A 57,671-nucleotide genomic window follows, 5' to 3' on the forward strand; every position below is an offset into this window, starting at 1 on the left:
GTACTATCAGAAATAGTAACATTTTGTACGCTTCTAAACTTTATAAAAATTTGATTAATTTCTTCTTGGGTTAAAAATCTTGGGTTAGAGGTAGAAAAAAATAAACTTTGATGAGGTCTTATAATAAAATTTATATTTGGATTTTGTAGTGCATAATTATAAAAAAAATAATGATAATTCAAGAAAGTTGAGCCACATTCAAATAGATATCTATATTTAAAGGATAGCTGCCATCTTGGTAACCATAAAATGGTTTCTGGAGACTTTTTGAGGTTAAGGATAGTACTATCTCTAACTTCTTTATAAGTTTGATACCCTGAAACAACAACACGTTCTTTTGGAAAACCATATTTTTCAATGTAAATATCTTTTGTACTTTCCGAATCAACAAATACTAAATCCATAATATTTGGTAAACTTTTATCATTTATGTGATCTTGATGAAAAATATGAGGACCATAAGGAATATATACTATTTTTTTTGCGATTTTTTTAAGAGTTGAATCAATAAAGTGAGGATCTAAAATTGAATTATTATAAACATTATAGGGATTCTGAATAAAAATATAATCTGGTTGATATGATTCAATAGTTTCACATTTTGTATAAGGTGCTATCTGTCCGCAAGGATATAGTACATCATTATTATCAAATTTTGCTGTAAACTTCATATCTATGTTTAAATTATACCATCCATTATATAATGGAATAGCAACAATTTTTACATCATGTCCTGTTTCTTTCATTGCTTTATACAGGGCATACACTCCTTTCCCACCATTAGTTTCTGTATGTACTATAAACATTATTTTTTTAGGAGTTGGAAGCTTATTTTGTTTAAATAATACAAAAAATATTATTGAAATTAGGCAAAAAAAGACAATAGGTATTAAGAATTTTATTTTCATACAAGACTAAGTAATTATTTATAATATTGCATCCTACAATACACAAGGTGGTTTAAATTCCTACTAAAATAAGTATTTTAACATATTTTATAATCCTGCTTAAGTTTTTAATTTTATGTATATTCAAAATTAATTTTGAGTTCCCTTTTTAAAATATCAACCAAATCATCAGATGATTTTGATTTCCATCTACCAGCAGCATAATAAAAATGGTAAGGTCCACTAATCGGTGAAGACAACCAAATTTCCTTGGCAGCAGAGTGTTTATTAATAACAAATATACCTTGGTTGGTGGTTAGAGTTAGAATGTCATCCTGGAAATCAATATCGATAAGGCAATCTTTATCCTCTGTCTCAATTATCTCTGCAATTAAAGATATTGTTTGTTCAGCTAATTTAGCAAATTCAGTATCATTCATGCTTAATGTTCCTTCGAATTTTTGCGATAATCCTTAACATGTTTAAGATGTTCATTAAAATTATTAGAGAAATTATGCCTACCTGCACCGTCACCCACAAAATATAATGAATCAATTTTAGCGGGATTTACTACAGCCTCTAGAGATTTTACTCCAGGACAAGAAATAGCTCCAGCTGGTAAATTAGCAACATAATATGTATTATAAGGAGATTCTATTGCAAAATCTTTTTTAGTCAATGGTTGTGTTAGTCTACCTTTCCCAAGTGTTATAGCATAAATTGTTGTTGCATCTGATTGTAGTTTCATATGTTTTTTTAGGCGATTTAGAAATACAGCAGCCACCAAAGGTTTCTCAGCATTTAAGTTAGCTTCTTTTTCTACAATGGATGCTAAAATTAACACATCAAGGCGGGTTTTTAATGGAGAATTAGGTGATAATTTTTCCATAATTTTGTCGAGCTGTAAAGACATTAATTTCCGCATTTTATCAATGATTTGTTCCTTCTGATCGCCATATGAAAAAAAATAGGTAGATGGCATTAAAAATCCTTCAGGAATTATTCCTATAATCTCTCCAATTAATCGTTCTTCGCTATTAATTTTTTTTATTATTTCATGCACAAGCGTACCTTCAGGTATAACCATTTTATGAATAATTGATTTGCCACTGGATAATATCCTTAAAGTTTGCATAGGAGAAATATTTTGAGTAAAAATATATTCCCCACTTTTTATAGAATGTTTTAATGAATATATCTTTGCAAGAAAGGCAAATAAAGCGGGATATTTAATGATGTTATGATCATTTAATATCCTAGCGATTTGCTCAGTCGATAATTTAGGTTTGATTATTACAGCCTTATTTTCTACAAGCGCCCCAGGTGCAAATAAGTAAAATATACAGAAATTGATTCCACTGACTAGTAGAATCAATGTAATAGTTACACAAATAAATTTTATTTTTAGTATTTTCTTAAACAAGGTATACCTAATTGGAATTAAAGAAATTCATAAGATTATAATTTATTGTCACCCCATACTTATTGTTATTATAGTTTTAATATATCATCAAATGTGTTATACCAAACATATTATGTTTATACATGCATAAGTTCTTTTTGCAAAGAGTATAAACAACTACTTTTTTATTATATCAGATATAATTTATGACAAAAACAAAACCGGAAATTTACAATAATAGACCAACTTCTCCTCATTTAATGATATATAAAATACAGATAAGTTCTGTTTTGTCTATTTTCCATCGTATGACGGGGATAGGTCTATTTTTTGGACTATCAGTATTATCTTGGTGTTTTATTTTATTGGCTTTTAGCAAATTTAACCCTGAATATTTACAGTTCTTTACATGTAGATTATTTAAAATCCCTCCAATATTCATAAGTTTCGCTTGGTTTTATCATCTATGCAATGGGGTGCGTCACTTAATTTGGGATAGTGGGCATTGTTTTTCAATAAGGGCTATTAACTTTACTGGCTGGTTTGTTGTAATAGCCTCCATAATGATGACATTAGCTTTTTGGTTGTTATAGTAATTTAACTTAAGGTCTCTATATGAATAATAATTTAAGGACAGATTTGGCAAAAGCTAAAGGAGCTGGTTCGGCAAAGAGCGGTTCTGGTCATTGGTTACATCAAAGAATTACGGCTATTATTTTGGTAATTTGCTCTATTTGGCTAATATTTTTTATTAAATATAATATGGGCAAGGATTTAATTCATGTTGTTGGTACTTTACAGAAACCTTACAATATTGCTCCTTTGGGAATATTGATTATTACCAGCCTCTATCATGCAATGCTTGGTATGCGGATAATAATTGAAGATTATATTAGTTGTATTAAGCTTCGTATTGGATTAATTATATTTTTACAAATATTTTGTATTATAACGATTGTGTTCTTAGTGGTAGCATTATTTTATGCTATAACTGTTTAAGTGATTAAATAGCAAATGGAATTTATGAATGTCTACACCTTATAATATTGTGCATCATCAATTTGATGTAGTGGTAGTTGGAGCCGGAGGGGCTGGTCTTAGGGCAACTTTTGGCATGGCACAAAAGGGGCTAAGTACAGCCTGTGTTACCAAGCTTTTCCCAACTAGAAGCCATACTGTAGCAGCACAAGGTGGTATCAGCGCCTCTCTTGGTAATATGGGGGAAGATGATTGGCGTTGGCATATGTACGATACCGTAAAAGGCTCGGACTGGCTGGGCGATCAAGATGCGATTGAGTATATGTGTAAACATGCAGCTGAGGCGGTACTGGAACTTGAACATTATGGGGTACCTTTTTCGCGAACAGAAGAAGGCAAAATTTATCAGCGTCCCTTTGGTGGTATGACAACAAATTATGGCAAGGGACAAGCAGCCCAAAGGACTTGTGCTGCAGCAGATCGTACTGGTCATGCCATCTTACATACTTTATATCAACAGGCTTTAAAAAATAAAGCCCAATTTTTTGTTGAATATTTTGCCATTGATTTGTTGATGAATAATGGAGAATGTGTAGGAGTAGTTGCTTGGAATCTTGATGATGGGACCATACATTGCTTTCATTCTCATTTAGTAGTATTAGCTACTGGTGGATATGGTAGAGCTTACTTTTCTGCTACAAGTGCTCATACTTGTACCGGTGATGGTGGTGGGATGGTAGCAAGAAGTTCTATTGCTTTGCAAGATATGGAATTTGTCCAATTTCATCCAACAGGTATATATGGGTCTGGCTGCTTAATTACAGAAGGTGCTAGAGGAGAAGGAGGCTATTTGGTAAATTCTAATGGTGAAAGATTTATGGAGCGATACGCTCCAGCTGCTAAAGACCTTGCATCAAGAGATGTGGTCTCGAGAGCAATTACCATGGAAATCAGAGAAAATAGAGGGGTAGGTGAGCATAAAGACCATGTCTTCCTACATTTAGATCATTTATCGCCGGAAATTCTGCACGAACGTTTACCGGGTATTTCTGAAACAGCCAAAATCTTTGCTGGTGTTAATGTTAATACTCAACCAATACCGGTGCTACCAACAGTACATTACAATATGGGGGGAATACCAACAAATTACCACGGGCAAGTTATTGATAAAGATCAGGATGGTCATAACAAGATTATTCCTGGGTTAATGTCAATTGGTGAGGCTGCTTGCGTTTCAGTACATGGAGCTAATCGATTAGGCTCAAACTCCTTGCTTGATTTAGTGGTATTTGGTAGGGCGGCAGCAAAGAAAGCGGCTGAAATTGTTAAAGTTGGTCAACCGCATAAGGTTCTACCTCAATCGATATTGGATAAAATAATTAGCAGATTTGATGGCATACGTCATGCTAAAGGAGAGATACCAGTAGCTAATCTAAGGCTTAAAATGCAAAAAATTATGCAAAATCATGCAGCAGTATTCAGAACTCAAGAGGTTCTCGATCAAGGGATAGAACTGATTGACCAAGCACGAAAAGAATATGCTGATATTCAGGTTAATGATAAATCATTAATATGGAATAGCGACTTGTTTGAAGCATTAGAACTGTCTAATTTATTAGATCAAGCGGTGATTACTATGCACTCTGCCGCCAATAGAAAAGAAAGTAGAGGAGCCCATTCTAGGGAAGATTATTCAGAGCGTAACGATGAGGAGTGGATGAAACATACACTCGCTTGGATTGACGAACAAGGTAAGGTCAAACTGGATTACAAACCGGTAACTCTTACAACTTTAACAGATGAAGTAGCGGCAATTCCACCAACTAAACGAGTTTATTAGAATATACATTATGCTGAATTCAATAAGACTATGCCAAGCTTTAAATGAAAAAATATGTCATGATTTTGCCGGAACAATAGGTGTTATAGATAATAGTATTGGCTTAATAAAAACTGTAGCCTATCAAGAAAAAGCTACTAAACTGATTCAGGATAGTACCAATAGACTTATAAACTATTTACAGTTTTATCGTTATGTGTACTCTCTGCCTTCTAAGGATAACAAAATTTCTATTGCAGAAATTAATAGATTAGCTACTGATTTTTTAAAATCAAAAAATCATAATATTGAATTATTGTTTACAAGGTTACCAAGCACAGCTATCAATGAGCATATAGCACAGATTATTATCTGTTTAATTATTGTAGCGTCTAATAATTCATCCAAAAATGCTGTTATTAAAATTGAGCTAGAGATACAACTTGATAAATTTATTGGTATGAAAATTATAGTAATAGACACAAATCTCAAGCTAAATCCGGATAAAACGGATATTTTGCTTGGAAAAAGAATTATTAAGGATGTATACTCAGATGATTTGAGTATAACTATAGAAAATGTTCATGAATATTACACTTACTACTTAATGACAGAATATGGTTATAAGTTATTGGTTACTCCATTAACCGATTCAGCAGAGTATACGCTTTGTCTTGGTTCTTAGATAGTCTCTCTTTTAAAACTTTGGTATAAAACTGGAATAACAAATATAGTAAACAGAGTACCAATACTCATCCCACCCACTATTACCAAACCAATAGATTTTTGTGCTTCTGCTCCTGCTCCCGAGGCAATGACTAATGATAACGCCCCAAAAATAGTTGCTAGAGTGGTCATTAAAATTGGTCTAAGTCTTAAGTTAGAGGCTTTAGTTACAGCTTCTCTAATATTTAATCCTTGGCTTCTCAAGTTATTAGTAAATTCTACGATCATAATAGAATTTTTTGTAATCAAACCAATTAAAGTGATCAAACCAATAAAGCTATATAGATTAAGCGTATTACCAAATATCCAGAGCGTTAATACTCCACCAGTAATCGAGAATGGTACAGCAATAAGTATTAATATCGGATCAGTAAAACTCTCAAATTGTGCTGAAAGCACTAAGTAAATAAACAACAAAGCAAATAAGAACGTAACAGTCATAGTACCTTCTGATTCAGCCTTTCGCTTAATCTCGCCAATATATTCTAGGATAGTGGTATTACGATCCAATAATTCATTAGCTATATTATTAATTTGTTTTATTGCGTCGGTAATTTTTTGGTTTGGTGCCAAATCTGCCGAGATGGTTACTGATCTAGCATTATTATAGTGATTATAATAATTGATAGATACTTTCTCAACCATATTAGCCACAACACTTAATGGCAACAAATTATCAGTTGGGTTATTAGTGGGTATCAAAATCTTACTAAAATGATCGATATTACTACGATGTTTTAAATTATACTGCATAGTTATATCGTACAGTTCGTTGCCCATTCTGAAATCACCAATTTGCTTTCCTGCTAGCAAATATTGCAATGTTAATCCTATATTTTCTAAACTCACGCCATAAAGATAAGCTTTATCTCGGTTAACAATTACATCAATCGTTGGCATAGAGGAATTTAAATCACTAGAAACATTCATATTCATAAAAACTGGGTTTTTCTTCATAGCCTCAACGAATTTCTGCGATATTTGATCTAGCTGTTCATATTCAAGCGAGGATTGCAAAGTAAATTCCACAGGACTTCCAGCATTACCGCTAACTTGTGAACGTTGTGCCATTGCAAAAATCGGTATTCCAGTTATTTGTTGAAATTGCTGATTAAGTAAATTTATTATAGTTTTTTGTGACATTGTCCTTGCCTTCCAGTCTTTAAGAGGTATGTAACCGTAACCACCCCCCTGATAAATTATCGTCAAATATCCTACTATATCTTTGTAAGAATTAAGTATTTTTTCAACTTCTACTATTGATTTTTCTGATTGTTCCATATTAGAACCTTGAGAACTGGAGAATCCAAGCACTACAACACCATTATCTTCCTGAGGAACAAAAACCTTTGGGACAAAGATAAAACTAACAACCAGCAGCACTAAAGATAGGACAATAATAAGTGAGAATTGCTTTTTATGATCAAAAGCAAGATTTAAATAAGCCAAATATTTGCTTTGGACTAATTTAATAAACTGATCAAATTTAACTAAAAACCCTAAGGGAGGCTGATCATTTTTGCCAATCATACGACTTGCCATCATCGGTGTTAAGGTTAAAGCAACAAAACCAGAAACTAACACACAAAATGCCAAGGTCCAAGCAAATTCAAGGAATAACTTACCAATAAGTCCATCAATAAAACCTATAGGCAGGAATACTGAGGCAAGTGTTATAGTCATTGCTATAACGGCAAAACCTATTTCCTTAGATGCAAGGATAGCAGATTCCATAGCAGAATGCCCCATCTCATTGTACCTAAAAATATTTTCTAGCATTACTATTGCATCATCTACCACCAGACCAATAGCCAATATCATTGCTAAAAGGGTAAATGTGTTAATAGAAAACCCTAAATAATACATGACAATAAATGTACCAATCAGCGATACCGGAATGGTTACCAGTGGTATCAGAGTGATTCTTACTGATGCTAGGAATAAATATACTACTATTATAACTAAAATTAATGCTTCAAAGATCGTAAGGAACACTGATTTGATTGAAGCATTAATTGGAATTGACTCATCATAGGCTGTATCAATTGTTATACCATTAGGTAGATTCTTTTTAATTTTATCTAGTGATGATCTAACTTCTTTAGATAAATCAAGCATGTTTGTCTTTGATTGTTTTATCAGTGCAAGTGCTACCGAACTTTTACCATTATATCTAAAAATTACATCATCTTCGGGGGGAGCTAAATATACTTTAGCAATATCTCGTAATCTTAATATACTAGCATCTTTTACTTTTAGTATGATTTGTTCAAACTGTTCCGGTTTATTTAAAGAACCGTCTAATCTTACGGTAAAATCACGAGTGGCTGTTTTAATAGTCCCAGCCGGATAAGAGGTAGTTTGTTTTGTTATAGCATTTGCAATTTCCAACACTGACATTTTATGCTGATATAATTTTACCGGATCAGGTTCTATCCGCATAGAATAATATTTACCACCTTGCATTTTAACCTGACCTATTGTTTCAAGTTTCTCTAAAATGCCTGTTACACTCTCTTGAACAATTTGGGTCAATTGCAAATCACTATATACGTCACTACTAATACTTAAGAACATACTAGGATGTTTATTGCCATCTTGCTTACTAACTCGAGGAGCTTGCATATCTTTAGGAAATATATGGCTTATCCCAGCAATTTTAGATCGAACATCGTTTAAAGATACTTCGATATTAGCCGATGATGAAAATATTAAAGTGATGTAGCTATTACTTGTTGAGCTTTGGGAAGTGATAGAATCAAGATTCTTTATAGTTTTCAGGGCTTTCTCAATACGAGTGGTGATCTCTTTTTCCATATAAAGAGCATCTGCTCCAGGATAATATGCATGCACTGTTATTATAGGAGAAGAAATATCAGGAGTACCTCTAATTTGTAATTTAGTAAAAAATACAACTCCTAAAATAACAATTACTAGACTCATAACTGTTGCAAATACTGGACGCTTGATGCATATTTCACTTAGGTACATATAAAAAAATCCTACTCAGCTCCAATTGCTAGTTTTTTCTCAAGAATTTTGGCTAAATTACTGATAATTATTACCATAACATAATAACAAAGCCCTGCTATTAATAGAGGCGTAAAATAAGTAAAATGTTCAGCCGATACTAGCTGGGCTCTCCGCATTAAATCCATTTCACCGATAATTGATATAATCGATGATTCTTTGATTAGATTAATAAGCTCATTAACCAATGAAGGTAAAATATTTCTTATAGCTTGCGGCAAGATGATATCTTTGATCATTAATCTCTCAGGTATGCCTAATGCCTTAGACGCTTCAATCTGCCCCTTATCAACAGCATTAATTCCAGCTCTAATTATTTCCGAAACATATGCCCCTGAATTTAATGAGAAAGCTATAGTGCCTGCAGCGAAGGCCCCAAGCTTAATACCAATTAAACTAGGCAAACCAAAATAAATTATGCTAAGTTGGATAAGCAAAGGGGTGCCACGAAAAACCGATGTATAAAAATTAGCAAAAATCCTTAAGGCACAACTTTTGCTTACCTTGCAAATTGCTAGTAAAGTACCGATAATCAATCCTAACAACACCGACACTACACTATATTTCAGTGTTACTACCATCCCTTGCATAATAAAATATATGGAAGAGAAACCAAGTAATTGCTCAAACATCTAACGCTCTTAAATTTCCTGTTATTTTTTGACTATACACTAAAAATATCTAACACTAAGTGTTTCATTCCATTTAATTTAAAAATATTTGCGGCTAATCCAAATTATTTACTCATCTTACGCAGAGTAAAGAAAAACTGGATAAAAATAATAGTTAAAATATAGTTAGTTGTATCAAATAAAGATGCATGAGACCTTAGTTAGATATCTATAGTGATTATTTAACTTACCTTACGCATGGCATTTAAAAGCCATAGGGGAAACAACACAACGTCATTGCGAGGAGCTACTTTAGTAGCGACGAAGCAATCTAATGAATGTGGATTGCCGCAACCACTACGTGGTTTCGCAATGACTGAGACTATCTAAAACTCTAACGGATTAGCTATAAATGTACAACCGTAGTGCTAGAGGTTATAAGAACAAACAACCGTCATCGCGAGCCACGAAGTGGCGTGGCGATCCAAATAAACAGCGTGCTGTTACAACTTTTGGATTGCTTCGTCGCTCCTAAAGTAGCTCCTCGCAATGACAAAGGAATTATGTAGAACTCACTCGGGTTAGCTATAGCGGCAATTGTAAGAAAAATACTCAAATTTCTTATAATTTATTTAATCTGCAACTGTAGTTCTTATTAATTTTCGCTAAAAAATCCATTAATTCATCAATTGAATAAGCTTTGTTAACAGTCTAGCATTATTGACGAATATGTCTTAAATTGCTAATTTTTGTAATATCCAGCTTGCTACTAGACCGTATAGGGTTAATATCTATGCCGCCACGTCTTGTGTATCTGGCATAAACAGTTAATTCATCGGGAGTACAAAACTTACTAATATCACAAAAAATACGCTCAACACATTGTTCATGAAACTCATTATGATTACGAAATGATACCAAATATTTCAATAACGAACTATGGTCAATTCTTCTACCTCGATAACTAATCTGTACTGATGCCCAATCTGGTTGGTTGGTAACCAAACAATTCGATTTTAGCAAGTTAGAATATAGCACCTCATCCACTATCTCCGTATTATCTTTCAACAATTTTGGCAAATTTTGGCTAACTTCAAAACTAGTAATTGTTACCTCTAACCTATCGATATTTATGCCTGAAAAAGATTGCAGCCTAATACCATCATATGACTCTAAATATTTTAAGAAAACCATTACAGCTGATTCAAATACTAGACTTAAATCCCTAGTAATTAATTCTTTTACTTGGTCTGAATTTTCAAATTTAGTGTTATTAAAAGAATTTAAGTAAAGCTTTAGTGATTTTGATTCTACAATATTAGGCGAATCGCTATTCACCATAAATTCCAATATCCTTACCTCAGGTTTACCAGTTTTGCTTAGCCAAGAGACCTCATAACAATTCCAAATGTCAAAGCCATGGAAAGGCAAAGCACCTACTATCTGTAATTGCTCTCTAGCAAAATTACGACTAATTGGGTATAATAAAGTATTGTCATACAAATCTTTATAGGTAGTTTGCTTGCCAAGCATAGTTCCCAAATCCATTCTATTTGATCCAGTAAGTCATATAGTTCGGATGTTCTATACTATTTAATAAATATTTGAAACCGATAGCAATCCTTAATATAAACCACACCAATAAGCATAGATACAATACAGGACCAATTAGTATTATGGTAGTTATCATAGATATCATAATACCCACAAATCCCATCCAGAAAGTACGCCATATAAAAATATAATGACTGGCTAAATATTTATTTTTAACATCCTTATTAATATAGGAAAAAATTGTTCCAATAATAGGTAATAATGGAGCAACTATTCCACACAAAAATAATATATAAATTACGATAAGATTCGTTCTTCCTGCTTTTATATATTTCTTAATTTCCTTATCCATTTTTATCTCTTTAAATTATGATCTAGCAAGTTAAAGTCTCCCTGAGAGCATTTGTCATCCTGAACTTGTTTCAGGATCTAGATTATGTACGATTAAGATCCTGAAATAAATTCAGGATGACAAATGCCCTCAGGATGACATGCCAAGCTCAGGATGACAAACACGTTCAGGATACCGTACCAAGTCCAATACAACTAAACAGAACAACTAAAATTCTTAACCACTAAGTGCATTATACTGCCATATTTTATATAATCTAGCTCATTATCTGTAAAAACTTGTAATATTACTTCGATAGTTTCAACTATACCATTTTTTCTCCTGATAATACAACTAAGTTGTTGATAAGGCTGTATACTCTTCTGCTTTGAAGAATTGGCTCCATAAAACTGCGGGGCATTCGCGTACTCACGTACGCTTTGTACGTTCCGTTCGCTCACCCCTTGTTTTACATTCCAATTCTCCAAATCATTTGAGTATATTTTTTCACCTAAACCCGTAATTGTAATATATTCAGAACCATCAAGTTTTAAATCACTTACCGTACAAGAAGCAAGCACCAGCGGTAACACACCCATACCAACTAAATTTGACCGGTGAATTCTTTCAAAACTTTCAGCAATTACTGCTTTTACTCCCAATAAACTAGTACCTTTTGCTGCCCAATCTCTCGATGAACCAGAGCCATATTCTTTACCTGCGAAAATCACCAAAGGGATAGAATGAGCCTTATAATCCTGAGCTGCATCATAAATACTCATTTGTTGACCATCTAGTTGATTGATCGTTATCCCCCCGTCAATTCCAAGACACATAGCATTTTTAATCCTATTATTGGCGAAAGTACCGCGTACCATTACTTGATGATTGCCACGCCGTGATCCATAGGAATTAAAATCTGCCGGTAAAATACCCTGCTCAGTTAAATATTTAGCAGCAGGGCTTGTTTTACTAATATTTCCGGCTGGCGATATATGATCAGTAGTAATAGAATTGCCAAAAATGGCTAATATTCTAGCAGATTCTATATCACACAATCCACTTGATATATGCTCGATACCTTCAAAATAAGGAGGATTATTGATATAAGTACTATGTTTATTCCAATTATAAGTATCACTTTTAGTTACCTTGATATTCTGCCATTCCTTATCACCTAAAAATATATCACTATATTTGTCCTTGAACATTTTAGAGTTAATAGATTCCTCAATTAATTTCTTTATCTCCTGTTGAGTCGGCCAAATATCCTTAAGATAGACATCTTTACCATCGTGACTTTTGCCTATCGGATCAGTATCAAGATTAATATTGATAGTACCTGTGATAGCATAAGCAATGACTAGAGGAGGGGAGGCAAGATAACTAGCGATGGTTAGAGGGTGTACCCTGCCTTCAAAATTTCTGTTACCAGATAATACCGAAGCAACAACCAGATTGTTTCTAGAAATAGTCTCTTCTATTTCCGGCAGAAGCGAGCCAGAATTGCCGATACAGGTAGTACAGCCATAACCGACAAGATTAAAACCTAAATCGTTGAGATACTGGTCAAGCCCACTTTTCTTCAAATATTCCGTTACTACTTTTGAACCAGGAGCCAATGAGGTTTTAACCCATGGTTTTTTCACCAATCCAAGTTCTATTGCTTTTTTAGCTAGCAAACCTGCACCAATCATTACATTAGGATTGGAAGTATTGGTGCAGCTGGTAATCGCTGCTATTACCACGTAGCCATGACCTATACTATATTGCTCAGCAATATGGTATTTCTTGTCAATATTAACGTCCCCTTTGCTTAAAGAAGCCAGTTCAGTGTTAAAATTGCTGGCGACATTTTTTAGGTTAACCCGATCTTGCGGGCGTCTTGGTCCTGCTAAGGAAGCTTCGATAGTAGATAAATCCAGCTCTAATGTATCAGTATATTCTGGAGTAATTGTCGATTCATACCATAATGACTGTAGCTTAGCATATTGCTCTACTAATTTTATATGATTTGCATCTCTAGCCGTCAAATTAAGATATTTTATAGTCTCATTATCAATAGGGAAGAAGCCACAAGTAGCACCATATTCAGGTGCCATATTTGATATGGTTGCCCTATCTGCCAATGTCAGCGAATCTAGCCCATCTCCATAAAATTCAACAAATTTGCCAACGACATTTTTCTTTCTGAGCATTTGAGTAACGGTTAGCACCAAATCTGTAGCCGTAATCATCCCATTTAAAGAGCCGCTTAACTTAAAGCCAATTACCTCGGGTAAAATCATTGATAGAGGTTGACCAAGCATTGCCGCCTCAGCCTCAATTCCCCCGACTCCCCAGCCAAGAACTGCCAAACCATTAATCATCGTAGTATGACTATCTGTACCAACCAATGTATCCGGATAAGCATAAGTCACACCTTCTTGTTGTTTAGTCCACACAACATTAGCCAAATACTCCAAATTAACCTGATGACAAATGCCTGTTCCCGGCGGCACCACTTTAAAATTATCAAATACTTCTTGCCCCCATTTTAAAAATTGATAACGCTCTATATTCCTAGTTACTTCCATTGTAACATTTTTATCAAAAGAATCACTTGTACCATAATAATCAACTTGTACAGAATGATCTATTACCAAGTCAACGGGAATCAAAGGATTAATTTTTAATGGGTCACCACCTAGTTTTTTTATCGCATCACGCATAGCAGCCAAATCAACAATAGCCGGGACGCCAGTAAAATCTTGCATTAACACCCTAGCTGGCATAAACGATATTTCGGCCTCGGATTTCTTCGCCTTAAGCCATTCTTTAAATGGTAATAACTTCTCTTGGCTACTAGTTAGACGCAGGACATTCTCAAATAATATCCTTAAACTATAAGGTAGACGCTTTAATTCAAGCCCAATATCATTTGCCGCCTTATTTATGTCAAAAATTTTATAAATATCATTTCCTATAGATATTTCTTTTAGATAATTAGAATTCATGCTACTACTCTCCATTTGTTTTATAGCTAATTCGGTTAATTATTACTCCTTTATTGTGAGAAGACCATAGGCTAACAAAGCAATCTACAAAGGTAACTAGGAATGGATTGCCACGACCATTCACGTGGTCTCGCAATGACGACGACGTAATACTAACCGAATTAGCTATAATCATTAACTTTTATTTTGAGTATACACTAAAAATACCTAGCACTAAGCATTTCATTTAATTTAACTTAAAAAATATTTATGGTTAATCCAACTATGAAGAAGCAACTGTAAGCTGTCATTCCTGCGTAGGCAGGAATCTAGATACCTGCTTTCGCAGGTATGACACAAAACGGGATTGCTTCGTTGCTACTAAAGTAGCTCCTCGCAATGACGGAAAGGCTTTTACCCAAGCGTCATTGCGAGAAGGCGTAAGCCGACGAAGCAATCCATTTCTAGCCACTGTTGTGATTAGACAATTTTGAAATTAAATCTTGACATCTATACAAAAAACCTATTTTATCAATTTCAATAGTTTATGTTAACTATCTTGTTAAATTAAATATTAATCAATATTACTAAATAGGAAACAATTTTTATGATACAGTTCTCTCCTTCTTACCTGTTTACTACGCTCGTATGGGGTTTAGGTTTATCGAATGCATTGCCTAAAGGACAAAAGACAAACAATCACGGCATAACAAAGGGTGATAATAGCCTTTCCAACTTCACTATACCATCAGCATTAGTTCAAGACCCATCTGTTACTTCTAAATATTCTAAGGAACAGATAAAAGCAATTTTAGAAGCTGCTTTACCTGCACATAGTGACTATGTAATTAGGAAGCTTAAGTCAGATGCAGGATACCCATATACTGAAGATATAGAGCATGAAACTCCAGTAAACGAAGCTGACCTAGTAAACGAAGATGACCTAGTAAACGGAGCTGACCTAGTAGATGAAGAGGACCTTAAATATTTATTTAAAGAACCTGAGGCAAATAACCCCGATACGGTTCATCATAGAAGTGCTCGTGCTGCTAAGGAAAAGTTTAAAATAGTAGAATATGTAGATTTGCCGAATGAAAACTGCGTTTCACTTGTACTAAAGACATATTTATATCGTATAGCACAACTATATTATCACTGTTTTCAGGAGCCTTGTAAGGAACAAGAAAATACAGTTTCAGGAGCTTGGCTTAATGAGTGGGTTGCTAAAAAACATTTATGCTTAATATCAGCATATAGTGAAACCGAAATAGTTAGAGTTGAACAAGAATCAGTAGTAATTAAGCCTGCATTTCGCTTATATGTACACTATACCAAGAATAAAGAAATTAAAAAATATATGCGACATTCTTCTGATTCGGAACTTAACGTTCCATGTCCTTCGGAGGCTTATCAGCATGTACTAACGGGTAATAAATTGTTTGATGCAAAAGAATATCCACAAGCTCTAGATGCATACAATAAAGCTCTCGAGACACGCCCTAAATATCCTCCTGCACTATACGCCATTAAAGAATTAGAAAAATTAGCAAAAACTACTAGGGGTGTTTAGTCCCAGGATGTAGTGGTTAGGGTTAATAATAAATTTATTTGGATCAGATGTCCATGTTTTTATGATAAATTCATAAGGAGTTAAACCTTTAAGAGCTTTAAGTCTTTTTGCGAAATTGTAGGCATTGATAAAATCATATAAATGTTGTTTAAGTTGCTGATGATTGTCATAATAAAAACGTTTAACAGTTGCCTCTTTAATAGTACGATTCATACGTTCTACCTGTCCATTAGTCCATGGATGATTAACTTTTGTTAGCCTGTGTTCAATATTGTATTCATAGCAAATACGATCAAAAATATGCATCCAAGCATTCTTATCTACTGTTCTGTTAGTAAATTGAATACCATTATCTGTCAAAATAGTATGAATTTTATAAGGTATAGCTTTAATTAAATTACGAAGAAATTGTGCTGTTTCTGTCTTGGTACATCTTGGTAAAAGTTCTACATACACAAACTTTGAAGTGCGATCAATAGCAACAAATAGATAGAGTTTACCTTCTTCTGTTTTGACTTCAGCAATATCTATATGGAAATAACCAATTGGATAAAGTTTAAACTTCTTCTTGGTTTTGTTATTTCCTTTTACTTCCGGTAACCTACTAACATTATGGCGTTGAAGAAGTCTATGTAAAGAAGATCTAGTAAGCTTGGGAATACTGACTTGTAAAGCATATAAGCAATCATCTAAAGATAATAAAGTGTGTTTACGAAATGCTATACACATAGCTTCTTCTTCAGAAGTTAATACTGTAGAAGATGGTTCTTTGGGACCCATACAAGTATCTTGTAATGTAGTTCGTTTCTTCCACTTAGCAACTGTTTTAGGATTAATAGAATATTTTCTTGCTAAAGTCTTTAAGCTCTCTTGACTATTTTGGATTGCGAAACGTATTGCCTCTGTCGTTTTGGCACAGCCGTGTAATATTTGTCCCATAATTCCTCTCTTGATGGTAATTCTTTATAATATACAACATTACACCCTGGGACTAAACATCTAGGTTCTGTGAAGTTTTCTAACGAAGCCATATAAAAGCTCCAACAAATTGCAAAAAAGACAAGAAATCAGTAGCAGTTTTATCAAATCTCGAAAAAATTCGTCTAAAATGTTTAATTTTACCAAAAAAACATTCGATCGAATGACGTTCTTTATAGATATGTTTATCGTACTCCCTTTGCTGTTTTCGGTTCTTTTTTGATGGAATAACAGCTATACAATTTTGCTCTTCAAGCTGCTCAATAAAAGCATTGCTATCATATGCCTTATCGGCAAGGAGCATAGTATTTTTAATATCTTTAACCAATGAGTTGGCTTGTGTAATGTCATGTCTTTGACCTGCAGTTAAAATAAACTTTAAAGGATTACCAAGAGCGTCAACTAAGGCATGGATTTTAGTAGTAAAACCTCCTTTACTACGCCCTAAAGCTTCTTGATCTTGGCTATCTTTTTTATAACCTGCTGAGCATGCATGGGCACGAACTATAGTAGCGTCAATCATTGTTGATTCCATGTCAGGATTAGCTTGTACTTGCTCAAACAAATCGGTCCATATTCCTTTATTAGACCAAGTTTTAAACCTCATATGCACTGCTCGCCATGAACCATAAACACTCGGTAACAACCGCCATTGGCATCCTGAACGTGTTATGTACCATATTGCTTCAATAAATCGTCTAAGCTTATCCTCATTTCTTGTTTTTATATCTTTTCTTTTTCTTAATATTTCAATAATTTGTTGCCATTCTCTGATTTTTATATGATAATTCATTCCGGTAGTGTTTTTGATTGTCTAAAATAGAAAATACACTACCTCTCCTTCTTTTTAATTTATTTTTTTACAAAACTTCACAGAACCTACTATTAAGCCATCTTCTAGCACTTTAACTGCAACAAATTCTACTTCCACAGAGACTTCTACTTCTATGGCGGAAGCAAACACAACTCAAATGGAAACTAATCCTGCTCCATTTAAGGAGGAGGCTGTTCCTACATCAACGCCACAAAACCAAAGCTCCTACTCAAGCCAAGGATGGATGAACACTAAATTGGGACAAACTATAGTTGGAAGTCTATCAGTATTGGTACTTGGGAGTACACTTAAAGGCATTCATCATTGTTGGATGAAGACTCATCCTGAATCTCAAGGCGTTTTGAGTTATTTTAGAAGTAAGTGTTTTAGTAAACCAACAGAAGACTTAGAACAGAAAGATGAAAAGAGTTATCTTCCACTACTAACAATAACTGATAATGTTTTAAAGAATGATGATAGCGCAGTAGCCCCTATAGGGGAGAATCCAACAAATGTAGATACTAACACGTTAGAGCTTTAGATGGTCTCCGTCTATTAGCGAGAATACGAGAGTGGTCGTGACAATCCATTTTTAATAACTATTTGGATTGCTTCGTCATGCTTACGCACTCCTCGCAATGACTTTTGGGTAAAAGCCTTTCCGTCATTGCGAGACCACGTGAGTGGTTGTGGCAATCCAAGAAAGATCATATTTGGATTGCTTCGTCGACCTACGGTCTCCCTCGCAATGACATAGTAATTAGTTATAAACCATCACTATGTTATTTTTTACCATTTTGAAATTAAATCTTGACTTCCATATAAAAAGCCTATTTTATCAATTTAGATAGTTTATGTTAACTATCTTGTTTAACTAAAAATTAATCAATACTTTAAAATAGGAAACAATTTTTATGGCAAAAAATCGTAGACATGATAAACAAAAAGATTTACAGATAAACCCTTATCTTGACGAATTTGGTTTTTTTACCTCTTTGTATGATCTTCATAAAGAAGAATTATTAGATTTAGATAAAAATCATCAACGGCTTTTCGTAGAAGCAACTCTAAAAGTATACGACAAAGATTTGCTTAATGATACAGAACGCATTGTAGCTAAAGATCTTGAACTAATCAATGAGGAATCTTCTCATACAAATGGTGCTAATATTTTTTCATATATTCCTAAGACGGTTGTTTTCCTTACTGTTTTAGGTGCAGCAATGGAAGTTGCTAATGCACACTCTGTGCCTAATGCTCAGGGAAATTCTGTAGGTAACTCTGAAAAAGGGTGGGTGCGTTCGGGCTTTAAGCCTTATCCTTATGGAGATAAAGATAAAGCTAATCCTACTACTACCAGTACATCTTCTACTACTGTAATTGATGGAACTTCTACTACTGCAAAAAATTCTACTCCTACGGTAGAAAAAACTGCTACCAATGCATCTTCTACTACTGGAATTGACGATACCACTGTTCATACAGAAGATTCTACCATTTCTACAACGGACGCTAGTATTATGCTGAAAGATGAAGATATTGCTAATTACTCAGGAGTTCATGAGCAAGATGATCCTACATCAACGCCACAAAACCAAAGCTCCTCCTCAAACCAAGGATGGATGGACACTAAACCTGGACAAGGTATAGTTGGAACCTTAGCTTCTGTATTGGGATTTGGGGTTATGCTTAAACTCATTCATCATTGTTGGATGAAGACTCATCCTGAAGCTCAAGGCATTGTGAATTATTTTAAGAATAAGTGTTTTAGTAAACCAACAGAAGACTTAAAACAGAAAGATGCAATGAGTTGTTTTCCACTATCAACAGTAACTGCTGTGGTGCAAGAGGGTCATGATAACACAGTATGCATTATGGGAGATGATTTAAATGATGTAACAAATGTATAAGTTGCAAAGAAATAGAAATACTGTAAAGTAAGCAAAGATATAGCTAATCTAATAAACGTGGATTGCCACGGCCACTACGCGATCTCGCTAATTATAGACGAATAAGTCATTGCGAAAAGACGTAGACGACGTAGCAATCCATAAACAACCCAAAATTGGTAGGCTAAAATTTGGGGTTAGCTATCAATTATTTAGATCATTCAAATATATAAATGCTGTCATTTGAACATGTCACTCTTATTATAGACCAAAAAAGTATCTTCACTAATATCAGCGTGACTTTTTTACCATCATCTATAATTTATTTGCAAGGAGCCAATGGTTGCGGAAAAACTTCATTACTCAGAATTGTTGCTAATATCCAGAACCCAACGAGTGGCAATGTTTTTTATAGGTCATTGAACTGCAAATATTTTAAAAAACCTTATTGTAATTATATTGGGCATAATCTTGGGTTAAAATCTCAAATAACTGTATTAGAACATTTAAAATTCTGGTCTACAATTTATGACTCCCCTGAAACACTAGAATCTTCAATATACTATTTCAAGTTATATAATATTTTGCATGAAAAATGTTACAGGCTTTCTGCTGGCAACCAAAAAAAGGTTGCCTTAGCCAAGCTCATTGCTTGCCAATCAAACTTATGGTTATTAGATGAAGTAGAAGCAAACCTAGATCAAGAAAACAAAGAGTTACTATATAATTTGATTATTTCAAAAGCAAATAACGGTGGGATTATTTTGCTTACCTCTCACTCCAATATAGATATTAAGTCAGCACAAATAATCAATCTTGAGGATTATAGATAGGTGAGTCACTCATTACTTCCATGACAATATTTATATTTCTTATCGGAACCACAAGGGCATAATTCGTTTCTAGCCACTTTTCCCCAACTTGATGGATCTGATTGTATTCTATCTTGTGGATTAACTTGAGTTTTAATGGGTTTGAGCTGAGTTTCAATACTAACCCCAGCATTATATTTACTAAAAGCGGGGTCTTCCCTAGTTTCTCGCATGGTCTTTTGCAGTGTTTTATTTGCCAAAGACATCGATTCTTTTCTAATGTGGCTAGTATCCATATGAAGATGACAAACTTTCTGAATAAATAGCTCCTTCAAATTATTAAGCATTTGTTCAAATAAATTGAATGCCTCTCTTTTATACTCGTTAAGTGGATCCTTTTGAGCATAAGCCCTTAGTGATATACCTTGTCGCAAATGATCTAAATTATGTAAATGATCTTTCCATACTTGATCTAAAGTTGTTAGTAAAATATACTTAATTGCATCATTCATCAAGTCAACGCTATATGCTTCATTTTTCGCACGGTATAGGTCATTTACCATTTGAACAACATTAGATGTCACCTCTATCTCGGTAACATTAGCCTTTGTTATAGATTCTTGATCTAGTTTTACAGCAAAAATACGCTGCAATTCTCCTGTTAGAGCGTTTACATCCCAGTCTTCCCTATAAGAACCAGGTGGAATGAAAGTCAATACCACTTTTTCTACCAATTCTTTTGTCATGTTATCTAAAAAATCATGGACAGATTTTGATTCAATGATATCAGTACGTTGCTCATAAAATATCTTACGTTGATCATTCATAACATCATCAAAACGTAATAAATTTTTACGTATCTCGTAATTATGGCCTTCAACTTTCTGCTGAGCTTTTTCAAGCGAACGACTAATCATAGGGTGATGAATTGCTTCACCATCTTTTAGCCCTAGCGTTCTTAGGACTCCAGAAATACGATCTGAAGCAAAAATACGCATAAGATCATCTTCTAGAGATAAGAAAAATTTTGTATTACCTGGATCACCTTGTCTACCAGCCCTTCCTCGCAACTGGTTGTCTATTCTACGACTCTCATGTCTTTCGGTACCTATAACAAATAACCCCCCAGCCTCTATTACCCGTTGCTTCTCTTCGGATATTTGTTCCTTTATTTTGACCACTTCTAATTGATACTGTTCTTCAGGTAGATTTTGCAGAGAAAGTTGTTCTATTAGCATTTCCGGGTTACCACCAAGCATAATATCTGTACCACGACCTGCCATATTTGTGGCAATAGTCACAGCTTTAAATCGTCCAGCCTGAGCTATAATAAATGCTTCCTGCTGATGAAATTTTGCGTTTAAAACATTATGTGTTATTTTATTTTTGGTAAGTAACTTAGAAATTTCTTCAGACTTCTCTATACTAACCGTTCCAACCAAAACAGGTTGACCACGATCATAACATTCTTGTATTAATTTTATAATAGCTTGATATTTATCGTGTTTATTGCCGTAAATCTCATCATCATAATCAACCCTAGTGATTGGATTATGAGTAGGAACAGCCAGCACATCAAGATTATATATGTCCTTTAACTCTGTAGCTTCAGTCATTGCTGTACCAGTCATGCCGGATAATTTGGGATAATTCCTGAAATAATTTTGAAAGGTAATAGAAGCTAAAGTTTGATTCTCATTTTGAATTTGAACATGCTCTTTTGCTTCTAGCGCTTGGTGTAACCCTTCAGAATATCGCCTACCTTCCATAACACGTCCAGTAAATTCATCAATAATCATCACCTTTCCATCACGCACTAAATAATCAACATCACGATTGAATAGAATATGTGCTCTTAATGATTGATTGACATAATGAACCAAACTTAAATTCTCAAAATCATAAAGGCTTGAACCTTTCTCAATAAGACTATTGGTCACAAGCATTGATTCTACATGAGTTATACCATCCTCAGTAAGATTAACCGTTCGCAATTTCTCATCTTTTTCGTAATCTTCATCTTTAAACTGACGAACTAATTTATCAATTTTAGCGTATAAATCCGAGCGATCATCTACTGGACCTGATATAATTAGTGGTGTTCTTGCTTCATCAATTAAAATTGAGTCAACTTCATCAATAATAGCGAATTTAAAGGGACGAAGTACCTTAGCATCTTCACTATATTTCATGTTATCTCTAAGAAAATCAAATCCAAGCTCGTTATTAGTTGCATGAGTAATATCTGCTCTATAGGCATTATGTCTTTCTTTGTCACTAATATTAGCAAAGATACATCCAACAGATAATCCTAAAAAATTATAGATTTTTCCCATCCACTCAGCATCACGTTTTGCTAAATAATCATTTACCGTAACAACATGTACTCCCTCACCAGTAAGAGCATTCAAATATGCAGGTAATGTGGCAACTAAAGTTTTTCCTTCTCCTGTACGCATTTCAGTAATCATACCACGGTGCAATATCAATCCACCAATTAGCTGAACATCAAAATGCCTCATCCCATAGACTCTTTTTGCAGCTTCCCGTACAACAGCAAAAGCTTCATAAGTTAAGTCATCTAATGATTCACCATCTTTTAATCTTTGCCTAAATTGCTCTGTTTTATTTCTCAACTCATCATCAGAAAGCTTTTGTACTGATGGTTCAAGCAAATTAATTTTTTCAATTTCTAATAATAGTTTTTTGATATTTCTATCGTTTGCTGTGCCGAATAATTTTTTAAGTAAAGAAAACATTTATATCCTAGATTCTGTAAATAACTTTGTAAAAATGATACCTGTATAAAAATGGTATCTTATAAAAGAATATATTGTAAAATATGATATTTTATAATATTTATCAAACAAATTTGTAAATAGCTGTTGACGTCAGGTGGTTATCATTATAAAATCTAACAATCAATAATAAATATAAATGGATAACAAATGAAAAGAATATCTATAGCTTTTTTATCTGCTAGCTTACTTGCGAGTAGTGCCTTTGCTGACGAAGATAAAATTGTTGCTACCTATAAAGGTGGTGAAGTAAGAGAATCGCAGGTTATGCAACAATTTCAACCTTCTTTAGATACCCAACCAAGTGCTAAAGGTAAGAAGTTTGGTGATCTCAATGCAAATATACAAGAAATGTTAGTTCGTGGTTATATCGATACAAAATTGCTTGAGCAAGCCGCTAAAGACTCTAATATTGAATCTTCAAAAGAATTCCAAGATAAGTTGAATATAGCGAAAAACCAAATGATTCAGCAAGAATTGATGGAGCGTTATGTAAAATCTCATGTTGATGAGAAAATGATTAATGCTGAATATGATAAATTAGTTGCTAGCTTAAAAGGAAAAGAAGAGGTAAAAGTAAGCCATATTTTGGTTGCAACTGAAAAAGAAGCAGCAGATATACAAAATAGGCTTAAAAAAGGGGGGAAATTTGCTAAGCTTGCTAAAGATTTCTCACAAGATGAAGGATCTAAGGGAAATGGTGGAGAGATAGGCTATATCACTTCTGGGCAGTTAGTGCCTGAATTTGAAAATAAAGCATTATCAATGAAAGTAAATGAAATCTCTTCTCCGGTTAAAACCCAGTTTGGTTGGCATATAATTACTGTACTTGATAAAAGACCTGCACAGATACCTCCTAAAGAAGAAGCAATTGCCAATATCACCAATAAGCTTAGTAGGGAGGTTATACTAAAGTATGTTGCTGATCTTGAGAGTAAAGCTGATGTCAAAATAATGTTACCACAGATAACAGATGAGACTAATAAGGAAGTTAGTAAAAAAGAACCTAGTAGGAAACCTGGACAATAATAGGGAGCTATATTTAAGATTATAAGGACAAAGTTGTTTTATTTATAGAAACCTTTACAAAGCCTAAAATAAGACGTCATTGCGAGGAAGATAGTAGGTCGAGAGGCGATTCATAGATTAGCATAATCTTGGATGGATTGCTTCGTCGCTGCCTAAATAGTTCCTCGCTAGTAGACGTTATAGCTTGTTATGGGTAAATATATTCTTCTGCTTTGGAGAATTAGTTCCGCAAAACTTCGGGGCATTTGTGTGTTCACGTACTTCATGTACGTTTCGCTTACTCACCCCTTGTTTTACACTCCAACTCTCCAAATCATTTGAGTATATTAGTCGGATTAGCTATAGACTCGTATGGCCAGATAGCTCAGTTGGTAGAGCAAAGGATTGAAGATCCTTGTGTCGCTGGTTCGATTCCAGCTCTGGCCACCATTTCTACAATACAATATTTCATAATATTATCTTGTGTTGAAAAATTGTATTGATAACTACTTATTAGGTATTCATGTACATACCCAGGCCTAACCTGAACGCTCTGTACGTTCACATGGATGATATAAAATAGGAGTGCTTTATCAGCACTAAAGCGTATCCTTGCAATGGATGCCAGGCTATTTTTCCTATAACTTTTAAACGCAATGCGTAAGGTGTGTTAATTATGAAACTGCATGTTTGTTATAATGAAAAAAATAATGCTGCTACATTAACAGTAAATGATAAGGTTTATAAATGTAATATAGGCAAGAAGGGAGTAATAAATAGTCAATATAAAGTAGAAGGGGATTGTAAGACGCCTACTGGGACCTATAAAATACTCGAAGCATATTATAGAGAAGATCGACTACCTAAAAATATTGTAGAACAAATTAATACACCTAAAAAAATCATACAAGAAGGCAGTGTATGGGCTGATGATCCTAATTATCCTGACACATATAATACATATAGAGAAAAAAATGATTATCCTAATGGACAGCCTCCTTTTAGTGTCGAATCTTTAATGCGTGAAGATAACTTATACGATTTACTATATGAGATAAATCATAATGCAGATAGGACTCCAGGCTTAGGAAGCGCTATATTTCTCCATATTGGTGAAAAACCTACAGCTGGATGTATTGCCCTAAATGAGAGAGACTTATTCGAACTTGTTCCTCAAATTACAACTGATACAGAAATGTCTGTCGATATTATAGGATATCAAGCTATGGTTTAAGAGATGTAAGCCATAGCAATTATCTTTTGTCTAAATTTTCAAAAAAATAAAAATTATTTCTTCGAGAGGAAACTAGGAGTTTGTCAAAGACGTGTTAGACAATGTTTACTAGAGAAAACTTACGCTATGTTATCTCAAATATTATTAAAAACCTTGACCAGAAGCCGTACTATCAAAGTGAATAATTTTATAATATCCCAGTACTAAGCTACTTGTTGTAAAACATAGCGTAAGTTTTATAGAATTACAAACAAGTGGTTCATTTATCATGCTTTAATTACTTATGTATGGAACTATCCAAAAATGCTGTAATATTTTATCTATCAAAATCCTTAAGAAATTTATAAATTTTCATAAAGCTATTGATGATTCTCAACCGTGATTGATTTCGTGGGGGTATATCAGCTCGCAATGACATAATGCACCCCACTCGTCATTGCGAGAAGCCACTTTAGACGACGAAGCAATCCTTGAGATGAGTTAACAACTCATTGCTAGCCTGGCTGTCATCACCCACTAAATCCATCTCATTATTTACTGATGGATCGGATATATTACTTATCAACTCCTGATCCGTTGATATCCTCAATACCGTATCTATGTTATTACAATTTGTTTGCAAGGTTGATAACGGCAAAGTACCCGTGTCACAAGATGCGTTTGTATTATCATCCTGAGATTCGCTACCGCTTGCCTTCTTGCCACATAGTTTGTATAAACCAAAAGCACTCCCAAGAACACCTGCTAAAAACACAACACCAGCAATTGAACTTCCTGTGACTTTTGCTAAAAACCAGTCTATTAACTTTTTTTCCTCAGGAATAACAAACCCACTCTGATGAACCGGCTCTTCATTAATAATAAACTGTTGCTCAGTAGTAGCTTCTTTCTTAGCAGTTGCGAAAGCTACAGAAGCAGCTGTTGAAGCTACTCCTGTAACTTTTGCTAAGAGTAAGTCCACTAATTTGTTTCCTTCAGTGGTAACATCTTTCTTGGTAGTACCAGCCCCCTTAGTGGTAGCTTCTTCAGCAGTAGACTTCATGCTAGTAGCAGTTTCCTGAGTAGTAATACCTTTCTTAGTAGTAGCAACTTTCTCAGTAGTAGTCGGCTTCACGGTACTATCTTTCTCAGTAGTATCCAACTTCATGGTGGTAGTAGCTTTCTGAGTAGCGTCTTCGGCAACTCTCTTAACAACTACCTGAGCAACTCCCTTAGCAACTTCCTTAACAGTATCTTCTTTGGTTCCTTCCTTAGTGTTAGTTTTTTCAGTAGTAGTCAGCTTCACGGTACTATCTTTCTTAGCGGTAGCTTTTTTCCAGTTATTGTATATTTGTATTTTAAGAGCTTTTAGTCGTGATAATTCTTCATTATCTCTTAATAGCTTGTCTAGACTTGCTTGCACAGCTTTAGTCTTTGTATAGTCCATATATCCTAGATCCACTATAATCTTGGTACCTCTAAGAAAGTATTTAATCTCTGCTATATCTTTAATACTTATATCGTTCCCTTCTATATTAAAATCAGTAACTTTAGTATATATACTAAGATATATTGCAATAGCTGGCATATGGTCCACTATATTATTCATTGATAGGTTCAACTTATGTATCCTATGTCCAAGTGATTTTATAGCCTCTACTGCTCCCTTAAACCCTAAATCGTTGTCTGCTAGATTCAAATCCTCAACCTTAGTCGGTTTAAGTGCATTTACAATTGTGTCTACTTTGTTGGCTCCAATCTTGTTGCCTGCTAGATTCAAATTTTTAACCTTAGTATATCTAAGACCCTTTACAAGAGCTAATGCTCCTTCTTGCCCTAGCTCAGCTCCACGAAGTGTCAACTTCTTAACATTAGTATCTTCAAATGCTTTTCCAACCTCTTTTGCGATTTTGGGGCTTATAATACAGCCTATTACATCAAACGTATTAATATTAGGATTTGCCGAGAGTGTCTCTTTAAGAACTTGTGGATCTAAATAGGCACCTCTGAAAGTTAATGTTTTACCTTCTATTGTAAATTGTTGAGGAAGAGTGTCTTGTGTGACTAACTTCGGGATAACTTGGTTACCTAGAGTATTTACATGAGCAATAGTGTTAAACAAATTAGGCTGGTGATTCATCTTAGCTGAAGATAAGCTATTGTGATCATTGTCTGAAATACCCGGCATAATTGGAGTAGTACCAATAGGTTTCAAAAAACTGCCAAGCAACAGGAGAGCCTTTCCCCAATGAGTATGTGCTTCCCCTCCATCAATATGCTCTACCCCAAAATCTGTCTTATGTTTTGCAGTAGGAATCTCGGTACTAAGAATCTCATTAAGATGCTCCTGTTGAGCTTTGTTAAGAGGCTTCTTATTACGGTAGAAATTAGCCGCTTGCTTAGCCTTTTGTTTGTTATGTTTTATCTGTCCCATTATTTTATCTCCTTTATTTTTATTACAAGTTGTTAAAATTGAACACTATTAACTAATGTCGGATAGAACAATACCATTATATTAATATTTAACAACCTTTATGTAATAAATTATCTTGTAATAATTAAGATTAATTTACGTATTGTTTAAAATAGCAGAACTATAGATTGATAATGATTTTCAACATGTGAATTATATAGGGTCATTTGCCTCACACAATAACCCTTCTACAATTAAATATTTATGGTGCCGATAAAGGGAATCGAACCCCCGACCTACGCGTTACGAATGCGTCGCTCTGCCAACTGAGCTATATCGGCAATGACGTTAATTTAACATTTTTGACCATTCTGGATCAGAAGCATCTTGAGGAGTGAGAATTTCTCTTTCATTATAACCGGTTAAGTCAATGGAATATATACGATTTCTTCCTGCTGTTTTGTTCCTAGGAGGCCAACCTTTAGCAAACATAATTATCCTACCATTGGCTGACCAACATGGGCTTTCAACTAGATACCCACTGGTTATAATTCTTTCACTATTCTCTTCAGCATTGCCAATAGCTTTCATCACCCCAATGGTAAAACCCTCTCTAGAAATTTTAGTAAAGGCTATATAATCTCCTCTAGGTGACCAGCTTGGTGCCGCGTAAACTCCTCTGCCAAAACTGATACGCTCCACATTTGAACCATCAGAATTCATAATATATAATTGCCTTGATCCATTTCGATCAGAATTAAAAACTATTTTACTGCCATCTGGTGAATAGCTAGGAGAAGTATTAATACCAATACCAGTGGTCAACTGCTTAGTTGCCATGCTATTCAAGTCAATTTCAAAAATATGGGTAGCACCATTTCTTGCTATTGACATTATAGCCTTATTCCCCTGAGGGGAAAACCTTGGGGCAAAGGACATACCAGGGAAATTACCAACCAATCTCTCTTTACCTGTTTTAAGATCACGAATATACACATGCGGTTTCTGCTTTCGTGCATACGATAAATACATAATCCTATCTGCTTGCGGCGAAAATCTTGGAGTAAGGACTAGATTTTTACCATCTGACAGATATTTATGATTAGCACCATCATGATCCATCATAGCTATTTTCTTTACCCGTTTTAGATAAGGTCCACTTTCTGACACATATACTATTTTTGTATCAAAATAACCTGAGTCCCCGGTAATTTTCTCGTAAATCTTATCAGCTATTTTATGAGCTACCCTACGCCATAAATGGGGCGATACTTCAAAAACCTCGTATACAAGATCTTTTTCTAAACTTACATCCCATAATATAAAACTAACCTTTATCTTGCCAGAAGATAGCTTAGTAACCTCACCATTAATTAGCAGATTAGCATTAATTTGTCGCCAAGCAGCAAAAAGAGGCTTATGTTTTACTCCTAAAGCTTGTTCTATAAAAGAGGCAGTAGAAATCGGGCGAAACATACCAGAACTCTTTAGGTCATTAGATACTACACTAATTATATCAACACCAATTACATTATTCGCACTATTATCTGCATCAAATTTATTAATGGCTATCGGCATTGGATCAACATGTCCACGCTCTATAACTATAGTTTCTATTGCATAGCTATTAAAATTAATAGCTAATAACATTATAACAAATAAATACTTGACCACTAATCCCACCTATATCAATTTCTTTATTGGCTATACTATAACAGACAAATTATAAAACACTAAGTATTAGAATGTGAAAAATAATAAATTTTTAAAAAAAATCCAATGTTAAAAAAATACTAAAAAGATAAAATATTGAATAGGCAAATAATTTTTTAGCTTGTGTATTATCCTTATCGCTAAATAAAGAGAATGCATAATATAAAAAAATTAGACCTAGTATAAATGCAGTAATTAAATATACATGATTGGTTATTCCTAAGAAAAATGGCATAAATGTAGTAATAACCATAATTATACTATAGGCAAGAATTTGTTTCTTAGTATAATAGTCCCCTTTTACTACTGGCATCATTGGAATGCCACAATCCTTGTAATCTTCTGAGCGAAAAATTGCCAATGCCCAAGAATGTGGTGGTGTCCAAGTTAAAATAATCATAAATAAAGAAAAAGAACCAAGTGAAATCTCATTAGTTACTGTTGCCCAACCGATCATAGGTGGTAGCGCACCTGCTACCCCACCAATAACTATATTTTGCATAGTTGAACGTTTTAACCACATAGTATAAATGAAAACATAATATAATATGGTTATTAGTAACAATAAAGCAGATAGTAGATTAACACAAAGTCCCATCAAGAATACTGAGAAGAAGGCAACAACCACGCCAAAAGCTAAAGCATCCTTCGGTTCTATCATCCCGATAACTAGAGGTCTGTTTTGTGTACGTTTCATTATGGCATCAATATCTCTATCATACCACATGTTAATAGCTGCACTACTACCAGCTCCAAGAGTAATACAGAGCATAGCAACACAACCTATAAACGGATGGATTATGCCTGGAGCAAGCCATAGACCAGAAAAGCTGGTAAATACCACAAGTGCCATAACTCTCGGTTTCATCAGTAGAATATAGTCCATAATCGAGCTATTATTAGGTTTTTTTTGCATAGTATTAACATCTAGCTTGGCAAAATATCCATTAGCTTTTCTCTTTCCTAACTTTAAATTAAAACTCTTGGTTAATATTCTACTCATAACAACCTTAATTTACACGCATATACTACTATGATTTCAAGAATTGGGTAGACGAAGGTCAACTTCAATAAGAGCTAGACACTGTTAACAAAGCTTATTTAATTGGTGAATAAAGTCTTTTTTGCTGCAAATTATAAGATTTTTTTGAAATAGGTATACTATTCCGGCAAAATCTTATTAATTTTTGCTAAAAAATCCATTAATTCATCAATCAAATAAGCTTTGTTAACAGTGTCTAGACCATGTAGTAGTCGTGACAACTCGCAATGACAGTTTTAGCAAAATCTGTTATATCTACAATATAGCAGACTTTTATACTCCACTAATAGCTGTTTTCATTATTTTTGTGATATTTTAAATTTTTTCTATACGAGAAACCACGTAGTGGCAACGAAACAATGAATGTGGATTGCCACAACCACTACGTGGTCTTGCAATGACGCCTTTGTACTTTGAGTAATTAAACTCAAATAAAAGCACTTGACACGGGTTTTATAATGGTTTAGGTTGCTTGAAAATGAGTACGAGTATAAAATGAATGTAGTAGGTTCTTCTGTCAATATGTGGAATAAAGCTAGAAATAGTAAATTTAGACACGTTGTTTGGCCTATTAGATCTAACGAGTTAGTAAAGTTTGTGCCTATGGCTTTACTAATATTCTTTATTCTCCTTAATCAGAATCTAGTACGTAGTATCAAAGATAGCTTAGTAATAACATTAATTAGCTCAGAAGTTTTATGCTTTATAAAGCTTTGGGGCGATATGCCTATGGGCATCTTATTTGTCATCATTTATTCTAAACTTTGTAATATTATGACAACTGAGCAAGCGTTCAGGATCATATTATCTTTTTTTTTGGGATTTTTCCTATTATTTACCTTTGTTTTGTTTCCATACCGGGAGTATTTTCATCCAGATCCTCAAGTAATAGAATATTATGTTACTACCCTTCCACACTTAAAGTGGTTTATCATCATTTGGGGAAAATGGAGCATAGTGTTATTTTATATAATGGGGGAATTATGGCCAATGATTGTATGCACGCTATTATACTGGCAACTTGCTAATAAGATTACCACTACTGAAGAAGCCCCAAGATTCTATTCGTTTTTCTCTTTATTTGGTCAAACTAATTTGCTAATATCTGGCAGTGTAATTGTCTATTTTGCTAAAGGTCAGCACTTCTTGATACCTCTATTTTCCCAGCTTAATGACCAAACAGAAATACTCCTGAAATCATTTATGGTGATTATTATAATATCTGGGCTGATCTGTTTGGGTTTGCATAGATTCGTTGAATTAAAAATTATAGAGACTACTAAAAATATTAGATATAAAAATAAAAGAACTGACATACTAAAACTAGGATTAATTGAGAGTAGCAAAATAATTCTTACATCGAAATATTTAGGAATTATTTGTGTGTTAATGGTTTCGTATTCTATGTCAATCAACTTAATTGAAGGATTATGGATGTCTAAAACCAAGGAATTATACCCCACTACCCAGGAATTTATATCTTACAGTGGAGAGGTGTTTTTTTGGACAGGAGTATTTACTTTAATTTGTGCTTTTCTAGGTAGTAGTTTAGTTAGAAGTTGTGGTTGGTTTTGGGGAGCTATACTTACTCCTGTTGTAACATTAATATCAGGAGCAATATTTTTTACCTTCGTTATATTGGAAAAACCATTAATGACAATTATGACTGGTCTTAGTCATATTTCTCCATTAATGATAATTCTTTTCGTAGGGGGGTTGTGGCATGTTTTAGGGAAAGGAGTAAAATATTCGCTTTTTGATTTTACTAAAGAAATGGCCTATATCCCTCTTGATAGCGAAATGAAAACTAAGGGCAAAGCTGCTGTAGATGTACTTGGTGGCAAAATAGGAAAATCTGCTGGAGCAATTATTCAGTTTGTTTCTTTTAGTATTTTTCCAAACGCTGTACATAATGACCTAGCAGGTTTTCTCATGGTAGTTTTTCTTATTGTTTGCGTAGCTTGGATTTTTGGTGTAAAAGCCTTAAATCGATATTATAAGAACTTGCTAGCACAGCAATAGGTTGGTTACCCTGCCAAATTTTTTATTAATAAATTTAGGAAAAAATAGAATGACATATGTACCAATGGTAATTGAGCAAACCTCTAGAGGAGAAAGAGCCTATGATATATATTCTAGGTTATTAAAGGAACGTATCGTTTTTGTTTGTGGTCAAATTGAAGATTATATGGCAAATGTAGTGGTTGCACAATTACTATTCCTTGAAGCAGAAAATCCAGAAAAAGATATTTCCATGTATATTAATTCTCCTGGTGGTGTTGTAACTTCCGGTTTGGCAATTTACGATACTATGCAATATATTAAGCCTAAAGTTTCCACTCTTTGTATAGGTCAAGCTTGCTCTGCAGGGTCTCTATTGCTCACTGCTGGGGAGAAAGGCATGCGTTATTCCTTGCCGCATAGTCGTATAATGATCCATCAACTGTCAGGTGGTTACCAAGGGCAAGCTACAGATATAGAAATTCATGCCAAAGAAACCATGAAACTAAAGAAAATGCTTAATATCTTGTATGTCAAGCATACAGGACAAGAACTAGAGACTATCGAAAAAAGCATGGAACGCGATAATTTCATGAATCCTGAAGTAGCCAAATCATTTGGGCTTGTTGATAAAATTATCACCGATAGAGCAAAAATTCTAGTAAAAAATAAATTATGATGGTATGGGTTAGATTAAAAAATGTTGTTACAATTAAACACATTCTTTATTGAATTTAGTATTCATGATATTATATACTAGTATATAACTGATTATATTAACATAATACATGGTAGCAGATATGATAAATAATTATTGTCAACCTAAGAATGGTAATACTCAATTCAATAATACCAATAATCTATTATCAATAAATAGATTTGAGAAAAGACTAACCCTTGCCACCTTGCTAATGGGTATAACTATAACAAGTGGAGTAAGCGGGTTGTGGTACGATTTTAATGCTTATGCAGCCTTGCCAAAACCACAAGAAGCATCTACTGCTGCAGTGCTAAAACAACAGAATAACAGCAAAATTGATAATTATTCTGAAATCTATGATAATCCATTTGTTCACTTATCTCAAGAAATGGATAAATTATGGCATAGGTTTACTATCCGCAATAATGGCTTTGTTTTCGACTCCCCTATTGTTATGGCTAGCAGCTTAAATAGTTATTTAGATGTTAACGACAAGCAATATACTCTGAATATTGAGATACCAGGCTTTGATAAAGAGCAGATAAAAATTGAATTACAGAGAGATTATTTAATTATTACTGCTCAAAAAACTCAGAATGATCAAGCTAAGGATGCTAATAAATACTCCGATCAACAAACTCGTAATGCATTTTATCAAAAATTATTTCTACCAAAAGACATAGACAAAAATAATATTTCATCAAATCTAAAAAATGGTATACTAACTGTTATTGTACCAAGAGTTCCTATTAAAAAAGAAGACGTAAAATTTATCCCTATTAATTAGGTTTCATTTTAATACTTCACTGGTGATGGTAGAGATTTGCATTTTATAAAAATGTTTACCATATAAATTCATTGTAGCAATAATCTCTTTCCATCCCTTATTATTATGCATGCAATGTTCTCTAATATATTTATCAAAAAGTCCTTTAAAGGTTATCTTGATTGATCCATCTGATTTTTTAAGGGAAAGAATACCTTTACGAATACAAAGGCTTAGTTCAATGGCTATGCTTCTTGCTTCTTCTACAGAGGTCTCAGGAAAATTGCCTAGAGGAACTATTGTGTTAAAACAAAAAGCCTTAGTGCCTTCGGACGATGCTATAAGAATCAAGTTGCTTTCTTCGGTATCAATATATATATATCTTCATCTCCTTTAGTTCTAGAATAAATAATTTTTTCTACAGTTTTGTCAGTAAAACGAAATAAGGGGGTTGTCATATGCTAGCCTCATTAAATTACATTGTTAATTTCACTGGTAGTGTTAATTATAGTTAATTTCTAAATAGTTAAAAACGGATTAACTTATTTTTTTTGGTTTGACAATTCGGGTCACTATAGTTTAATGTTAGAAACTTTAGAGAAAATGTTTAGTTAAATCGTAGCATTCTCTTCGCCACCCTCAGGCTCATCTTTAAGATTTTTAATCTTTTCTGGTAAATCTAAATAAGCAGCTATGGCTAAAAATAATTCTAAATATTGTTTAGTATCTACTGAATTTGCTAGATCATCATAAATTTCTAAAGGAGTATTAGCAGAAAATTTCTTATATAATTCTACAATTTCAAAAGAAGGGTTTTCTGTAAAGGCAGTTTTTAGTATCTCGATGTTTTTATTATGTCCTTTAGAAGAGTTTAAAGGTAGGTATAGATCTAGTGCTTCAATATGTGAAGGTATGAGTTTAATAGCTGATTCTAAATAATATATCGCTTCTTTCGTTTCGTTAATTTCTAGCATATTTTTAGCGGCTATAGCATAGTAATCAGCTATTTTGTTTTTAAGAGACTCTAGTTTCTGTGTATCAATTCTGCTAAGTTTAGATACCACAAAAACAAATTTTGCCCACAGAGCGAGCTTGGCATAGCAATTAAGTAAAATTTCTAGAATTTCGCTATCAGACTCATTTAAGTTAAACGATCTAACAGCATAATTCTCAGCCATTTCATACATGTTATTTTGATAATATATTTGTGCGAGTTTTTTGGTAACAAAGGGACTATAATGTTTAGATTGTTCTAATTCCTGAAAATATTTTATTTTTACTGACAGATCAGTTTCTGCTTCTGCTAAAAGTAAAGTATGAAACACCTTATTTTCTTGGCTTAAACGGTAAGATATTTTTTGGCTCGTTACTGCTGATTTTGATTTTTCACCAGAAACATATTCTGCCATAGCTTTCATTAGTAAGTAATTATCGTTACTGGCTCTTTTAGAAAAGAAAAAATACTTTAAATTAGAAGGTAGATTAATAATTAACAATAATATTTTAAAAAAAATAGCAGTGGAAAGTGTAAGTAATATATATAAAATAACGAAAGTAAAAGATGTTGTTTCTATATAATAGTCATATAAGTTTAAAGTTAACCTTGAGTCCAGTTGACTTAACATGGAAAAACTAAAATATAGCAACAAAAATGTAATACAAATTATTAATAATCTTATCATTAGTTTACTCTACGAATTCTTGTTATAATTTTCTTGTTGTAATTCTTCTGAATAAAAGAAATTAATAAAATAATCTAGATTTCCTATTATTTTTAATTTCAAATTTTCTTTATCTTTAAGGTTACTGGATTTTTTCTCAATTTTAATAAATTGTTTAATCCAACAATCGGTTGTTGGAAAAATCTTTACCAAACCTAAATTATTATCAAGTAAATAATTTTTATTATAATTATCCAGGTCTAGCAAAATATTTTTTATTTTTACAGGTAACTCTATAGTTTTAACTTGGTAGAGTTGTTGGGTATAATCTTTGTCTTGTAGGAAATTCATTATTAGAAGGTTGATATTAAGCAAGTAATTACTGTAAACATTAGAGGGGGTTTTAGACTGTTCTTTAGATTGTTCTAGTTGTTGGTTCAATGAGGTGTTCGCAAAGGAATCTTCTTGATGCAAACTATTATCTCCCTGGGATACGTTGTTTTCTAAATTAGTGGTATTTGCAGTGCTTGCTTCTTGTATAGTTGCTTTATTAGATAACTCAGAATCTGTCTTTCTATTATTTAAAAAAGTCATATAAGTTACCGATATGGCAAATAACACAACTAAAATAATTGTAAAAATAATAGGGTTATTCCTGCGAACTTTTATTATATTAGTTTCTGACTTGTGCATTATTTTGGGCATGATAAATTAATAATTCTAACATTTGCTGTGGTTGTCCATTATCACAATAAACCACATTTTTGCTAAAAGAGCTAATAATATTTGCCACTTTTTTACTTATAGTAATAACTAAACTATTAGCTAGGAGTTTTAGCAGATTATTTTTTATTAATAATTCAAGAAAAGTCTTAGTGCTGTTCTGTGAATATAGTAGAATAAAATTGATGCCCTTTTCAATTTCTGCCATTTGCTGCAGCTTAGTTGCATATTTTACCTGATAAATAATGTGCCTTTTAATTGCCTGGGGTAAATCTTGGGTGATTTCATTTGACGATAAATATATGGTTTGGTCGTATATTGCTGGCGGAATGTTTTCTAATAGATTTTGTATGTTGCTAGCAACATATTGTACTATGAGGTTATTTTGCTCTAGAATTATCCTTGATGAATTGCCTACTATCCACATGTTCTTCTTTGCAAGATTTTGATGTCCAGCTAGGATTTTAGCAGCAAATTTACTAGTGATAATTATATTGGGATAGTCGTGCAAAAGGGTGGCATCTAATGGTAGAGTTTGATATTCCACTAAAGGACAACATATATAGTTAAACCTACATTCATAATTACGCTCCAATTCTCTAATAATATCATAATTATCTTCTAAGCTTCTAGTTAATAGCACCGACTTCATAGAGCCAGATCATCGGATAATTTTTGGTAATCTATGGCAAGTGGGTTAGGACCAATAATAGATAAAGTAGGTTTGCTAACAAATATTTTGTTAGCAATATTTATGATATCTCGGCTTGTTATATTCATAATATGTTCAATAGTTTCCTCAACAGGTAAATATTTGCCGAAAACAGCAAAATTCTTACCAATCTCTTCTGATTTATAAGAGGAATCCTCTTGGGCTATATAGATGCTAGTTTTTAATTGTATTTTAGCTCGATCAATTTCTGAATCTTTGATATCTACAGAAATATTATTAATTTCACTGGCTAATTGTTCTGCAAGGAATGGTAGTTTATCATGACCAGTGGAAACGTATATGCCAAAAATCCCACTATCATAGTGTGAACTATTATAACTACCAATTGAGTAGGCAAGTCCAAGCTTTTCTCTGATATGTTGAAATAATCTTGATGACATACCGTTACCAAGTATTAGTGACAGAGCTTGAGTATGATATAATTGCTGTATGTTAAAATAGGGTACACTTTCGAAGCCCAAAACTAAGGTAGTTTGCTCAAGATCTTTAGTAATAACACTATGCCCCCCAGTATATCTAGCTTTCTCAAAATGACTATTTGGTTGATCTTTTAATGAACAAAATAATTTTTCAGCAAACTCTACAACTTGTTGATGTTCAATATTTCCTGCCACTGATAAGTAAATATTTCCGGCATTATAATGTTTATCAATATAATTGCTAAAATGTTCTTTATCAAATTTTGCCAAACTATCATAAGTTCCCAAAATTGACCTACCAAGTGCTTGGTTTTCATAAGCACTACTATAAAATTTCTCATGAATAAGTTCATCAGGATTATCCTGCACACAAGCCATTTCTTGCAAAATTACCTGATATTCTTTAGCTATCTCTTCTTCTGAAAAAACTGAATTTTGTACAATATCTGCCAGTATCTCTAAAGCGGTATAGCAATTCTCACTCAATATTTTTGAGTAATAAACAGTCTGTTCATGACCAGTATATGCATTAAATTGTCCTCCTATCGAGTCAAATTCTTCGGCAATTTGCTTAGCAGTTCTAGTTGTTGTTCCTTTAAATGCCATATGTTCAAGAAAATGGGATATGCCTATTTCTGAAGATTGTTCATAACGGCTACCTACATTGACAATAAGATTAATAGCCACAGAATTTATATTAGGCATATGGTAAGTAACAACAGTTAGCCCATTGTTAAGTTTGCTTGAGTTGAAAGTCATTTTATTACTTGGTTTATTTGTTTTAAAGAGCCTTATGCAAAATGTTTACAGTTTCCTGAATGCGTACTATTGCATAACATTGGTAAAGTATGAGTATCAAGTAAATAACTCACTCTAGTTCTTTCTTAAAGCTTGATAATAAATTTTGTGGTAATTTATCAAAATCTTCAGCAATTTTAACTTGCCCTTTCCAAGTTCCAGCTCTACGGGGAGATGATGGAGTTCTATATTTACTAATTTAACTGCTGGTCTAGCTGCTTTACAAATAATAATATCTTCTCCTTCTTGTGCTTTTTTTATTAAATCCGAAAGATTAGTTTTTGCTTCATATATACTTGCTATTTGCATTTCTTCCTCTAATAAAACTTAGTCTAGTCTAGATTAAGTTTTATTATATGTCAATATAGGGAGCGTATTTTCATCCTGAATTCTGCCGTCATCCTAAATCCTAGCGTCATTCTGAACTCGTTTTAGGATATATATACACTTAGCAAGATCCTGAAATAAATTCAGGATGACGCCTAACTCTACCCCATTTAGGATGATTCTTAGACTGCAATTAGTACAATATTACTACAATTTGCATTTTGAATTTATAATTGCTGTAAGTCTATTTATTTACTACATATTTTTACATATATTTGCTATAATAATTATAGTTAACCCGATCAGTATTTAGCCATAACAAACTGACGTCATTGCGAGGAAGTGCGGGTCGACGCAATCCATCTAATCACTTTTCTGGATGGCTTCGTTGCTAATGGACGTTTATGAAGTGTGGCTTAATGTTAGTCGGTTTAGATGTAAGTTCAAAAACTAGAAATATTCTCGTGTTAAAAAAAATCAATTTTGCTAAAATGCATGGTTTAGGTAATGATTTTGTGATTATCAATCAGCGTGATTTACCTAAAAATTATGATTTACAGCAATTATCACTAAATATCTCCAATCGTCGTACAGGTATTGGTTGTGATCAGTTTATTATTTATGATCAAAAAACCAATTACTATGAAATGACTGTATATAACCAAAATGGCTCAAGTGCTAAATTGTGTGGCAACGCATCGAGATGTCTTGCCAAACTGATATATCTTGATTCTGGTATCAGAGAAATCACTTTAAGAATATATGGAAAAGAATTGTCTTGTAAGATACTAAGTGATAACGAAATCAAGGTGGATACTGGAATAGTTAGTTTCGAAGAAGATTGGATGCCTCCAGCCGAAAGGATTTGGCCAATTATGGAACGTTATATGATTGACATCAAGGAAGTTATTTGTGCTGATATTGGTAATCCACATTTTGTTATTTTTAGTGATTTAGCTACTAAAGATAAAGAAATAATTGGAGAAAAATTACAAGGAAAAGAATTATTTGTTGATGGAGTTAATGTTAATTTTGCTTCAATCAAGGGTAACAAAATTTATTTATCGGTTTGGGAAAGAGGAGCAGGCTTAACTCTTGCTTGTGGCAGCGGGGCATGTGCTAGTTTTGCTTCGGCAGTAAAGCTAGGCTTTATTAGCTCTCCTTGTGAAGTGGTATTTCAGTTAGGTAGTCTACAAATGTCAAAACAAGGTGAGAATATAATGATGGTTGGTTCTGCTGCTTTAGTGGCACGTGGAGAGTTTCTTTATGGCTAAATCACAAGAAGTTGTAACTTTTGGCTGCCGATTAAATATTTATGAAAGTGAAGTGATTAGAACTAACCTAGCTCTTTCTGGCTTAGAAAATGTTATGGTATTTAATACTTGTTGTGTCACTAAGGAAGCTGAGAAACAATCACGTCAAGCAATTCGTAAAGCTAAGAAAAATAATCCTGATGTGAAAATTATTGTTACTGGTTGTGCTGCTCAGAATAACCCAGCTATTTTTGCTAATATGGTTGAGGTTGATAAAGTAATTGGTAATGAGGAAAAATTGATTGCTAGCAATTATCAATTTACCGAAGAAAAAGTGGCAGTAAACGATATAATGTCTGTTGCTGAAACTGCTAATCATCTGGTGGCTAGTTTTGATGGCAAATCTCGTGCCTTTATTCAGGTGCAGAATGGTTGTAATCATCGTTGTACCTTCTGTATTATACCTTATGCTAGAGGAAATAGCCGGTCAGTACCGATGGGGGTGATCGTACAGCAGTTAAGGACATTAGTAGCCAATGGTTATAATGAAGTAGTATTTACTGGAGTTGACGTTACGGCATATGGGCCAGATCTGCCAGGAACTCCAACTTTTGCTCAGATGATTAGAAGGATTATCGGGCTGATTCCAGAGCTAAGAAGACTTAGATTATCTTCTATTGATGTAGCTGAAATCGATGATGATTTGTTCGATCTGATGGCTTATGCTCCGCAAATTATGCCGCATTTTCATATTAGTCTACAAGCGGGGGATGACATGATACTTAAACGTATGAAACGCCGCCATAATCGTCAGAATGTTATTGATTTCTGTCATAAATTACGTAATTTAAGAGCAAATGTATCATTTGGGGCAGATATCATAGCCGGTTTTCCGACGGAAAATGAGACAATGTTTGAGAATACAAGAAAACTTATCTCTGAGGCGGATTTGCAATATTTACATGTTTTCCCTTATTCTGAACGCGATGAAACTCCAGCTGCCAGAATGCCGCAAGTAGCAAAATCCGTTAGAAAAGCCAGAGCAGAAATTTTAAGGGTAACAGGGGAGCAACAATTACAGCAATTTTTCCAAAGGAATGTAGGACACGAAGTAGAATTACTTGTAGAACAAAATAACATGGCTCATACAGAAAATTTTATTCCAGTAAAATTGCAAGGTAGTTTTGATGTTGGGCAAATTATTAAAGCTCGGTTAGTTGCTATAGAAGGTAATCACATGATTTCAGAAATTTTGGTATGAAAATTGCTATAGCTAACCCGAGAAGGTTTTAGCCACTAGTATACTTCCGTCATTGCGAGGAGCTACTTTAGTAGCAACGAAGCAATCTATTTCTAATCACTTTTTGGATTGCTTCGTTGCTACTAAAGTAGCTCCTCGCAATGACGGAAGTATACTAGTGGCTAAAACCTTCTCGGGTTAGCTATATAATACCTCATGGCTTTCTGAACACTATTTTAGCTCTCCGTTTACGAGGAGATGACAAACATTGCCTTAGATCAACTATGGCTAAACACTAATTGAGTTAGTTATATGAAAAAATTTAAAAATATTGCTGTCTATGGTGGTGGTAGTTGGGGAACTGCACTAGCTTGCCAGGTGGCAAGATGTTATGAGGATGTCTCGATATTGGTGCGTGAGAATAATATTATTGAGGAAATATTAAATAATCGAACTAATAGCAAATATCTTGGTTCTGATATTATCCTTCCTAGTAATATAACTCCTTGTAGTAATTTATCAGACATCTTAGATAAAGAAGTAATAATTATTGCAGTACCATCTTTTGTTTTCCAGGAAACTTTGAAGATATTAAAAGATGCTGGGATATCTGACAACGTGGTGTTATTAGTTGCAACTAAGGGATTTGGTAGAAACCCTACGGAGTTATTATCTGATAAAGTAAAAGCCATATTGCCAGCTAATCCTTTAGCCTTTATAGCTGGACCTAACCTAGCTAAAGAAGTTGCTCAAGATTTATTAACTTCAGTTACCATTGCCTCTTTAGATGTTAATCTTGCTAGACGACTAGCAATTAGTTTAGCATCGCAACAATTTAAGGTTACCATAACTGACTATGTGGTAGTGATGCAAGTAGCATCGGCTGTTAAGAATATTATAGCAATAAAGAGTGGTTGGTATGATGCAAAAGGTTATGGACAGAATGCGAAAGCTGGTCTTATAACCCAAGGGCTTCAAGAAATAAAAATGTTGTCTGAGGCAATTGATGGAGAGTTTGGGGATGCTTCTATTTTATGTGCTCCAGGTATATTAGGGGATTTGGTGTTAACTTGTTATTCTAAAGAGTCGCGAAATACTAGATTTGGTTATGAACTTGGTAAGAATTTGGATGTTATAAATTTTTTAAACCAAAATTTATACTTAGTGGAAGGGCTAGAATCTGCTAGACTGGTATTGGATCTCATAAGAAAATATGACCTAGTATTGCCAGTTATTGAGTCAGTAATCAAAGAACTGAAAATAGCATGAGATTCTTTAGCAAATTATTACAAATAGTCAGTAAAATAATATTATTAGAATTTTGTTTATTATTGGTGATATTTCCGCTAGAAAATTTTAGAATTAATGCAAAAACTGTTATTTTCCCAGCTTTTGAAGTTAGTTTACTTTACTATTTTTCTACATTTTATCATATTGGTTTTTGGCTAATATTTTTAGTAGGAATAATTTTTGACCAATTATATTCTATGCCAATTGGTACAAATTCCTTGGTTCTCATAACTGCTCACATAATTTTACAATTTGCCGGAAAATTTTTTATAGTTAGAAGTTATTTAACCAATTTTCTAATTTTTTGGTTCTATTATTTTTTTATATTACATTTTAGATATTTGCTAATTTTAACTAAAGGCTTAGCTTCCCAAGGGTATCTTGCGATGTTAATGCATTATCTCACCACGATATTCTCTTATAATTTACTACGAATTCCACTTGATAAGGCCTTGTCCCTCAAGCCTCAAAGAATTGTTGTCAAAGATAAGTATGCTAAATAATAAAATATTACATAACCAATTAATATCAAGACGAGCTTTTCTCGTAGGTTCAGGAAAACTGACATTATTTTCATTATTGGCTGGAAAAATGTTTTACATGCAGTTATTTGAAAGTGATAAATATCGTACTCTATCTGACAAAAATCGTATAAGTTTTATTCTAGTTCCGCCCTTCAGGGGGCAAGTTTATGATGTTAATGGTAATGTTCTAGCTACAAATAAAACTTGTTTCAGGTTATTGCTTGATATGCATAATGGCAATGATTACAAGCAGGAATTAACTTTAGTAGCAAATATCTTACAACTAACTGAGGAAAAACAAAATTACATTAATCAAAAAATAAAAAAAGCCAATAGACGTATTCCTTTACCTATACTAGACAATCTCACTTGGCAACAAATGTCACTCATTGAAGAGCAAAAGTTAAATTTAACTTCTATTTTTGTAGATGTTGGATATGTAAGATTTTACCGTTTTTCAGAAGCAGCTTGTCATGTGATAGGGTACACTGGGCAGATTAATGAGCAAGAAAAACAAGAATTAGAAATTAATAATTTAGGGGATTTTAATATTGGCAAATCTGGTGTAGAAAAATATTATGAAGAAAAATTACGTGGAAAATTTGGTTATAAGCAGATAGAAGTAAATGCTTTAGGCAAACAAGTTAGAGAAATCACCAGTCTTCCAAGTCAGCCAGGAGATGACTTGCATCTAAATATTGATATAGAGTTGCAACAAAAAGTGCAGTCTTATTTAAATAAACAAGGTTGTTCCGCTATAGTTATCGATACCACTACTGGTAATGTGTTGGTGTTGGCTATGTCGCCGGTATTTGAGGCCAATAATTTTATAAAATTGTCTCAAGATTATTGGCAAAGTTTAATTAATGATCCTTATAAACCGTTGATTAATAAGGCAATACAAAGTACTTATCCCCCTGGCTCTATTTTTAAAATTATCACAATTTTAGCTGGGTTAGAAAGTGGAATTAAGCCGGATAAAACGGTTAATTGTACTGGAGAATCAGTATTAGGTAATAATAGTTTCCGGTGCTGGAGTCGTCATGGTCATGGTACAGTTGATATGTATAATTCCATTAAACATTCTTGTAATTCTTATATGTATGAAATATCTCGCTTAACAGGTCATAAAAGAATATTAGATATGGCGAGAAATTTTGGTTTCGGCACAAAAACTGGTATTGATTTGACTGGAGAAGCATCAGGTTTTCTTCCTTCAGAAGAATGGAAAATGAAAAAGTTTAACTCTAAATGGACGATTGGTGATACTTTTAATTTATCGATAGGGCAGGGGTTCTTATCAGCTACTCCAATCCAGTTAGCTAGGTTTGTAACAGCAATTGCTAGTAATGGGAAATTGTATAACCCGAGAATTGCTAAAGATATATCAGTGTTTGACCAAGTCAATATCAATCAGAAATATTTAGATATTTTAAAAGAAGGTATGTATAAAGCAGTTAATACCGAAGGAGGGACTGCCTATTATAGTAGAATTTTGACAGAAGGGCGTCAATTAGCTGGTAAAACAGGTACGGCCCAAGTACAAGCAAAAGCTAATATAGATGATGATTTAAGTAGTAAATCAGTTATTTGGCAAAGGCGTAACCATGCTATATTTGCCGGGTTCGCTCCCTATCAACAACCTCGTTACTCTATTCTAGTCTTTGTCGATCATGGTGGAGGCGGAGGCAGGGCAGCAGCTCCTATAGCCAGTAAAATTATGACTATGGTGCTTGATAAATATAGCTAACGAGATTAGCAGAGGCAAGTAATTTTGCTTTCCAGTTTGAGATACCTTATATTCACTACTAATCTCCACTACACTTTTTGTTATCACTGATTAATTCTATAGCTAACTCAGCCTTAAATCCTGGTTCATATTATTTCTTCCCGACTTCCGCAGTTTTTGATAAGGTCAAAGGTTGGAAGGGGCATGGATATAAGGGTTACAGATTTTTAGGCACAGCATTATTTGCTCATCTGCTTATTCTTCTTTCAACTGTTCTATTTCTTCAATAGTTAACCCGGTAAATTCAATGATTTCATCCATTGGCTTTCTTTTAGTCAACATTTTTTTTGCCACAACTATAGCATTTTCTTTAATACCTTCAGCTTTACCTCTAGCTTCAGCATCTTCAATTTTTTGCTGTTCTACCGCTAAATTATCAAGACGAGCTTTGGTCATTTGTTCATAGGTGTTAAGCTCTGCCTCTGACCAGCTAGCTTGGTCTACCGCTTCAAAGGCTCTTCTAATAATTTCATCTTTACCTATTAAATGCTCTATTTCTGTTAATGTTAATTTACTATCTCCGGCATGCTTAAAAAAGTACACCCACTTTTCTTCTATAGTCTTCAACTCATCTACAGCTTTGTTGAATTTTGCTAACTCTAAAAATACAAAGTAAAAATCTTTTAAATCATGGGCATAGCTCTCCGTATCTAAAAGACGATGTTCTGATTTCCAATGTTTTTTATCTTCAAACATCACAAAATCTGCTATTGCTAAAAATATTACTCCTTTTAATTTGGCGTATACTGCCAATTTCTTATGCTTCTCATCTTCCTCAACTCTTTGCTGAGAATATGCTTTAGCAGCATAAAATTGAGCTCTTTTTTCAAACCCTGGGTGTTTGCTTACCTGCATCTCCACTATGAATTGATTACCGTGTTGATCTTTACATAACACATCAACAATAGACTTTCTATAAATAGCAATATCAGGGTCTTGGATAGTGGGTAAAAACGTCACCTCAATTATTTTCTCATTTCCTTCACACTTAAGAACATCATTTAAAAAATGCACAAGTATATCTTTGTTCTTTTCCGTACCAAAGATTTTACGAAAACAAAAATCATTTTTAGGATCAAGAAACTTTGATAAAAACATGTAATCCAACCTCTTAATTATTATTAAATGTTATCTTTATTTATCTGGTTCATTAGCCCATTTGAGCTGAACCCTTTATGCTTATTTTACCATCTTCTTTACTAAAAAGCTTGCAATAAATTGATTTTAATGGCTCTTTTGTTAGTAAATTTGGTAGGGATGAGTTAATTGATAGTTTCATTTGCTCCTTACCATTGGGCTTATTAGACTTGCTGCATAAATCAAAGATAGTTGAGGGATTTTTAGGAGAAACGAAGCCGGCTACCTTCGCGTACACAGACGTACGTGAGGAGCGGAGGCGAGTTTCGACGACAAAATCACCAACTAGATTGACTTATGCAGTAAGTCTATTGTGCCTAGTAATACATAACCCTTATATCCATGCCCCTTCCAATTTCGGGCTTTCTCAAAATTGCGGAAGTCGGGAAGAAGCAATCTAATGAATTTGGATTGCCGCAACTACTACGTGGTTTCGCAATGATATATGTACTATACTCGTCATTGCGAGAAAGACCGTAGGTCGACGAAGCAATCCCATAAAGTAACTAAGAATGGATTGCCACGACCACTCACGTGGTCTTGCTAATAGCGCTGTGCTATTTTCCCTATGGCTTTCAAACTTCATGCGTAAGGTTAATACTTATTTTTTCCTTTCAATTTATTTGTTTTTTAACAAATTTACTCGGATTAATCTATTTTTTTTGTTCCTATTTTATGGGGGCATTATATTAATGGATTTTTTAGCGAAAATTAATAAGATTTTTTCCGGAATAGTATACCTATTTTAAAAAAATCTTATAATTTGCAGCAAAAAAGACTTTATTCACCAATTGAATAAGCTTTATTAAGTGTCTAGGAAGTTAATCCATTTGTTTATACGGTAAAAATCCTCTATATTGTGCATCCCAAAGAGTTTTATATAGCCCTCCTTTAGCGATTAATATAGCATGAGTACCGTCTTCCACAATTTTGCCACGCTTGAATACTAAAATACGATCCATATGCAGCAATGTTGATAAACGGTGGGCAATGACTATAGTTGTAGCATTACTGGTTTCCAAAACTTCATCAATAGATTTTTGAATTAGAGCCTCGGTTGGTGAATCAAGTGCCGATGTTGCTTCATCTAAAATAAGGATTGGTGCATTTTTTAAAATAGCTCTAGCAATTGCAATCCTTTGCCGTTGCCCGCCACTTACTTTTACCCCTCGTTCACCAACTATTGAATGGTAACCATTGGGCATTCGTAGAATATCATCATGTATTCTAGCTTTTTTACATGCTTCTTCAATCTCTGGTAAAGTAGCATCATATTTAGCTAGCTGCAAATTTTCTAGAATAGAACGATGAAACATCGTAATATCTTGCGGGATTACTGAAATATTGCTTCTTAGCGACTCTTCCGTTACCTGTGAGATATCATATCCATCAACTAAAATAGCTCCGCTTTGCAAATTGAAATATCGGAGTAAACATTTGATCAAGGTAGTTTTTCCAGCCCCTGATGTACCAACTATTCCGATCCTTTCTCCAGCTTTGATATGCAATGTAAGATTGTCAAATATATTATCTCCACCACTACCATAGTTGAAGGTGACATCTTGATATTTAATATCCCCTTTGATAGGAGGAAGCAGCTTAGCATTTTCTGCATCGGTAACATCTGAGATAGTATTAATAAAGTTATATGAAGATTTGATGGCAGCAATTTTGGGGTTGATGGAAAATATTATATTGTCTAATAACTGATCAATCGCCCATTCAATGTTAAAAGTAATTATTATACTAACGGCAGAATCACCAGCAGTGATTTGTCCAGTTTTGTATAAATATGCTGTCACAAATATTTGGGCTGCTGCCAATAGAGTAATTAATATGCTATCGGTTAAATCTACATAATAAGCATCATATACCCGAGTTTTTCGATCCCAACCTTTCCACTTATCAATGGCAGGTAGGAGCTTTAATTTCATCTCTGTCCAAACATTGCCAATAATTTTAATACCAAAAATGTTGGCAATAGAGTCGTTGATAATGCCTACTGCTTCTTGTCGTGCCTTAACATATTCTTCTTGCAGCTGCATTTGTTTTTGGAGCAAAACTGACAATATTGGTACATATACTGCAATAAAAACAATTAACACTCCAGCGATCTTATAATTTATTGTACACAAAAATATTATGCCAATTATAACAGCTGTAAGTTGTGCCAAAGAACGATAAAGAATAGTAGTAACAGTTATAATAGCATCTTGGAAATCAGCAATTTTACTGGCAATTTCTCCTGATAAATGGGAATCAAACCAATGCAAAGAATGTTTCATAGTCTTGTTGTAAGTATCTTCAACAATTTCAGCCAGCATCACTGGCTTATATTTAATATCAAAAAGCCTGCCAATAAAATACATTCCGTGGTACGTCATTTTATATAATACGAACAAGATAAGAAGTAGGGTAACATTATCACTTGGATTCTTGGCAATAATATCAATAATTTCTCTAACTTGATAATTAACAAAAGTGCTAAATAGAGCAACCGAAAGAGCTATAAAGATACGGCTAGCTAGGTATATGCGGTATTTGTAAGCCAAGCAGTATAAATATGATTTTAGTTGGTAGTTTGAGCCCATAAAAATATTTCTTCTAGATTATGCAAAAATGCACTTTATTATAGCAGGTTATACTCCCCCACTAAGTGTTTTTTTAGGATTTTTTAATTATGACTGCATTTGCTAACAAAGTAATTGTCTGTAAATAGAATATAAATGTCTTTAATTATAACAGACCTATGTTGCATCAGGACGTTGCTAAGAAAGACCTCTTTTTGTTATGGCAAATGGGTAAATGTATACGGGTTATCTATACATAAATATGTTACTTTTTCCATTATCAATAACATTATGGTATTTTTAAAGTCATTTGATTGTAGCTGATTTAAGCGGATGATGATCTAAGGCAAGTTTTAAATGCTTTGTTTGGATATGAGTGTATATTTGGGTAGTGCTAATATCAGCATGTCCAAGTAGTTCTTGAATTACCCTAAGATCTGCACCACCTTCTAACAAATGGCTAGCAAAACTATGACGCAAAGTGTGTGGGGAGATATTATCCGCACTTAGCCCAGCCTTAATAGCTGCTTGTTTTAACAGGATTGCAAAATTCTGTCTAGTCATATGCCCGCTAGCGGCAGAAGAGCAAAATAAATAAATTTGACTTTTTATGTCTTTCTTGCTGATAAAGTTACTGCGAATAGTTAAATAATCTAGCAAACTAAGGGCAGCTTGTTCATTGATGATTACCATTCTTTCTTTATTGCCCTTACCAGTTATAGAAAATATTCTTTTGATATTTTGGGACATTTTATCTTGTAACATTTGATTTGCTGAAATATCAGTGAGTCTGATACTGACAAGCTCAGAAACACGTAACCCACTTGCATATAACAAATGAATCATTGCTTTTAGGCGTATGGAATCAGGATATTTATCTTGATCACAATATAAAAATAAAGTTTTGATTTGATCAATTGATAATGTAGAAGGAAGTTTAGTTTGATATCTTGGTAGGTCTACCATCAAAGTAGGATTATAATTGGTATATTTTTCGCTAATTAAAAATTCATAATAGTTTTTTATAGTTGATATTTTCCGGTTAATTGATCTTGCTTGCAAGCCATTTTCTGCTAAATATTCTACCCAATCTCTAATATTTTCAGCTTTAATATTCAGCTCTGATAACTTACTGTGTAGTAAAAAATTCTGAAAATCTAATAGATCGCATTGGTAACTGAGTTTCGAATTGTTGGCCACTCCACGCTCAGCTATCATCATTTCCAGGAATTGCTCAATAAACTCCATCATATTAGTATATTTTTTGTGGAGGCCAGGGTCGGAATCGAACCGACGCATTGAGGATTTGCAGTCCACGGCATTACCACTTTGCTACCTAGCCTAAAGATGTTAAATCCTAATCAATATTAGAGAAAAAGGCAACTTATTTTTCTTTTGTTTTACGAAATATGGACTATTCTAAATGTTAAACTTGCTAAAACTGATAAGTAAACGTAAGAATAATCTTACCAATTCATATAGAAATGTATGATAAAAAGTGTTAATATTTGATGTTATAAGATTAATATGTTAGACTATTCTTTATAGTTAACTCGGTTAGTATTAACTCCGTCATTGCGAGGAAGACCGTAGGTCAACGAAGCAATCCATAAAAATAACCAAAAATGGATTGCTTCGTCGGTTTACGCCTCTTAGTAATGACGACAATTTACTAATTAAACATCAAAATTTGAAAATCCAATGAAGTTTCAAAAAGAGTTTGTTATTTTAAATAATGAACAAGACTCTATATCGTTTGCACAGACTATCGCTAAAAATTTAGAATCTAATAAAATTATAACTTTTTCAGGTGATTTAGGTTGTGGGAAAACATTTATTTGTCGGGAGATTATAAAACATTTTTGTGGAGCTGATACTAATATAAGCAGCCCTACTTTTAATTTGCTACAAATTTACAAGACATCAAAATTCACGATTTATCATTTTGATCTGTATCGTTTAAACTATTTAGAAGAAATTTATGAACTAGGTATAGAAGAAGCCTTACATGGCAATATTTGTCTAATTGAATGGCCAGAAATAATTGAAGAAATATTACCGCTACCTATAACTAAAATTCACCTACAAATACTCGAAGATAATAAACGTTCTTGTAGTATTTTTCATTTTTCATAGCATAAATACTGCGTTAGATTGTATAGCTAACCCGAGAAAGTTTTAGCCATAGTAAACTGACGTCATTGCGAGAAGCGGCTTTGCTGCGATGAAGCAATCCAAATATAATCACTTTCCTGGATTGCTTGGTCTCTACTAAAGTAGCTCCTCGCAATGATGTATAAGTATAATGGTTTTAAAAGAGATGGGTAATAGTAATGAGTCAGATTAGCTATACGAAGTATGTTTGGATTCGAATTCAACAAAAAAATAATTAGTGATGACCATTGATAATGTTATTATATTACTATATCTGATATCGATACTTGTTATTGGTATATACCACAGATCTAGACTTAAAGGCTTTGCCAATTATGCAACCGTTCAAGATAAGATTAAAAATAGTAAGATATTGTTGGTTGCAACTATTTTTACTTCATCGGTTGGTGGAGCTACTACTTTAGGTATTGCTGAAAAAGCTTTTTCTGGTGACTTATCGTATAGCTATGGACTGATACTCTCTCTCCCAATTGACATACTAATAGCTATTTATCTTGTACCACAAATAGCTAAACATCATGGAGCAGAAAGTGTCGGTGATATAATGGCAAAATATTATGGGAGAGCAGGACGTTTTATAGCTGGTATCACAACTGTTTTTGTATCTATAGGATTTGTTGCTGCTCAAATCAGTGTTAGTGGATATATTTTTCAATATATTTTAAAAATTAACTACTTAGAAGGAACTCTATTAAGTTATGGGATTGTTATTATCTACACCACTATTGGTGGATTACAATCAATTATGTTTACTAATTTACTACAATTCTTTGCGATGATAATTGCTCTTCCAATTATTGCCATATGTGGTCTTAATAAAATTGGTATCAGTGACTTTATCAACCAATTACCTATTGAAAAAGTATATTTTATGCATCATAATAACTTTGCCAGTGAGCTATTTATTAATACGATAACCGCCATGCTAGGCTTTTATGTAATGAACTTATATCCTATTTTTATTCAAAGGGCTTTAATTAACAATAATGCCAAAAAGACTAGTAATGCTATATATATAAAATCAGGGATATATGCTATATTTTTAATATTTATAACTTTAAATGGATTAATCGCCTATAATCTTTACCCTAACTACTCTTCTAATCTAGCATTGCCACATCTAATTGATCAAATAGTCCCTTCAGGATTACAAGGTTTTGTTATAATTGGTTTACTTGCATCAGTCATGTCTACTGCTGATTCTGATTTAAATGTTACTTCAATCGCTCTAGTAAAAGACTTGTTAAGCCCTATTTTTAAAGTACAAAATCAAAAAAAATTATTGTTAATTGCTAGAATGGCTAATGTTATAATCGGAAGTTTTGCTATAATCATTGCTTTAAAATTCAATAATGTAATTGATCTAGTAGTGTTTATTACCGGGTTTTGGGGACCAATAATATTAGTGCCTCTAATATTTGCCCTGTTCAACGTTATTATCACACCAAGAATGATGATTTTATGTGGATTAAGTGGAGCTACATCTTTCCTCATTTGGACATATTTTCTTGCTAATAATTTTAGACTAAAGGGGGTCTTTGTTGGTACTATGTGCAGTTTGCTAGTCTTTTGTATAGGATTACTCGGGAAAAAGCTAAGTTATGTTACAAAACTCTAAACTTATCGGCAGTGATTTAATAAAATCTCATCTGGAGAGTGTACCCAACCTTCCTGGAGTCTATAAAATGCTGAAAGCTGATCGGCAAGTTATATATATCGGCAAAGCTAAGAATCTAAAAAAACGTCTTACTAACTATATTAAAACTGATCTCGATAATAAAACAATACGGATGATCTCTCTAACCCATTATTTAGAGTATAATGTTACTAATTCCGAGATTGAAGCCTTATTACTTGAAGCCCAATTAATTAAAAAATTCCAACCTAAGTTTAATATATTACTTAAAGATGACAAATCTTTTCCCTATATAAAATTACGTTTAGATGTTGATTACCCGCAATTAATTAAATATAGAGGAAAGAACTTATCTGGTGGCGAGTTTTTTGGTCCGTTTGTTTCCTCAGAGCAAGTAGATACTACCTTAAAAGAATTACAGAAAATTTTTAAACTACGTTCTTGTAGTGATAATTATTTTAACAATCGTAAACGCCCTTGTTTACAATACCAAATTGGTAGATGTTCTGCCCCATGTGTTAGCAAAATCAGTAAAGAAGATTATAGCGAACTAGTATACCAAGTAAAAAATTTCTTAAATGGTAAAACTAAGGAACTACAAAAAACTTTATCACAAAAAATGGAAGAATTAAGTATACAATTACGTTTTGAAGAAGCTGCCGAAATACGAGACCGAATAAAGGCACTGAGTTATATCCAATTAAAATCAACCTTATCCAGTAGTTCTATAAAAAATGCTGATGTTATAGCTATTGTTGAAAAAAATAATTATTACTGTATCCAACTATTTGTATATAGATTCGGTCAATCTTACGGGAATATACCTTATTTCCCAATTCACACTGAAGAAAGCAATAAAGCAGAAATACTAACACAATTTATCAATCAATTTTATCAAACTGCTCAGATTCCTGATGAGATAATTATAAATCATCCTATCATTGATCTAGAATTGGTAACCAAAGCTATTAGACAATTGAGTGGAAATAGTAAATTATCTATTACGTTTCCCACCCATGGTAATAAGGTTAATTTGTTAGAAAATGCTGAATTCAATGCCCAATTATCAGTTAACCAACATTTAAAACAATTTGCTAAAAATCAAATAATCTTTCAACAAATACAACAATTATTCGACCTACCTGCTATACCAGACAGAATTGAAGTTTATGATAATAGTCATATTATGGGAACATTTGCCGTAGGTAGTATGGTTGTTGCTAACCAATCGGGATTTGATAAAAAAGAATATAGAATTTTTAATATATCTATTCCCCAAGGCGATGATTATGAGATGTTAAGAATCGTTCTAACAAGAAGATTAACCAAGTTAAAATATGACACCAATTCTTCAAAGCATTTGAGTATACCTAGTTTAATGATTATAGACGGAGGTAAGGGACACTTATCAGTAGTACAAAAAATAATGAAAGAATTTGATCTTAAAATTCCATTTGTTTGTATGTCAAAAGGACCTGACAGAAATGCTGGATGCGAACAGTTCCATATACCAAGTAAAGAGACTTTTACAATCGATAAGAATCTTCCAATAATGAAATATTTACAGATTTTACGGGATGAAGCACATAATTTTGCTATAAGAAATCATAGGCTACGCCGTTCCAAAGCCATTAAAGTTTCTAGTTTAGATGCCATAAGTTCAATTGGTGTCATCCGGAAAAAAGCCTTGTTACATTATTTTGGCTCATATAAAGCAATATGTGACGCCACTATTGATGAATTATCTAAAGTAAATGGTATAAGCCAAACTCTTGCAAAAAATATTTTTACCTCATTACATAATAACCTTTTATGATACTTGCAAATTGTGTTTATTGATTCTAAATTGTGCTTCAATTACCCACAATTTGCCATATTTGCCAATAGAATATAAAGTAGTCCTGACGCAAAAAATCAGTGTAACTAATATATTTGAGTTATTAATGGGAGTGCAATCTTCAATTTTAAGACATACAACAACAGGTGATCTGTATAGGCTACTAGGCAACATGAAAAACGAGGCCAAATGCAAGGAAAAAATAATACTTGACGTTCATGAATTGGGAGTAATGTTAGCTATATCCCCTTTCCCATAGGGCGGGTATTGTTCTTGAACACAGGAGATATAGAAGGGCGACAAGATGTAGCGGGGAGAACTGTACTAGTACTAGCAATCGCTTTTCTTAGACCATTAGTTTTTTCCTTGATTTGTTCGACAATATTCATTGTTTTTGCATGTTCCGCACGTAATTTTGCTCCCATATCGTTAGAACTCTCAGTAGGAAAAATCCTCTCACCCTTTGCCATTTTTGTTAAATTATCTACAATAAAAGGTCCACAATCTTTATCATTTTTTTGTTGTTCAATCTTTAAATCAACGATTTTAGCGTTATTAGGACAAACTTCTTTAATCATTGCTAGTAATTCTGGTCTGTTATCTATCTCCGTTCCCTTAGGATCATTATAGGTAAATACTATTTTATTATCCTGATCCTTAGTGATTGCTAAACTAACCCAGTGTTCATGCCCAGTGTTAAGAGGTATAATGACGACCTCCTTACCACCTGCAGTTAAATCACTAACAGCATACTTAAAAGTCTCCTTTAATAACTCCTTCTCTTGCAAGGAAGCATGAGTAATAACAGAAACTTTTGTTTGATCTACCGATGCTTTTAACAAATTGCCAATATCATCTTCATTATATAAATAATCTGATCTAGTTAAGTCGCTGCCCTTTGGTGTTGCATGTACTGTCCTATCCTGTTTCGTTGATATCGTATTACTCCCTTTACTTGTCATCTGCTTAAAAGTATTGATAACTCTCTTAATAACATTCTCTAGTTTATATTCGTTTAGACGCTCTTGCATATCCTGAACAGTTACGCTGTTAATGCCACGAACAGCCTCCCTCTGCTTAACTTCAGCGGCAATATCGTAACTTTTCCCCTGACCTTGACCTAATGGAATACAGCCATTAGTAAGGCTCTCGATTGCATATCCTTGTTGCACAGTATATTTAGCTTGTTTGGTAATATTTTGCAGTTTCTGCGAATTAGATAGGTCAAAATATATATCAACAGGATTTATTTCTATTTTACCAATATCTTTTTGAAATTGTTGAGATAATTGGGATATATAATTCTCTAGTTTTTTAGCCCCACCAACTTTATCTTGTAAAATTTCTTCAACTTCTAGACGAATACCTGATTGTTGATCTTCATTACTAATCCCAAATTTGCTTGCAATAATATTGGTTACATCATCAATAGATGCAGGATTGCTAGCTATAATTACCCTAGTATTACCTAATTCTTTTGCCGCATCCACTACCTCATTCAATTTTTCTTTATTAGGCAGTTTTCCTGACAACAATATATTAGGGGGTCTTTTTAGAATCTCCGACTCTATTAAATTACTAACTTGCATAGATTGGATGTGCGAAGTTTTTTCTTTTAGCACATGATTTTTATCCACAGCACTAACTTGGTCATTAGCATTGGCAAAAAACACATGGTTAACATTGCTAAGAAGAGGTTTCCAGTTAGTTTGGACATCTTGATTTTGTGCATTGTAATTACTAAAGGTTAAACAAACATTAATACCCAAGTTTTTTAACTCCGTTAAATCATTCTCATCAAACAACGGTTTTTCCATGTTTGAATTAAATTGTATATTAAGTAGGGGGGTTTTTTTCATTCGTTCAGCTTGATCCAATATTTCACTTACTATAAGGTTCTTATCTAGTTTACCATCTTGCATGTGGGGTTTAAGCTCAATAGTTGATATTGCTGAGCTAAGTTTAGACATGTTAGTATTCTGATGAATCTCTTGGCTTTCATTGCTACCACCAATATTAAATAACACTATATTATTTTCTCCTTCCTTGGCTAATGTCATATGTATCTCTAATTAACTATAATATCTAATATTGCTAGTTTAAACTAAAAAACTAGTAAGGTCAATTCTTCAGAGCAAAACAGTGTATTAGTTGTATAATAATCTCACTCACTTCAATAATATACTATTATAAACATGCACTAATATATTATTTATTGGTAGAGTTGATTAAATGGTAATAGTAATTGGCTATAAAAAATAATATAGGTGAAAATAATGCATTGGAATGATGTTGACGAAATTGCTATGAGTTTAGAAGAAAATTATCCGGATGAAGATATATCTGAATTAACACTAAAAGATATTGAGGACTTGATAAAATCATTGAGTGATTTTGATGACCATGAAATTGAAACAAATAAAGAAGTGTTAAAAGAAATTCTTGAAGCTTGGAAAGAAATTAAAGATAGTAATTTTAAGAATTAGTAGCATAGTATGGCATTTATAAAGTCATAGAAAAACAGCCTAGCACTATTAGCGAGAAGCCACTTTGGTGGTGACGAAGCAATCTAGAAAACTTATAATTAGATTGCTTCGTCGAGCTTTATGCACTCCTTGCATTTTTTAGTAGTTCCATACATGTGTTAATATGTTGTAGTTACGCTTATTTTTATAAAGATTTTATCTAGTAATGTTAAGAAAATGTCATACATTACTATATTGACCTGTTAGAGAACTATTAATAATATTTAATAATATAAGATTTACTAAAAATTATTTTTATTTTTTCTCATTATTTAAATATACTTAGTTTATAATTTAAAAGATTGATAAACTGATAAAATGAATAAATTTGAAAAATAAACAACTAACTTTGGTGTATCTATGGATAAAATTCTTCAATCAAGCAGAAAGGTATTACATACTCAAACTCACCTAACAAGCAAGCAAAAATCCTCTGTTAGCTTACTTTTGGTAGGTACATGTCTAGAGTATTTTGACCTTATGCTCTATATACATTTAGCAATCCTCTTAAATGATCTATTTTTCCCTAAAACTGATCCACAAGCCGCCTCACTCCTAGCGGCTTTGACTTTCTGTTTAACATATATATTCAGACCTGTTGGTGCCCTTATATTTGGTTATATAGGGGATCATATTGGTTATAAAACTACGATTGTTATAACAACTTTTATGATGGCTACTTCATGTTTTACTATAGCGGTTTTACCTACTTACGAACAAATAGGTATTATATCTACTTGGGTGATTATAATATGTCGAATTATTCAAGGAGTGTCTTCCGTAGGAGAAATAATAGGATCAGAACTTTATCTAAATGAACTTACAAAGCCCCCCATCCAATACCCGGTCATATCGCTAGTTTCAATTTCTACTATCATAGGAGGAGTAGTAGCGCTTGGTATATCATCTCTTAGCACTTCATTTGGCTTCAGTTGGAGGATGGCTTTTTGGATAGGTACAATAATTGCCGTTATTGGTATAATAGCTAGGACACATCTTAAAGA

The 57,671-nt window shown here is 33.4% G+C and carries 51 protein-coding genes, 3 tRNA genes and 1 pseudogene (2 of these 55 only partly in view); 27 read left to right on the top strand and 28 right to left on the bottom strand.

What is annotated here, in order from left to right; translation table 11 throughout:
- From AAGD39_RS05725 to mltG, 3 genes are all read right to left on the bottom strand, one after another.
- Window positions 1–908 carry the 5' portion of a hypothetical protein gene (locus tag AAGD39_RS05725; RefSeq protein ID WP_341756418.1) on the bottom strand. The gene continues 388 nt to the left of window position 1, outside the view, so 908 of the gene's 1,296 nt are visible here — the first part of the coding sequence; it begins with the start codon at window positions 906–908; the stop codon falls past the left edge of the window.
- Between the two features lie 113 nt (window positions 909–1,021).
- On the bottom strand, window positions 1,022–1,327 hold the full coding sequence (gene cyaY, locus AAGD39_RS05730; protein WP_341756419.1) for an iron donor protein CyaY: 306 nt from the start codon (window positions 1,325–1,327) through the stop codon (window positions 1,022–1,024).
- A gap of 2 nt (window positions 1,328–1,329) precedes the next feature.
- On the bottom strand, window positions 1,330–2,310 hold the full coding sequence (mltG, locus tag AAGD39_RS05735) for an endolytic transglycosylase MltG (RefSeq protein ID WP_341756420.1): 981 nt from the start codon (window positions 2,308–2,310) through the stop codon (window positions 1,330–1,332).
- Between the two features lie 185 nt (window positions 2,311–2,495).
- On the opposite strand from mltG, the gene sdhC reads away from it, so the two are divergent.
- From sdhC to AAGD39_RS05755, 4 genes are read left to right on the top strand one after another with little or no spacing between them, the layout of a single operon-like run.
- Complete coding sequence (sdhC, locus tag AAGD39_RS05740; protein WP_341756421.1) at window positions 2,496–2,882, top strand: succinate dehydrogenase, cytochrome b556 subunit; 387 nt, start codon at window positions 2,496–2,498, stop codon at window positions 2,880–2,882.
- Window positions 2,883–2,904: 22 nt separating this feature from the next.
- A complete protein-coding gene (gene sdhD / locus AAGD39_RS05745) occupies window positions 2,905–3,288 on the top strand; it encodes a succinate dehydrogenase, hydrophobic membrane anchor protein (protein WP_341756422.1) in 384 nt (127 codons plus the stop codon).
- 28 nt (window positions 3,289–3,316) lie between these two features.
- On the top strand, window positions 3,317–5,107 hold the full coding sequence (sdhA, locus tag AAGD39_RS05750) for a succinate dehydrogenase flavoprotein subunit (RefSeq protein WP_341756423.1): 1,791 nt from the start codon (window positions 3,317–3,319) through the stop codon (window positions 5,105–5,107).
- A gap of 10 nt (window positions 5,108–5,117) precedes the next feature.
- Window positions 5,118–5,771, top strand: coding sequence for a hypothetical protein (locus AAGD39_RS05755; RefSeq protein WP_341756424.1), 654 nt, complete (start codon window positions 5,118–5,120; stop codon window positions 5,769–5,771).
- Here AAGD39_RS05755 and AAGD39_RS05760 read toward each other — a convergent pair.
- Window positions 5,768–8,803, bottom strand: a complete 3,036-nt coding sequence (locus tag AAGD39_RS05760) for an efflux RND transporter permease subunit (protein ID WP_341756425.1) — start codon at window positions 8,801–8,803, stop codon at window positions 5,768–5,770. The genes AAGD39_RS05755 and AAGD39_RS05760 overlap by 4 nt on opposite strands.
- Before the next feature lie 11 nt (window positions 8,804–8,814).
- Window positions 8,815–9,474: an amino acid ABC transporter permease gene (locus AAGD39_RS05765; protein WP_341756426.1), complete on the bottom strand. Its 660-nt coding sequence runs from the start codon at window positions 9,472–9,474 to the stop codon at window positions 8,815–8,817.
- A 237-nt stretch (window positions 9,475–9,711) separates the two neighbouring features.
- Between AAGD39_RS05765 and AAGD39_RS05770 the strand changes: the two genes are divergently transcribed.
- A complete protein-coding gene (locus AAGD39_RS05770; RefSeq protein ID WP_341756427.1) occupies window positions 9,712–9,843 on the top strand; it encodes a hypothetical protein in 132 nt (43 codons plus the stop codon).
- A gap of 22 nt (window positions 9,844–9,865) precedes the next feature.
- Window positions 9,866–9,988, top strand: coding sequence for a hypothetical protein (locus tag AAGD39_RS05775; RefSeq protein ID WP_341756428.1), 123 nt, complete (start codon window positions 9,866–9,868; stop codon window positions 9,986–9,988).
- Window positions 9,989–10,170: 182 nt separating this feature from the next.
- Here the strand turns inward: AAGD39_RS05775 and queF are convergent, their stop codons facing one another.
- The 4 genes and pseudogenes from queF to AAGD39_RS05795 form a co-directional block, all read right to left on the bottom strand.
- Window positions 10,171–11,001, bottom strand: a complete 831-nt coding sequence (gene queF, locus AAGD39_RS05780; RefSeq protein WP_341756429.1) for an NADPH-dependent 7-cyano-7-deazaguanine reductase QueF — start codon at window positions 10,999–11,001, stop codon at window positions 10,171–10,173.
- Window position 11,002: 1 nt separating this feature from the next.
- Window positions 11,003–11,359: a hypothetical protein gene (locus AAGD39_RS05785; protein WP_341756430.1), complete on the bottom strand. Its 357-nt coding sequence runs from the start codon at window positions 11,357–11,359 to the stop codon at window positions 11,003–11,005.
- A 491-nt stretch (window positions 11,360–11,850) separates the two neighbouring features.
- Window positions 11,851–14,334, bottom strand: a pseudogene (acnA, locus tag AAGD39_RS05790) (aconitate hydratase AcnA); the annotation flags it as partial.
- A gap of 4 nt (window positions 14,335–14,338) precedes the next feature.
- Window positions 14,339–14,509 (bottom strand): hypothetical protein, encoded by a 171-nt coding sequence (locus AAGD39_RS05795; RefSeq protein WP_341756431.1) that lies wholly within the window; start codon window positions 14,507–14,509, stop codon window positions 14,339–14,341.
- A 411-nt stretch (window positions 14,510–14,920) separates the two neighbouring features.
- On the opposite strand from AAGD39_RS05795, the gene AAGD39_RS05800 reads away from it, so the two are divergent.
- Window positions 14,921–15,883 carry a hypothetical protein gene (locus AAGD39_RS05800; RefSeq protein WP_341756432.1) on the top strand — a complete coding sequence of 321 codons (963 nt, stop codon included), beginning with the start codon at window positions 14,921–14,923 and terminating at the stop codon, window positions 15,881–15,883.
- Here the strand turns inward: AAGD39_RS05800 and AAGD39_RS05805 are convergent.
- Together AAGD39_RS05805 and AAGD39_RS05810 are read right to left on the bottom strand one after the other, a co-directional pair.
- Window positions 15,857–16,822, bottom strand: a complete 966-nt coding sequence (locus AAGD39_RS05805; protein ID WP_341756433.1) for an IS481 family transposase — start codon at window positions 16,820–16,822, stop codon at window positions 15,857–15,859. The two genes, AAGD39_RS05800 and AAGD39_RS05805, sit on opposite strands and share 27 nt — an antisense overlap.
- Before the next feature lie 79 nt (window positions 16,823–16,901).
- Entirely contained in the window at window positions 16,902–17,654 is a 753-nt protein-coding gene (locus tag AAGD39_RS05810) for an IS5 family transposase (RefSeq protein ID WP_341756183.1), read from the bottom strand.
- A gap of 154 nt (window positions 17,655–17,808) precedes the next feature.
- Here AAGD39_RS05810 and AAGD39_RS05815 point away from each other — a divergent pair, with 154 nt between their 5' ends.
- The 3 genes from AAGD39_RS05815 (at window position 17,809) to ccmA (ending at window position 20,397) form a co-directional block, all read left to right on the top strand.
- Window positions 17,809–18,216 carry a hypothetical protein gene (locus AAGD39_RS05815; RefSeq protein ID WP_341756434.1) on the top strand — a complete coding sequence of 136 codons (408 nt, stop codon included), beginning with the start codon at window positions 17,809–17,811 and terminating at the stop codon, window positions 18,214–18,216.
- A 373-nt stretch (window positions 18,217–18,589) separates the two neighbouring features.
- On the top strand, window positions 18,590–19,585 hold the full coding sequence (locus AAGD39_RS05820) for a hypothetical protein (RefSeq protein WP_341756435.1): 996 nt from the start codon (window positions 18,590–18,592) through the stop codon (window positions 19,583–19,585).
- Window positions 19,586–19,797: 212 nt separating this feature from the next.
- Entirely contained in the window at window positions 19,798–20,397 is a 600-nt protein-coding gene (gene ccmA, locus AAGD39_RS05825) for a heme ABC exporter ATP-binding protein CcmA (RefSeq protein ID WP_341756436.1), read from the top strand.
- Window positions 20,398–20,402: 5 nt separating this feature from the next.
- Here the strand turns inward: ccmA and secA are convergent, their stop codons facing one another.
- The gene (gene secA / locus AAGD39_RS05830; protein ID WP_341756437.1) at window positions 20,403–23,135 is read right to left on the bottom strand and encodes a preprotein translocase subunit SecA; all 2,733 of its coding nucleotides are present in this window, start codon (window positions 23,133–23,135) and stop codon (window positions 20,403–20,405) included.
- A 189-nt stretch (window positions 23,136–23,324) separates the two neighbouring features.
- Between secA and AAGD39_RS05835 the strand changes: the two genes are divergently transcribed.
- The 3 genes from AAGD39_RS05835 (at window position 23,325) to AAGD39_RS05845 (ending at window position 25,416) form a co-directional block, all read left to right on the top strand.
- Window positions 23,325–24,203, top strand: coding sequence for a peptidylprolyl isomerase (locus tag AAGD39_RS05835; RefSeq protein WP_341756438.1), 879 nt, complete (start codon window positions 23,325–23,327; stop codon window positions 24,201–24,203).
- Between the two features lie 353 nt (window positions 24,204–24,556).
- Window positions 24,557–24,632, top strand: a tRNA-Phe gene (locus AAGD39_RS05840).
- Between the two features lie 226 nt (window positions 24,633–24,858).
- Window positions 24,859–25,416, top strand: a complete 558-nt coding sequence (locus tag AAGD39_RS05845) for a L,D-transpeptidase family protein (protein WP_341756439.1) — start codon at window positions 24,859–24,861, stop codon at window positions 25,414–25,416.
- 451 nt (window positions 25,417–25,867) lie between these two features.
- Here the strand turns inward: AAGD39_RS05845 and AAGD39_RS05850 are convergent, their stop codons facing one another.
- The 4 genes from AAGD39_RS05850 to cyoE all read right to left on the bottom strand — a co-directional run bounded on the left by AAGD39_RS05850 (window position 25,868) and on the right by cyoE (window position 30,437).
- Window positions 25,868–27,829, bottom strand: a complete 1,962-nt coding sequence (locus tag AAGD39_RS05850) for a hypothetical protein (protein ID WP_341756440.1) — start codon at window positions 27,827–27,829, stop codon at window positions 25,868–25,870.
- A 244-nt stretch (window positions 27,830–28,073) separates the two neighbouring features.
- Window positions 28,074–28,149 (bottom strand) — tRNA-Thr (locus tag AAGD39_RS05855).
- Window positions 28,150–28,156: 7 nt separating this feature from the next.
- On the bottom strand, window positions 28,157–29,458 hold the full coding sequence (gene tolB, locus AAGD39_RS05860) for a Tol-Pal system beta propeller repeat protein TolB (RefSeq protein ID WP_341757247.1): 1,302 nt from the start codon (window positions 29,456–29,458) through the stop codon (window positions 28,157–28,159).
- A 115-nt stretch (window positions 29,459–29,573) separates the two neighbouring features.
- Complete coding sequence (cyoE, locus tag AAGD39_RS05865; RefSeq protein ID WP_341757248.1) at window positions 29,574–30,437, bottom strand: heme o synthase; 864 nt, start codon at window positions 30,435–30,437, stop codon at window positions 29,574–29,576.
- Window positions 30,438–31,058: 621 nt separating this feature from the next.
- On the opposite strand from cyoE, the gene AAGD39_RS05870 reads away from it, so the two are divergent.
- From AAGD39_RS05870 to AAGD39_RS05880, 3 genes are all read left to right on the top strand, one after another.
- Window positions 31,059–32,585 carry an NTP/NDP exchange transporter gene (locus AAGD39_RS05870; RefSeq protein ID WP_341756441.1) on the top strand — a complete coding sequence of 509 codons (1,527 nt, stop codon included), beginning with the start codon at window positions 31,059–31,061 and terminating at the stop codon, window positions 32,583–32,585.
- 49 nt (window positions 32,586–32,634) lie between these two features.
- Window positions 32,635–33,243 carry an ATP-dependent Clp endopeptidase proteolytic subunit ClpP gene (gene clpP / locus AAGD39_RS05875; protein ID WP_341756442.1) on the top strand — a complete coding sequence of 203 codons (609 nt, stop codon included), beginning with the start codon at window positions 32,635–32,637 and terminating at the stop codon, window positions 33,241–33,243.
- Window positions 33,244–33,364: 121 nt separating this feature from the next.
- Window positions 33,365–34,051, top strand: coding sequence for an Hsp20/alpha crystallin family protein (locus AAGD39_RS05880; protein WP_341756443.1), 687 nt, complete (start codon window positions 33,365–33,367; stop codon window positions 34,049–34,051).
- A gap of 3 nt (window positions 34,052–34,054) precedes the next feature.
- On the opposite strand, the gene AAGD39_RS05885 is transcribed toward AAGD39_RS05880, so the two are convergent.
- From AAGD39_RS05885 to AAGD39_RS05910, 6 genes are all read right to left on the bottom strand, one after another.
- The gene (locus AAGD39_RS05885) at window positions 34,055–34,381 is read right to left on the bottom strand and encodes a hypothetical protein (protein WP_341756444.1); all 327 of its coding nucleotides are present in this window, start codon (window positions 34,379–34,381) and stop codon (window positions 34,055–34,057) included.
- A 260-nt stretch (window positions 34,382–34,641) separates the two neighbouring features.
- On the bottom strand, window positions 34,642–35,712 hold the full coding sequence (locus AAGD39_RS05890) for a tetratricopeptide repeat protein (RefSeq protein WP_341756445.1): 1,071 nt from the start codon (window positions 35,710–35,712) through the stop codon (window positions 34,642–34,644).
- A 9-nt stretch (window positions 35,713–35,721) separates the two neighbouring features.
- Window positions 35,722–36,384, bottom strand: coding sequence for a hypothetical protein (locus AAGD39_RS05895; RefSeq protein ID WP_341756446.1), 663 nt, complete (start codon window positions 36,382–36,384; stop codon window positions 35,722–35,724).
- On the bottom strand, window positions 36,365–37,066 hold the full coding sequence (locus AAGD39_RS05900; RefSeq protein WP_341756447.1) for a uroporphyrinogen-III synthase: 702 nt from the start codon (window positions 37,064–37,066) through the stop codon (window positions 36,365–36,367). Before AAGD39_RS05900 ends, AAGD39_RS05895 begins: the two co-directional genes overlap by 20 nt.
- Window positions 37,063–38,325 carry a M16 family metallopeptidase gene (locus AAGD39_RS05905; protein WP_341756448.1) on the bottom strand — a complete coding sequence of 421 codons (1,263 nt, stop codon included), beginning with the start codon at window positions 38,323–38,325 and terminating at the stop codon, window positions 37,063–37,065. Before AAGD39_RS05905 ends, AAGD39_RS05900 begins: the two co-directional genes overlap by 4 nt.
- A 114-nt stretch (window positions 38,326–38,439) precedes the next feature.
- Window positions 38,440–38,673: a type II toxin-antitoxin system Phd/YefM family antitoxin gene (locus AAGD39_RS05910; protein ID WP_341756449.1), complete on the bottom strand. Its 234-nt coding sequence runs from the start codon at window positions 38,671–38,673 to the stop codon at window positions 38,440–38,442.
- Between the two features lie 482 nt (window positions 38,674–39,155).
- Here AAGD39_RS05910 and dapF point away from each other — a divergent pair, with 482 nt between their 5' ends.
- From dapF to mrdA, 5 genes are all read left to right on the top strand, one after another.
- Window positions 39,156–39,965, top strand: a complete 810-nt coding sequence (dapF, locus tag AAGD39_RS05915) for a diaminopimelate epimerase (protein ID WP_341757249.1) — start codon at window positions 39,156–39,158, stop codon at window positions 39,963–39,965.
- Complete coding sequence (gene mtaB / locus AAGD39_RS05920; protein ID WP_375359771.1) at window positions 39,958–41,205, top strand: tRNA (N(6)-L-threonylcarbamoyladenosine(37)-C(2))-methylthiotransferase MtaB; 1,248 nt, start codon at window positions 39,958–39,960, stop codon at window positions 41,203–41,205. Before dapF ends, mtaB begins: the two co-directional genes overlap by 8 nt.
- Window positions 41,206–41,496: 291 nt before the next feature.
- Window positions 41,497–42,453 carry an NAD(P)H-dependent glycerol-3-phosphate dehydrogenase gene (locus AAGD39_RS05925; protein ID WP_341756451.1) on the top strand — a complete coding sequence of 319 codons (957 nt, stop codon included), beginning with the start codon at window positions 41,497–41,499 and terminating at the stop codon, window positions 42,451–42,453.
- Complete coding sequence (locus tag AAGD39_RS05930) at window positions 42,450–42,977, top strand: hypothetical protein (protein ID WP_341756452.1); 528 nt, start codon at window positions 42,450–42,452, stop codon at window positions 42,975–42,977. The genes AAGD39_RS05925 and AAGD39_RS05930 overlap by 4 nt, the downstream gene beginning before the upstream one ends.
- Entirely contained in the window at window positions 42,967–44,748 is a 1,782-nt protein-coding gene (gene mrdA / locus AAGD39_RS05935; protein WP_341756453.1) for a penicillin-binding protein 2, read from the top strand. The genes AAGD39_RS05930 and mrdA overlap by 11 nt, the downstream gene beginning before the upstream one ends.
- Window positions 44,749–44,982: 234 nt before the next feature.
- Here mrdA and AAGD39_RS05940 read toward each other — a convergent pair whose 3' ends face one another.
- Both AAGD39_RS05940 and AAGD39_RS05945 read right to left on the bottom strand, forming a co-directional pair.
- Complete coding sequence (locus AAGD39_RS05940) at window positions 44,983–45,885, bottom strand: Rpn family recombination-promoting nuclease/putative transposase (RefSeq protein WP_341756454.1); 903 nt, start codon at window positions 45,883–45,885, stop codon at window positions 44,983–44,985.
- A 52-nt stretch (window positions 45,886–45,937) separates the two neighbouring features.
- Window positions 45,938–46,066 carry a hypothetical protein gene (locus tag AAGD39_RS05945; protein ID WP_341756455.1) on the bottom strand — a complete coding sequence of 43 codons (129 nt, stop codon included), beginning with the start codon at window positions 46,064–46,066 and terminating at the stop codon, window positions 45,938–45,940.
- A 28-nt stretch (window positions 46,067–46,094) separates the two neighbouring features.
- Here AAGD39_RS05945 and AAGD39_RS05950 point away from each other — a divergent pair, with 28 nt between their 5' ends.
- Window positions 46,095–46,325: a hypothetical protein gene (locus AAGD39_RS05950; protein ID WP_341756456.1), complete on the top strand. Its 231-nt coding sequence runs from the start codon at window positions 46,095–46,097 to the stop codon at window positions 46,323–46,325.
- 420 nt (window positions 46,326–46,745) lie between these two features.
- Here the strand turns inward: AAGD39_RS05950 and AAGD39_RS05955 are convergent, their stop codons facing one another.
- From AAGD39_RS05955 to AAGD39_RS05965, 3 genes are all read right to left on the bottom strand, one after another.
- On the bottom strand, window positions 46,746–48,515 hold the full coding sequence (locus AAGD39_RS05955) for an ABC transporter ATP-binding protein (protein WP_341756457.1): 1,770 nt from the start codon (window positions 48,513–48,515) through the stop codon (window positions 46,746–46,748).
- Window positions 48,516–48,800: 285 nt separating this feature from the next.
- Entirely contained in the window at window positions 48,801–49,742 is a 942-nt protein-coding gene (locus AAGD39_RS05960) for a site-specific tyrosine recombinase XerD (protein ID WP_341757250.1), read from the bottom strand.
- A gap of 19 nt (window positions 49,743–49,761) precedes the next feature.
- Window positions 49,762–49,836, bottom strand: a tRNA-Cys gene (locus tag AAGD39_RS05965).
- Window positions 49,837–50,195: 359 nt separating this feature from the next.
- Between AAGD39_RS05965 and tsaE the strand changes: the two genes are divergently transcribed.
- The 3 genes from tsaE (at window position 50,196) to uvrC (ending at window position 54,121) form a co-directional block, all read left to right on the top strand.
- On the top strand, window positions 50,196–50,630 hold the full coding sequence (gene tsaE / locus AAGD39_RS05970) for a tRNA (adenosine(37)-N6)-threonylcarbamoyltransferase complex ATPase subunit type 1 TsaE (RefSeq protein WP_341756458.1): 435 nt from the start codon (window positions 50,196–50,198) through the stop codon (window positions 50,628–50,630).
- A gap of 259 nt (window positions 50,631–50,889) precedes the next feature.
- Window positions 50,890–52,287, top strand: a complete 1,398-nt coding sequence (locus AAGD39_RS05975; protein WP_341756459.1) for a sodium:solute symporter — start codon at window positions 50,890–50,892, stop codon at window positions 52,285–52,287.
- On the top strand, window positions 52,271–54,121 hold the full coding sequence (gene uvrC / locus AAGD39_RS05980; RefSeq protein ID WP_341756460.1) for an excinuclease ABC subunit UvrC: 1,851 nt from the start codon (window positions 52,271–52,273) through the stop codon (window positions 54,119–54,121). Before AAGD39_RS05975 ends, uvrC begins: the two co-directional genes overlap by 17 nt.
- Window positions 54,122–54,381: 260 nt before the next feature.
- Here the strand turns inward: uvrC and AAGD39_RS05985 are convergent, their stop codons facing one another.
- Window positions 54,382–56,202, bottom strand: a complete 1,821-nt coding sequence (locus AAGD39_RS05985; RefSeq protein WP_341756461.1) for a Ulp1 family isopeptidase — start codon at window positions 56,200–56,202, stop codon at window positions 54,382–54,384.
- Window positions 56,203–56,418: 216 nt separating this feature from the next.
- Here AAGD39_RS05985 and iscX point away from each other — a divergent pair, with 216 nt between their 5' ends.
- Both iscX and AAGD39_RS05995 read left to right on the top strand, forming a co-directional pair.
- Complete coding sequence (gene iscX / locus AAGD39_RS05990) at window positions 56,419–56,628, top strand: Fe-S cluster assembly protein IscX (protein ID WP_341756462.1); 210 nt, start codon at window positions 56,419–56,421, stop codon at window positions 56,626–56,628.
- A 399-nt stretch (window positions 56,629–57,027) separates the two neighbouring features.
- On the top strand, window positions 57,028–57,671 hold the 5' portion of the coding sequence (locus tag AAGD39_RS05995) for an MFS transporter (protein ID WP_341756463.1). It continues 640 nt past the right edge of the window; the window shows 644 of its 1,284 coding nt (coding positions 1–644); its start codon is at window positions 57,028–57,030; its stop codon lies off the right edge, out of view.

Source organism: Candidatus Tisiphia endosymbiont of Nemotelus nigrinus, from assembly GCF_964026475.1.
In the GTDB taxonomy this organism is placed as follows: domain Bacteria; phylum Pseudomonadota; class Alphaproteobacteria; order Rickettsiales; family Rickettsiaceae; genus Tisiphia.

What these genes read in the sequence shown, in the direction of transcription:
- AAGD39_RS05890 (WP_341756445.1), bottom strand. Translation starts at nt 35,712, where the DNA reads ATGATAAGATTATTAATAATTTGTATTACATTTTTGTTGCTATATTTT.
- AAGD39_RS05985 (WP_341756461.1), bottom strand. Translation starts at nt 56,202, where the DNA reads ATGACATTAGCCAAGGAAGGAGAAAATAATATAGTGTTATTTAATATT.
- AAGD39_RS05940 (WP_341756454.1), bottom strand. Translation starts at nt 45,885, where the DNA reads ATGTTTTTATCAAAGTTTCTTGATCCTAAAAATGATTTTTGTTTTCGT.
- uvrC (WP_341756460.1), top strand. Translation starts at nt 52,271, where the DNA reads ATGTTACAAAACTCTAAACTTATCGGCAGTGATTTAATAAAATCTCAT.
- secA (WP_341756437.1), bottom strand. Translation starts at nt 23,135, where the DNA reads ATGTTTTCTTTACTTAAAAAATTATTCGGCACAGCAAACGATAGAAAT.
- cyoE (WP_341757248.1), bottom strand. Translation starts at nt 30,437, where the DNA reads ATGCAAAAAAAACCTAATAATAGCTCGATTATGGACTATATTCTACTG.
- queF (WP_341756429.1), bottom strand. Translation starts at nt 11,001, where the DNA reads ATGGATTTGGGAACTATGCTTGGCAAGCAAACTACCTATAAAGATTTG.
- AAGD39_RS05775 (WP_341756428.1), top strand. Translation starts at nt 9,866, where the DNA reads ATGTACAACCGTAGTGCTAGAGGTTATAAGAACAAACAACCGTCATCG.
- iscX (WP_341756462.1), top strand. Translation starts at nt 56,419, where the DNA reads ATGCATTGGAATGATGTTGACGAAATTGCTATGAGTTTAGAAGAAAAT.
- sdhA (WP_341756423.1), top strand. Translation starts at nt 3,317, where the DNA reads ATGTCTACACCTTATAATATTGTGCATCATCAATTTGATGTAGTGGTA.
- AAGD39_RS05955 (WP_341756457.1), bottom strand. Translation starts at nt 48,515, where the DNA reads ATGGGCTCAAACTACCAACTAAAATCATATTTATACTGCTTGGCTTAC.
- AAGD39_RS05795 (WP_341756431.1), bottom strand. Translation starts at nt 14,509, where the DNA reads ATGATTATAGCTAATTCGGTTAGTATTACGTCGTCGTCATTGCGAGAC.
- AAGD39_RS05850 (WP_341756440.1), bottom strand. Translation starts at nt 27,829, where the DNA reads ATGGGACAGATAAAACATAACAAACAAAAGGCTAAGCAAGCGGCTAAT.
- AAGD39_RS05755 (WP_341756424.1), top strand. Translation starts at nt 5,118, where the DNA reads ATGCTGAATTCAATAAGACTATGCCAAGCTTTAAATGAAAAAATATGT.
- ccmA (WP_341756436.1), top strand. Translation starts at nt 19,798, where the DNA reads ATGCTGTCATTTGAACATGTCACTCTTATTATAGACCAAAAAAGTATC.
- AAGD39_RS05910 (WP_341756449.1), bottom strand. Translation starts at nt 38,673, where the DNA reads ATGCAAATAGCAAGTATATATGAAGCAAAAACTAATCTTTCGGATTTA.
- AAGD39_RS05770 (WP_341756427.1), top strand. Translation starts at nt 9,712, where the DNA reads ATGGCATTTAAAAGCCATAGGGGAAACAACACAACGTCATTGCGAGGA.
- AAGD39_RS05880 (WP_341756443.1), top strand. Translation starts at nt 33,365, where the DNA reads ATGATAAATAATTATTGTCAACCTAAGAATGGTAATACTCAATTCAAT.
- AAGD39_RS05810 (WP_341756183.1), bottom strand. Translation starts at nt 17,654, where the DNA reads ATGAATTATCATATAAAAATCAGAGAATGGCAACAAATTATTGAAATA.
- mrdA (WP_341756453.1), top strand. Translation starts at nt 42,967, where the DNA reads ATGCTAAATAATAAAATATTACATAACCAATTAATATCAAGACGAGCT.
- AAGD39_RS05820 (WP_341756435.1), top strand. Translation starts at nt 18,590, where the DNA reads ATGGCAAAAAATCGTAGACATGATAAACAAAAAGATTTACAGATAAAC.
- AAGD39_RS05760 (WP_341756425.1), bottom strand. Translation starts at nt 8,803, where the DNA reads ATGTACCTAAGTGAAATATGCATCAAGCGTCCAGTATTTGCAACAGTT.
- sdhD (WP_341756422.1), top strand. Translation starts at nt 2,905, where the DNA reads ATGAATAATAATTTAAGGACAGATTTGGCAAAAGCTAAAGGAGCTGGT.
- cyaY (WP_341756419.1), bottom strand. Translation starts at nt 1,327, where the DNA reads ATGAATGATACTGAATTTGCTAAATTAGCTGAACAAACAATATCTTTA.
- AAGD39_RS05815 (WP_341756434.1), top strand. Translation starts at nt 17,809, where the DNA reads ATGGCGGAAGCAAACACAACTCAAATGGAAACTAATCCTGCTCCATTT.
- AAGD39_RS05765 (WP_341756426.1), bottom strand. Translation starts at nt 9,474, where the DNA reads ATGTTTGAGCAATTACTTGGTTTCTCTTCCATATATTTTATTATGCAA.
- AAGD39_RS05805 (WP_341756433.1), bottom strand. Translation starts at nt 16,822, where the DNA reads ATGGGACAAATATTACACGGCTGTGCCAAAACGACAGAGGCAATACGT.
- AAGD39_RS05870 (WP_341756441.1), top strand. Translation starts at nt 31,059, where the DNA reads ATGAATGTAGTAGGTTCTTCTGTCAATATGTGGAATAAAGCTAGAAAT.
- AAGD39_RS05960 (WP_341757250.1), bottom strand. Translation starts at nt 49,742, where the DNA reads ATGGAGTTTATTGAGCAATTCCTGGAAATGATGATAGCTGAGCGTGGA.
- clpP (WP_341756442.1), top strand. Translation starts at nt 32,635, where the DNA reads ATGACATATGTACCAATGGTAATTGAGCAAACCTCTAGAGGAGAAAGA.
- AAGD39_RS05930 (WP_341756452.1), top strand. Translation starts at nt 42,450, where the DNA reads ATGAGATTCTTTAGCAAATTATTACAAATAGTCAGTAAAATAATATTA.
- mtaB (WP_375359771.1), top strand. Translation starts at nt 39,958, where the DNA reads ATGGCTAAATCACAAGAAGTTGTAACTTTTGGCTGCCGATTAAATATT.
- AAGD39_RS05785 (WP_341756430.1), bottom strand. Translation starts at nt 11,359, where the DNA reads ATGGATAAGGAAATTAAGAAATATATAAAAGCAGGAAGAACGAATCTT.
- AAGD39_RS05905 (WP_341756448.1), bottom strand. Translation starts at nt 38,325, where the DNA reads ATGACTTTCAACTCAAGCAAACTTAACAATGGGCTAACTGTTGTTACT.
- AAGD39_RS05945 (WP_341756455.1), bottom strand. Translation starts at nt 46,066, where the DNA reads ATGAAACTATCAATTAACTCATCCCTACCAAATTTACTAACAAAAGAG.
- tsaE (WP_341756458.1), top strand. Translation starts at nt 50,196, where the DNA reads ATGAAGTTTCAAAAAGAGTTTGTTATTTTAAATAATGAACAAGACTCT.
- AAGD39_RS05925 (WP_341756451.1), top strand. Translation starts at nt 41,497, where the DNA reads ATGAAAAAATTTAAAAATATTGCTGTCTATGGTGGTGGTAGTTGGGGA.
- AAGD39_RS05900 (WP_341756447.1), bottom strand. Translation starts at nt 37,066, where the DNA reads ATGAAGTCGGTGCTATTAACTAGAAGCTTAGAAGATAATTATGATATT.
- AAGD39_RS05845 (WP_341756439.1), top strand. Translation starts at nt 24,859, where the DNA reads ATGAAACTGCATGTTTGTTATAATGAAAAAAATAATGCTGCTACATTA.
- AAGD39_RS05835 (WP_341756438.1), top strand. Translation starts at nt 23,325, where the DNA reads ATGAAAAGAATATCTATAGCTTTTTTATCTGCTAGCTTACTTGCGAGT.
- AAGD39_RS05895 (WP_341756446.1), bottom strand. Translation starts at nt 36,384, where the DNA reads ATGCACAAGTCAGAAACTAATATAATAAAAGTTCGCAGGAATAACCCT.
- sdhC (WP_341756421.1), top strand. Translation starts at nt 2,496, where the DNA reads ATGACAAAAACAAAACCGGAAATTTACAATAATAGACCAACTTCTCCT.
- AAGD39_RS05800 (WP_341756432.1), top strand. Translation starts at nt 14,921, where the DNA reads ATGATACAGTTCTCTCCTTCTTACCTGTTTACTACGCTCGTATGGGGT.
- tolB (WP_341757247.1), bottom strand. Translation starts at nt 29,458, where the DNA reads ATGTTATTAGCTATTAATTTTAATAGCTATGCAATAGAAACTATAGTT.
- AAGD39_RS05975 (WP_341756459.1), top strand. Translation starts at nt 50,890, where the DNA reads ATGACCATTGATAATGTTATTATATTACTATATCTGATATCGATACTT.